We start from the raw sequence: 54,665 nt of genomic DNA, 5'->3' as shown, positions 1-54,665 counted from the left end.
CCAAGGAGCTGGTGAAGGGTCTCGCGCTCAAGCGGATGGGCCAGCCGGAGGACATGGTCGGCGCCTGCCTGTTCCTGCTCTCCGACGAGTCCTCGTGGGTGACCGGGCAGATCATCGCCGTCGACGGCGGACAGACGTTCCGGCCATGAGGGTCGGGTTCGTCGGGCTGGGCAACATCGGGAGGCCGATGGCGCTGCGCCTCGCGGCGGCGGACGGCATCGACCTCACGGTGTACGACGTGGTGGCGGAGCCGGTCGCGGAGCTGCTCGCCGCGGGGGCGACGGCGGCCTGGAGCGTCGAGGACATCGACGCCGACGTCGTCTGCGTCATGGTGCGCGACGACGACCAGGTCCGCGCGGTCGCCGGTGCCGTCGGTCCCGGCACGGTGCTGGTCATCCACTCCACCGTCGGGCCGGGCACCCCGGCGGAGCTCGAGGCGCAGGGACTGACCGTGCTCGACGCCCCGGTCAGCGGCGGGCCGATGGGTGCCGCCGACGGCTCGCTGGCGATCATGGTGGGCGGGTCCGACGAGGCGTTCTCCGCCGCCCGGCCCGCCCTGGAGGCGATGGGCTCGAAGGTGGTGCACGCCGGGTCGCTCGGCGCCGGCACCCGGATGAAGCTGGCCCGGAACCTGATCCACTTCGTCGCGTTCACCGCCGTCACCGAGGCCCAGCGGCTCGCCGAGGCCGCCGGCCTCGACCTGGTGGCGCTGGGCGAGGTGGTGCGGCACACCGACGCGATCACCGGCGGCCCCGGCGCGATCATGTACCGCGACACCACGGCGCCGATCGCCCCGGACGACTTCTGGTACGACGTGTTCGGGCACGTGCAAGCGCTGGGGGAGAAGGACCTGGCGTTCGCGATCGCGCTCGCCGACGAGCTGGGCGTCGACGTACCTCTGGCACGCGAGGCACTGCCGCGCCTCGGGAAGGGACTGGGACTGTGAGCGATCCAGGGAAGGGCAGGTTCGACGAGCTCCCGGAGGTCCGCCGCCGCGGCCTCGAGCGGATGGAGGAGGTGTACGGCTTCGAGATGACCGACGGCGCCGGCGACTTCTTCCGCTACACCGCGGACCACCTCTTCGCCGACATCTGGAACCGGCCCGGGCTCACCGACCGGGACCGCCGGCTGCTGCTGATCGGGCTGCTCACCGGGTCGAACCAGCACGACGTACTGACCATCCAGATCCCCGCGGCGTACGCCGCCGGCGAGCTCGACGAGCAGCAGCTCCGGGAGATCGTGATCCTGCTCTGCCACTACGCCGGCTGGCCCAGCGGCTCGCGGGTCAACCAGGTCGTCGAGGAGACGATCGCCCAGGCGCAGCGCCGGTCAGGACAGTGACAGCCCCACCACGAGGACCGGGATGCCGACCAGGGCCACGTTGGAGACCAGGTCGTAGCTGATCCGGTCGTGCCACACGCAGCACGCGGTCCCGGCTCCGACGAGCACGGCGGTCGTGAACCCGATCGCGCCGCCCAGGACGTTCGCGGTGGTCGCCCACACGAGCAGCGTGCCGATGACCACGACCACGAGCACGAAGCTGGTCCGGTCCGCCATGGGGTCGGGGGACGGGGACGCCATACCTCCGAAGTACCCCTCCCCGCCCGCATGATGCACCCCCACCCCCACGTCGAAGCGGGAGTTCTGACTCAACGTCGCGGGGGCGCCCCGTTCCTTCCCCGCGCGAGCGGTCAGAGGAACGGCCGCAGCTTCGCCGTCGACTCGGAGGGCACCTTGACCGCGATGCCCCGGCCGATGGTGACGAGCTTCCAGCCGGACCCGTCGCGGACCAGCTTGGCCATCGCCAGCCCGGTCTCCGGCACCCCGTTGGTGATCGTGAACCGGGCCAGCTCCACGTCGCGCTCCTCGTCCACGATCCGGCAGTAGGCACGGTGGATCCACTCCAGGGTGTGGCCCTGGTAGCTGCTCACCATGAAGAACACGGTGTCGACCGGGCCGTGCACGCGGGGGAGGTCGACGGTGATCGCCTCGTCGTCGCCCTCGCCGCGGCCGGTCTGGTTGTCTCCGAGGTGCACGACCGACCCGTCCCGCGTCGTCAGGTTGTTGTAGAACGCCAGGTCGAACAGCTGGTCTCCGGCGAACTGGACCGCCGAGGCGTCCAGATCGATGTCCGGCAGCCCGCTGCCGGCCGCACCGGCGGTCCGGGACTTGTCCCATCCCAGGCCCATCCGGATCCGGGTGACGGGCGCGCCGTCCTCGGTCGCGAGGGCCAGCTCCTGGTCGCGGGTCAGCTCGATCACGGCTTCGAACCTACCGCCATCGCTGATGCGGGGTCGGCCGGTTGGTAACGGTAAAGTCACAGCGTGGCAATGGCAGGTCGGGCGGCATGAGCGCGGACGAGCAGGTCCGCCCCTTCCCGGAGCGGCAGGATCGGACGGGCGTACGGCGTACCCCCTCCGATGAGCTGTCGCGCCGCGATGCCGTGCGGCTCACCGTCGTGCTGTGGTCGATCGCGGCGGTCTTCGCCCTGATCACGTTCGCCCGGTCCCAGCAGGTCGACATCCCGTTGCGCGACCCGGACGGCCGGATGTTCAGCGGCCGCCTCCAGAGCGCGTTCCTCCTCGGGCTGGCGCTGGTCGCGGCCGACGCCGTCGTCCGCACGCTGTGGCGCGACCGTACGGCCCGGGGCTTCTTCCCGGGGGCGCTGCGCACCCTGCGCGAGCGGTGGACCCTGCGGCGTACGGCGCTCGCGGTCTCGGGGCTGGTCGGCTACCACGTCGTGTACGTCTGCTACCGCAACCTGAAGAGCTGGGACGCGTTCAACACCGACCGCGACCGGCAGCTGCTCGACTTCGACCGCACGCTCTTCCTCGGGCACAGCCCCGCCGAGCTGCTGCACTCCCTCCTCGGCACCGGCGGCGCCGCCAGCGTGCTCGCGTCCTGCTACGAGTCGTTCGTGTACGTCGTGGTCGCGGCGGTCGTCGGCTCCGTCGCGCTGCTGCCCCGGGTCAAGGACTTCTACGTGATGCTGTTCGCCGGTGTCTGGGTCTGGATCCTCGGCGTCGCGTCGTACTACCTGGTGCCGAGCCTCGGCCCGTTCGCCTCGGCGCCCCAAGAGTTCGTGAAGCTGCGCGCGACCGGCGTCACCGCGTCGCAGGCCGAGTACCTCGTCGACCGTGCACACCTGCTCGCCAGCCCGGGCTCGCCGGACGCGTTCGCGAGCATCTCGGCGTTCGCCAGCCTGCACACCGCGTTCACGTGCGTGATCCTGCTGGTCGCGCTGTACCTGCGGATGCGCCTGCTGAGCATCGTGATGGCCGTCTACCTCGTCCTCGTGATGGTCGCGACGATCTACTTCGGCATGCACTTCGTCATCGACGACGTGGCCGGGGTGGTGATCGCCCTCGCCGCGGTGACCTTCGCCCGCCTGACCGTCCACTGGCCACGGTTGGACTTCCGGGACGAGGGATGACGCTCGTCGACCGTCCCGCGATGGTGGTGCCTGACCGGGCCAGGTCGATACCACCGGTGCTGGCCGCGGTGCTCGTGGCGGGGGTGCTGCACCTGCTCTGGTGGCAGTTCGTCGCCACGTCCGGCGGCGACATCGCGGCGCAGGACGCGTGGGCCGAGTTCGCCCGCCTGCATCCGGGCAGCGCCTACAACCTCGGCTGGTACGGCGGCATGCACCCGGTCTCGTACAGCGTGGTGTCGCCGTACATCATGGCGGCGATCGGCGTACGCCCGACGATGATGCTGGCGGGCACGCTCTCTGCGGGCCTGCTGGCCTGGCTGGCCGTCGGTCACCGGGAGGGGCCCGGGCGCTGGCAGGTCGCCCTGTACGGCGCGGTCGCGCTCGCCGGCAATGCCGTCTCGGGCCGCGTGACCTTCGCGCTCGGCACGCTGTTCGCGCTGGCCGCGCTCTGCGTCGTGTTCGCCTGGCCGGTGCGGTCCGGCAGCCGCGTCGAGCAGGTCGTGCGGGGCGTCCTGGCCGTGCTGGCCAGCGCGCTCGCGACCGCGTCCAGCCCCGTGGCCGGGGCGTTCCTCGGACTCGTCGCGGTCGCGCTGTGGGTGCGTCACCGCCGGTCCGCGGCGTACGCCCTCGGCATCCCGCCGATCCTCGTCGTCGCGTTGTCCGCGGCGCTGTTCCCGTTCTCGGGCCGGCAGCCGATGGCGTGGTACTCCATGATCCTGCCGGTCGCGATCGGCGTCGCGGTGGTGATCCTGACCCCGCGGAGCTGGCGGCTGGTGCGGGCCGGCGCCGTCCTCTACGTGCTCTCCGTGATCGGTGCGTGGTTGATCCCGTCGCCGGTCGGCACCAACGTCTCGCGGCTCGGGCTGCTGTTCGGCGGCGTGGTGCTCGTCGCGACCATCGCCATCGGTCCTTGGCGGACCTCGATCATCGGACGACGGTACGGCGCCCGCGCCGCTGCCGTGCTCCTCGCGATGGGGCTGATCACCTCGACCATCTGGCAGGTCGCCTACGCCGTGCGGGACGCGGTCGGCTCGACGCCGCCCGCTTCGTTCACCTCCGACATCGACCCGCTGCTGCGCCAGCTCGAGGCGCGCCAGGCGGACCTCGGCCGGGTCGAGGTGGTCCCGACCAAGAGCCACCGCGAGGCCGCGGCGATCGCCCCGCACGTCCCGCTCGCCCGTGGCTGGAACCGGCAGGCCGACGCGGACCGGAACCCGGTCTTCTACCGCGAGCACGAGCTCCGCCCCGACGCCTACGAGCGCTGGCTGCGCCGCTGGGCGGTCCGCTTCGTGGTGCTCTCGACGGCCGCCGAGCCCGACCCGGCCGCCGCCGACGAGGCCCGGCTGGTCGCCGGTGGGCTTCCGTACCTGGACCGGGTCTGGTCCGACGACCAGTGGGCGCTCTACGAGGTCCGGCACCCCACGCCCCTGGTCTCGCCGCCGGCGAAGGTGGTCGCGTACGACGCCGCCGAGCTCACCATCACCACGCCGGTGGCCGGTCGCATCGTGATCCGGATCGCCGACTCGCCCTGGCTCAGCCTGGTCGACGCCGACGGGAACCCGCTTCCGGACCCGGACGTCACCGACGGGGCCCAGGCGCTCGGCGCCGGCGGTCCGGCCTGCCTGACCCACCTCGACGCCGAGCACCCGGACGACGGGACCGCGGGGCCACGCGACGACTGGCTGGTGCTGCACGCGCCCGCGGCGGGGACGTACCGGATCGCGGCGCCGTACAAGCTCCCCCGCGGCACGTCCTGCCCGTCCTTCCCGTAAGCCGCGCTTCATCGTCCTTTCAGGTGCCGCGACTAGCGTCGATCGTGTGCTGGACGCCGCACGGAAGTCGTCGCACCTCGGGGCCGGGCGCGCAGTCGCCGTCGGGGCGCTCGCTGCTGGTGTGGCCGCGGCCTGGCTGCCGTTCCTGACGCTGCCGCTGAGCCCCGACGAGGGCGGCTTCCTCATGGTCGCCGGGCAGTGGGCTCCCGGCTCCTCCCTGTACGGCGACTACTGGGTGGACCGGCCGCCGCTGCTGATCACGCTCTTCCAGATCGCCGACCTCGCCGGCGGAGCCGTGCCGCTGCGCCTCCTCGGGATCGTGGCTGCCGTGGCGTCGGTGCTGCTCGCCGCGTCGCTCGGCCGCCTGCTCGCACCGGGACAGCGGAGTGCGCCGGTTGCGGCGGCGGCCACCGCTGCGGTGTTCCTCGCGACGCCGTTCTTCGGCACCACCGAGGTCGACGGCGAGCTGCTCGCCGTCCCGTTCGTGCTCGCCGGACTGGTCGCGCTCGTCCGCGGCTGGTGGTGGCCGGCCGGCGTCCTGGCCGTCGCCGCCGCGGCCGTGAAGCAGAGCGAGGCCGACGTGGTCGTCGCAGCGCTCGTCGTCGCGGCGCAGCTGCTCTGGCAGCGGCGGCCCGCGGACTGCCTGCGCGCCGTTGCTGCGTTCTCGGCCGGCGCCGTCTCCGCCCTGGCCCTGGTGCTCTGGTGGGCCGCGGTCCACGGCACCGACCCGGCCGGCCTCTGGGACGCCGTGGTGACCTTCCGCGGCCAGGCCGCGGAGGTGATCTCCTCCTCGGCGTCCGAGGCGACCGACCAGCGTGCGCACGGCGTGGCCACGTCGTTCGTGGTCAGCGGCGCCGCCGGCCTGCTCCTGGTGGCGCTCGTGCCCGGGCGCCGTCGGCACCGTCCGGCCACGGCCGCGCCGGTCGACGTACGCCTCCTGGCCGGGGCCGTGCTGGCGTGGGAGGCCATGGTCGTGCTGGCCGGCGGGAGCTACTGGCTGCACTACCTGCTCGCGACCGTGCCCGGCCTGGTCCTCCTGGTGATCGCGACGGTGCGCTACCGCCCGCAGCGGTGGCGCTGGACCGCCGCCGTCCTCGGGTACGCCGGCGTCACAGCCGCCGCGGCCGTTGTGGCCCTCGCCGTGACCGGCCCCAGGTCGTCGAGCGACGTCGCGGTCGAGCAGTACCTGAGCGGGCACGAGCAGCCCGGCGACACCGGCGTGGTCGCGTTCGGGGACCCGGCCATCCTGCAGGGCGCCGGCCTGAGCAGCCCGTACCCGCTGCTGTGGAGCCTGCCGGTCCGGGTGCGCGACCCGCAGCTCACGCAGCTCGCCCGCGTCCTGGCCGGCCCCGACCGGCCGACCTGGGTCGTGGTGGACGGCGCGACCCTCGCCACCTGGGGTGTCGACGAGGCGGCCGCCCAGCCCGTCCTCGACCGCCGCTACGAGCTGCGCACGGTCGTCGGCGACTGGCACGTCTTCCACCTCGATCCGGGGCATGATTGACCCTTCAACCGCGTTGGGGGAGACATGAAGAAGATCGGGTTCCTCTCGTTCGGGCACTGGACGCCCTCGCCGCAGTCGCAGACCCGGACCGCGTCAGATGCGCTGCTCCAGTCGATCGACCTCGCCGTCGCGGCCGAGGAGATCGGCGTCGACGGCGCGTACTACCGCGTCCACCACTTCGCCCGGCAGCTCGCCTCGCCGTTCCCGCTGCTCGCGGCGGTCGGCGCCCGCACCAGCCGGATCGAGATCGGCACGGGCGTGATCGACATGCGCTACGAGAACCCGCTCTACATGGCCGAGGACGCCGGCGCGGCCGACCTGATCGCGGGCGGCCGACTCCAGCTGGGCATCAGCCGCGGCTCACCGGAGCAGGTGGTCGACGGGTTCCGCTACTTCGGCTACGAGCCGGCCGAGGGTGAGGACCACGGCCAGATGGCACGCGAGCACGCGCGGGTCTTCCTCGAGGTGATCCAGGGCGAGGGCTTCGCCCAGCCCAACCCGCGGCCGATGTTCCCCAACCCGCCCGGCCTGCTCCCGATCGAGCCGTACTCCGAGGGCCTCCGCGACCGGATCTGGTGGGGTGCCGGCACCCGCGCCACGGCGGAGTGGACGGCCGAGCAGGGCCTGAACCTGATGAGCTCGACCTTGCTCACCGAGGACACCGGCGTCCCGTTCCACCAGCTCCAGGCCGAGCAGATCCAGCGCTTCCGCGACGCGTGGCAGGCCGCCGGACACGAGCGTGAGCCGCGGGTGTCGGTCAGCCGCAGCATCTTCCCGGTCGTCAGCGACACGGACCGTGCCTACTTCGGCGGCGAGTCGCGCAGCCAGGACCAGGTCGGCCACATCGATGGCGGCATCGCGCGCTTCGGCAAGACGTACGCCGGCGAGCCCGACCAGCTGGTCAAGGACCTCGCGGAGGACGAGGCGGTCGCCGCCGCGGACACGCTGCTGCTGACGATCCCCAACCAGCTCGGCGTGGACTACAACGTCCATGTGCTCGACAGCGTGCTGCGCCACCTCGCCCCGGAGCTCGGGTGGCGGTGACGCTCGACCGGATGGCGGTCAGTGCGACGCTGCACTGCCTGACCGGCTGCGCCATCGGTGAGATCGTCGGCATGCTCGTCGGCACCGCCGCCGGGCTGGCGAACGGCGCCACCGTGGCGATCTCGATCGTGCTGGCCTTCTGCTTCGGCTACTCGCTGTCGACGCTGCCGTTGCTGCGCAGCGGGATGCCGGTCGGCGCTGCGCTCCGGCTGGTGCTCGCCGCCGACACGCTCTCGATCCTCACGATGGAGGTGGTCGACAACCTCGTCATGCTGGTCATCCCGGGCGCGATCGACGCCGGGCTCGTCAACGTCGTGTTCTGGGTGAGCCTGATGATCTCGCTGGTCGTCGCGTTCGCCGCGGCGTACCCGGTCAACAGCGCCCTGCTGCGGCGGGGGAAGGGGCACGCGCTGACCCACGAGCACCACCACGACCACGGTGGGTCACCGGCGCGGCCGTGGGTACCGTCGATCCCGACCGGCTCGCTGGTCGCGGTGATCGTCGCGTTCCTGCTCGGCGGCCTGGTGGTGGCGGTCGCCGAGGCCTTGTCCTAGATACCCTAGGGGGGTATGGTACGAACCATGTCCGACCTCCACACCGCTTCCTACACCGTCACCGGCATGACCTGCGCCCACTGCGTCGCGTCCGTCACCGAGGAGGTGCGCGAGATCCCCGGCGTCACCGACGTCAGCGTGGACCTGGCCAGCGGGGCGCTGGCGATCACGAGCAGCCGGCCGATCGACGACGGCGCCGTGCGCGCTGCTGTCGACGAGGCCGGTTACCAGCTGGCATGAACGCCGCGCTGAAGGTCTCGGGCTTCGCCGCCGGCCTGGCCGTCGTGCTGGGTGTCGCCTGGGCTGCGGGCGCCGCCGTCGGACCCGTCGTCGACGAGCCGGAGCCGATGGTCCACGGCGCGGACGGGAGTCACGGGTCCGGGGAGCACCTGCCCGGCGGGCTCGCGGTCGCGCAGGACGGCTATCGACTGGTCCTCGCCGAGGAGGTGCTGGCGCCCGGCACGCGCCGGCTCACGTTCTCCGTCCTCGGCCCCGACGGACTGCCGGTCACGGCGTACGACGTCGAGCACGAGAAGCAGCTGCACCTCATCCTCGTGCGCCGTGACTTCGAGGGCTACCAGCACCTCCACCCCGTCCTCGACGAGGAGACGGGCGAGTGGACGACCGACGCGCGCCTGACACCGGGCGGCTGGCGGGTGCTCGCGGACTTCGTGCCGAGAGGCGGGGAGGACCTGACCCTCGGCAGTGACCTGCTGGTGCCGGGCAACGTCGACGCGCCGCCCGCGCTCCCGGTCACGCGCACCGACACCGTGGACGGCTACACCGTGACCGTCGACGGTGACCTCGTCGCAGGCGAGCACTCGATGCTCACGATGGCGGTCTCGCAGGACGGGCGGCCGGTCACGGACCTGCAGCCCTACCTCGGTGCCGCGGGCCACCTGGTGGCGCTGCGCGAGGGCGACCTGGCCTACCTCCACGTCCACCCCGGGGCCGACGGCCTGGAGTTCGGCGCGGAGGTCCCCAGTCCCGGGCGCTACCACCTGTACCTCGACTTCAAGGTCGGCGGCGTGGTGCGGACGGCGCAGTTCCTCCTGGCGGCGTCATGAGCGGCGAGACCGAGCTGCTGCTCACGGGCATGACGTGCGCGTCGTGCGCGAACCGGATCGAGCGCAAGCTCAACAGGGTCGAGGGAGTCAGCGCGACCGTCAACTACGCGACCGAGAAGGCGAAGGTCAGGTTCGAGGGGCCGGTCAGCACCGACGACCTGATCGCCGCGGTCGAGGCCGCCGGGTACGGCGCCCGGCTGCCCGCGACCGGCCCTCCGGAGGCGGCGGAGGACGAGGACCCCGAGGTCCGCTCACTGCGCCAGCGGCTGCTGGTCTCCGCCGTGCTGTCGGTGCCGGTCGTCGTCCTGGCGATGGTCCCCGCGTGGCAGTTCACGTACTGGCAGTGGGCCTCGCTGACGCTGGCCGCACCGGTCGTGGTCTGGGGCGCGTACCCCTTCCACCGGGCAGCCTGGACCAACTTCCGGCACGCCACCTCGACGATGGACACGCTGGTGTCGATGGGCGTGCTCGCGGCCTTCGGCTGGTCGCTCTACGCCCTGTTCCTCGGGGATGCCGGGCAGCCCGGGATGACGCATGCGTTCGAGCTGACCATCGAGCGGACCAGCGGCGCCGGCAACATCTACCTCGAGGCCGCGGCGGGCGTCACGACGTTCATCCTGGCCGGCCGCTTCTTCGAGGCCCGATCGAAGCGCAGGGCCGGCGCCGCCCTGCGCGCGCTGCTGGACCTCGGGGCTCGCGACGTGGCCGTGCTGAGCGACGGCGTCGAGCGCCGGATGCCCGTCGACCAGCTCGCGGTCGGCGACCTGTTCGTCGTCCGGCCCGGTGAGAAGGTCGCGACCGACGGGGTCGTCGAGGACGGGTCGTCGGCGGTCGACGCCTCGATGCTGACCGGCGAGTCGGTGCCGGTCGAGGTCGGCCCGGGCGACACCGTGGCCGGCGCGACCGTGAACGCCGGCGGCCGCCTGGTCGTCCGCGCCACCCGGGTGGGGGCCGAGACCCAGCTCGCCCAGATGGCGCGGCTGGTCGAGGAGGCCCAGAACGGCAAGGCCTCCGCACAGCGCCTGGCCGACCGGATCTCCGGCGTCTTCGTGCCGATCGTGATCGCGCTGGCCGTCGGCACGCTCGGCTTCTGGCTCGGCACCGGCGCCGGTCCGTCGGCGGCCTTCACCGCCGCCGTCGCGATGCTGATCATCGCCTGCCCGTGCGCCCTCGGCCTGGCCACGCCGACGGCGCTCATGGTCGGCACCGGGCGGGGTGCGCAGCTCGGCATCCTGATCAAGGGTCCCGAGGTGCTCGAGCAGACCCGCCGGGTGGACACGATCGTGCTCGACAAGACCGGCACGGTCACCACCGGCCGGATGTCGCTGGTCGACGTGGTCGTCGCCGAGGGCGAGGACCAGGACACGGTGCTGCGACTGGCGGGCGCCGTCGAGGACGCGTCCGAGCACCCGATCGGCCGCGCGGTCGCGGCCGCGGCGCGCGAGCGGTACGGCGACCTGCCGGCCGTCACTGGATTCCACGCCACCGCCGGCCACGGGGTCGAGGGCACGGTCGACGGGCACGCCGTGGGCGTCGGACGCTCGCCCGATGGTGTGCAGGTGGAGTGGGACGGCGTCGTCCGCGGCTGGTTGCGTGTCGCCGACTCGGTCAAGCCCACCTCCGCCGAGGCGGTCCGGATGCTCCGGGACCTCGGGCTGCGTCCGATCCTGCTGACCGGCGACCACGCCACCGTGGCGCGCGCCGTGGCCGACGAGGTCGGCATCGACGAGGTGGTCGCCGACGTGCTGCCTGCCGACAAGGTCGCGGTCGTGAAACGGCTGCAGGCCGAGGGCCGCGCGGTCGCCATGGTCGGTGACGGGGTGAACGACGCGGCCGCGCTCGCGCAGGCCGACCTCGGGATCGCCATGGGCACGGGCACCGACGTGGCGATCGAGGCCAGCGACCTGACGCTCGTGCGTGGTGACCTGCGGGTCGCGGCGGCCGCGATCCGGCTGTCCCGACGCACCCTGCGGACCATCCAGGGCAACCTGGTCTGGGCGTTCGGGTACAACGTCGCCGCGCTGCCGCTGGCCGCGGCAGGCCTGCTCAACCCGATGATCGCGGGCGCCGCGATGGCGTTCTCCTCGGTGTTCGTGGTCGCCAACAGCCTGCGGCTGAGGAGCTTTCGCTAGCTTCATGGTTCTTTCACGGACGACTCCCTACGGTCCGGACCATGACAGAGCAACTCGCTGTCGACGCCGTGGGGGTCACCAAGAGCTTCGGCTCGCTCCGCGCCGTCGACGACATCACGGTCCAGGTCGCTCCCGGAGAGGTCTACGGCGTCCTCGGGCCGAACGGCGCCGGGAAGACGACGTTCCTGCGCATGCTGTTCGGCCTGATCCGCCCCGACGCGGGCACCATCCGGGTGTTCGGGCGGACCTGGGAGAAGGACGGCATCAACGTCCTCGACGGCGTCGCCGGCTTCATCGAGAGCCCGAAGTTCTACCCGTACCTCACCGGCCGGCAGAACCTCGAGGGCCTGGCGCTCCTCGACGGCGGCGACCGTGCCGACCGGCTGGCCGAGGTGCTAGAAGTGGTCGACCTCACCGACCGCGCCGGCGACAAGGTCAGCGGCTACTCCTACGGCATGCGCCAACGGCTCGGCGTGGCCGCCAGCCTGCTGCGCGACCCCCGCCTGCTGGTGCTCGACGAGCCGGCCAACGGCCTCGACCCCGCCGGCATCCGAGACATGCGGGCGCTGGTGAAGCGTCTGGCCGGGAGCGGCCTCACCGTGCTACTCAGCTCCCACCACATGGACGAGGTCGAGGAGATCTGCGACAACGTCACGATCATGCGCACCGGCTCGGTCGCCTTCCACGGCACGATCGAGAAGCTGCGCACCATGGCGCCGGACCCCGGCTACGCGCTGAGCACCGGCGACGACGTCCGGGCCCGCGAGGTCGCCGGTCGGCACCCCTCGGTCGCCGTGACGACGGACCCCGACGCCGAGCTGGTCGTCACCGGGCCCCGCGACGACGTCGCGGCGTACGTCGCCGACCTGGTCCGGTCGGGCATCCGGCTCGACGGGTTCATCGCGACCCGGACGCCCCTGGAGTCGTTGTTCTTCATGCTGACCGACGCCGAGTCCAGCGTGGAGGGGGCCGCATGAGCCGCGTCGGGGTCGGTGCGGCCCTGCGGTGGGAGGTGCGCAAGCTGCGCGCCCAGCTGCGGGCCCGGGCCGTGCTCGTCGCCGCGGTGCTCGCACCGATCCCGGTGGTGTTCATCCTGCACGGCCAGTCGCGGCCGCCGAAGGACACCCTCTTCGGGCGATTCGCCCTCGAGAACGGCTTCGCGCTCGCGCTGCTCGTCCTCGGCTTCGCCTCCCAGTGGGTGCTCCCGCTGCTGACCGCGATCGTCGCCGGTGACGTCTTCGCCAGCGAGGACCAGCACGGCACCTGGAAGACGGTGCTCACCCGGTCCACCAGTCGAGGACAGCTCTTCTGGGCCAAGACCATCACTGCCTGCGGCTTCGCCGCGATCGTCCTGCTCCTGTTGACCGCGTCGACGATCGTGAGCAGCCTGCTGGTCGTCGGCCACCAGCCCCTGACGGGGCTGTCCGGCCAGACCATCCCGGCCGCCACAGCGCTGAAGCTGGTGACCGCGAGCTGGGCCACGATGCTGCCGCCGATGCTCGGCTTCACCTGCCTGGCGCTGCTCCTCTCGGTCTGGTCGCGCAACCCCGCCATCGGCATCGCGGCCCCGGTCGTCATCGCGATGGTCATGCAGCTGCTCGGCTCGCTCGGCGGCATCGACGCCGTGCGCCCGCTGCTGCTCAGCACGCCGTTCGAGGCCTGGCACGGCCTGCTGGCGGCGCCCCACTTCACCGGACCACTGACCCAGGGCGCACTCGTGTGCGCCGCCTGGGGCGCGGTCTCGCTCCTGGGCGCCTACCTCGTCCTTCGCCGACGCGACATCACTGGAGGCTGAACCATGCGTCGAATCCTCACTGCCCTCGTCGCCGCCCTGGTGGTCATCGGCGCGCTCACCGCGGTCGCCGTCGCCCGCGGGGGTGACAACAGCACCGTGACCCGCGCCCGCCTCGAGCGCGCCCTGCCGGTGGCGTTCTCCAACCTCTACGTCAAGCAGGCGCACGTGGAGGGGCGCCACGACATCACCCCGAAGTCGCTGCACGCCAAGGCCATGTGCGACAAGCACGGCCCCGACGTCGCCGACGTGGGTCCGGGAGGGGACTGGGTCTGCCTGATGAGCTGGAAGGACCCGCAGGTCCCGATGCCCCCGGAGGGCTACGGCAAGTTCGAGCTCAACGTGCACAGCAACGACTGCTTCACGGCGGGCGGCCCCACGAAGCTAACCGGCTACCTCGAGATGACGGCCGCCGACGGCCGCACGGTCACCAACCCGGTCTTCGAGTTCGACGGCTGCTTCGACCCGACCGGCGACAACACGCCGACCGGGAACTCGTTCCCGTCGCTGCTGTCGGTCACGAGCACCACACTGACGCCGAAGCAGGACGGCACGGTCGACCTGGGGCTCGGCTGCGGCACCGGCGCCGAGGGGTGCGCGGGCACCGTGACCGCGACCGCGGGCCACACCTCCCTGGGCACGGTGCCCTACGACATGAAGGAAGAGGCGACCGCCTCGCTGCCGTTCCCGACCGCCGTGCCGCGGGGCACCAAGGAGGTGACGTTCACCGTCCACCCGACGCGGGGTGTCGCGTCCTCCTCACCCTCGGTGCTGCCCGTTACATTCGGGTGATGCGCATCCTTGTCGTCGAGGACGACGACCGACTGCGCGCTCTCCTCGCCACCACGCTCGCCGAGGCGGGCTGGGAGGTCGACGAGGCCGCCGACGGCCGCTCCGGGTTCGGGGCGGCCCTCGGCGGGGGGTACGACGTCGTGCTGCTGGACGTGATGCTGCCCGGGTTGGACGGGGTCACCGTGTGCCGGCGGCTGCGGACCGCCGGCATCGAGGTACCGGTCCTGATGCTGACCGCGCGGGGACAGGTCGCCTCGCGCATCGAGGGGCTGGACGCCGGCGCCGACGACTACCTGCCCAAGCCTTTCGACGTCGACGAGCTGCTGGCCCGGTTGCGGGCGCTGACCCGGCGCACGGCGAGTGCGTCCGGCCCGCTCACGGTCGGCGACCTGGTCGTCGACCCGCTCGCGCGCCGGGTCCGCCGCGGCGACACCGAGATCGAGCTGACCGCGCGGGAGTTCGACATCCTCGAGCTGCTGGTCTCCCGTGCGGGCGAGGCGGTCTCGCGCTTCACGATCCTCGACGAGGTGTGGGACGGGGAGACCGACCTGAAGAGCAACGTGATCGACGTCTACCTCGCCTCGATCCGGTCCAAGATCGATCGCCCGTTCGGCACGTCGACGATCACGACCCTGCGCGGTGCGGGCTACCGGGTCGACGCCTCGTGAACCACTGGCCCATCCGGGTGCGCCTGGTCGCGGGCTTCTCCGTGGCCATGTTGGTGGTGCTCATCGCCTCGGCGGTCTTCGTGTACTGGCGGGTGGAGTACGCGCTCGACCGCGGCCTCGACGGCGACCTCCAGCGGGCGACCGCCGCGCTGGCCCAGTCGGTCGGGGCGGACGGCAGCGTCGCCGACGACGATGCCGTCACCGCCACCGGGGCCGTCTACCAGGTGCTCGACAGCCGCGGGGAGGTGATCGCGCACAGCCCGTCGGCCGGGGCCGAGCCGATCGTCGAGCCGGACGGCGTCGACCACGCCGAGACCGTCGACGTCGGCCGCCTGCTACCGATCTCCGACCGGCCGCTGCGCGCCGAGGTCACGCCCACCGTGGTCGACGGGAAGCCGGCCTACCTGGTCGTGGCGGTGCGCCGCGAGCACCGGGACGAGGCGCTGCGTGAGCTGCTCCTGCAGCTGGGCATCGGTGTCTTCGGCTCCCTGCTCGTCGCCTCCGTCGTCGGCTACGTGCTGACCCGCCAGGCTCTGTTGCCGGTCGAGCGCTACCGGCGGCAGGCCGAGGAGATCGCCGCGGGCGCGACGGGCGTCCGGCTCGACGTCCCCGACACCCGCGACGACGAGGTGGTCCGGCTCGGGAACACGCTCAACGACATGCTCACCGCGCTCGAGCGCGCGCTGGAGTCCGAGCGGCACTTCGTCGACGACGCCAGCCACGAGCTGCGCACGCCGCTGACGGTGCTCAAGAGCCGCGTGCAGTCGGCCCAGCGCCGGACACGCACCGTCGAGGAGCACGAGGACATCCTCGGCGAGCTGCTCGTCGACGTGGAGCGGCTGACCCGGCTCGCCGAGCAGCTGCTCGAGCTGCGGCCCGAGCTCACCGACGACGTGCTGGATCGGATCACCGCGAACCTCGTCGCGAACGCCCACCTCCACGGCCGCGCGCCGGTCAAGGTCGACCTGACCCGGATGGGGGACTGGCAGGTGCTCACCGTCGAGGACGACGGGCCGGGGATGGACGCCGAGATGCTGGACCGCGCCACCGACCGGTTCGCCCGGGCCGACGACGCCCGCTCGCGCCCGGGGTCCGGGCTCGGCCTGGCCATCGTCCGCTCGCTCACCGACTCCGCGGGCGGCCAGCTGCGCCTCTGCTGCCGCGGCGAGCACCGGCGCTTCGGGACGCACGTCGACCTGCCGTGCCGCCACGACCCGGACAAGATGACGGCGAGCGTCTTCCTCCCCGCCGGACAGTAGAGTCCGCCGCGTGGACGAGGCCCGGTTGCGCGAGCTCGGCGCGGAGGTCATGCGCCTCGCCCGGCGCCGCGCCGCGGCGTACCCCGGCTCGGTGCTGGAGGACTCGGCGTTCCGCCTCCTGCTGGTCCTGGTCGAGGAGGGGCCGCGGTCGCTGCGCGACCTCGCCGACGAGCTCCAGCTCGAGCAGTCCACGATCAGCCGGCAGGTCGGCACGGCGGTCGGCCACGGCCTCGTCGAGCGGTACGGCGAGTCGCCGCGGCTGGTCCGCGCGACCGCGGCCGGCCGCGAGGCCTACCTCCACGACGGCCGGCTGCGCGGCGAGGTCTGGAGCCGCGCGATCGACGAGCTCGGCGAGGAACGGGGTGCGAGGCTGATCGCCGCGCTGCACGAACTGAACGACGCGCTGGACCGGGCTCACGCCGCGGTGCGGGCCGCCGACAGCTCGGGTGCCGGCTCGGCCTGACGGCGGGGGATCGCCGCCGTGATCGCGACGCCCACGAACGCGGCGACCGCGCCGGCCACGAAGCAGAGCTGGAACGCGCCGAGGGTCGGGATCTCGAGCCCGTCGAAGGTCTGGGTGCGACTGGTGAGGATCGTGCCCATCACGGCAGCGGCCAGGGTGGTGCCGACCGAGCGCATCAGCGCGTTGAGGCCGACCGCCGACGCCGCCTCGCGCATCGGCACCGCATCCAGGATCAGCGTGGGCATCGCGGCGTACCCGATGCCGACGCCCGCGCAGGCGACGCAGGACGCGACCAGGAGCTGCCACGGGGCGTCCATGAGGAACAGCGCGACCAGGTAGCCGAAGCCCAGCACCGTCGCGCCGACCATCAGGGTGACCCGGGCACCGACGGTGCCGATCAGCCGGCTCGACACGGGCGCGAAGGCCAGCATCATCAGGCCGCCGGGCGCCAGCCACAGGCCGGCGGCGAGGATCGACTGGCCCAGGCCGTAGCCGGTGGCCTCGGGGAGCTGGAGCAGCTGGGGGACGACGATCGACTGGGCCATCATCCCGAAGCCGATGGCGATCGCCGCGACGTTCGTCATCAGCACGGGCCGCTGCGCGGTGGTGCGCAGGTCGACCAGCGGCTCGGACCGGCGCAGCTCGAACGCGCCCCAGCCGAGCAGCACGACAACGCCGGCCGCGACGGCCCCGAGGGTGCGCGGGTCGCCCCAGCCCCAGGCGGTCGCCTTCGAGATGCCGACCAGCACCGCGACGAGGCCGACGGCGAGGCCGACGGCGCCGACCACGTCGAACCGGCCGGGCTGGGCGTCGCGCACGTGCGGGACCGCGATCCAGGTCAGCACCGCAACGACCGCGGAGAGGCCGGTCGCCACCCAGAACAGCGTGTGCCAGTCGCCGGTCTGCGCGATCCAGGCCGAGAGCGGCAGCCCGACGGCACCGCCGACGCCGAGCGTGGCGCTCATCGAGGCGATCGCCGTCGAGGTCAGGTGCGGCGGGGTGATCTCGCGCATCAGGGAGATGCCGACCGGGATGAAGCCCATCGCCAGGCCCTGGAGCGCGCGACCGACCAGCACCGGTCCGAGCGTGCTGGACAGCGCGCACACGAGCGAGCCGACCAGCAGGATCAGCGAGCTGACCACGAGCACCCGCTGCTTGCCGAACAGGTCGGCCAGGCGGCCAGCCACCGGCATCGCGACGGCGCCGGCGAGCAGCGTCACGGTGACGACCCACGCGGCGTTGGCCGCGGAGGTGCCGAGGAAGCCGGGGAGCTCGCTCTGGATCGGGATCACGAGCGTCTGCGTCAGGGCTGCACAGAGACCGCCGAAGCACAGGACGACGACCGGGAGCATCGGGTGGCGCGTGGTGGTGGACACCCGTGCATGTTACATATGCTTGCCGACGACAACCAATCGTCAGAAGCCGGTGATGCCGTCCCGCGCGACCCGGTCCAGGATCTCCGTGAGCTCCGCCGGCCGCGACCACATCGGCCAGTGCGAGGTCGGCAGGTCGACGTAGGCGACGTTGCGCAGGTCGTCGAGCCCGGCCAGCCACGGGGCGCCCTCGGCGGCGGCCTGCTGGTACCCGCTCGCGGGGAAGGCCGTCGCGATCACCAGTGAGGGCACGTCCAGGCGTGCGTCGTTCGTGACCTCGGGCGCATCGCGCATCGGACCAGCGGGCTCCGGCACCGCGCGCTCGCGGAACTCGGCGAGCCGCTCCTCGGGGATGCCGTCGAGGCTCTCGCCCAGCTCCTCCCACGTGGCCGGCAGCGGGAACTCGGGCTCGTCGATCTCCTTGATCGGCCCGGTGCCGGGAGCGGTGTCGACGTAGATGAGCGCAGCGATGCGGTCGGGCACCCGGTCGCTGGCGACGTAGCCGGGCTGGCTGGCGCCGCTGTGCACCGCGAGCACGACGGGCCGGTCGTGGGCCTCGATCGCGGCCACGATCGCGTCGGCCTGGCCGGCCAGCGACACCGATCCGCGGTCGGGGTGGTCGGGCTCGAGACCGGGCAGCGTCAGCGCGGTGACGTCGTGGCCGTCGGCCCGCAGGCCCTCGGCCACGCCGTCCCACGCCCAGGCGCCGAGCCACCAGCCGGGGACGAGAACGAGAGGAGAGGTCACGGCACCCAACCTAGGGATGTCCGCCGACAGCCGCACGGCTGGTACGCTGCCAGTGGTCCGACGGTCCTCTGTGCCCGTCGGGCGGGGTGTCACACACCTGGACCGACCGTCTGACCGGTGGTCCGAGATCGACCGCTCGAGGGTGGCCTGCCCGGGCCGTTCCCGAGTCGCAGCTACTGTACCCGGGCACTCCGGAGGAGGGGTCCTTGGCTCGACAGGGCCAACGCCAGTCGGCGAACCGTCGTACACCGGCGCGCAACCAGCGCCGGGGTCGTGCTCTCGACAACGAGGGCATCATCCCGGTGCTCGCCCGCGCCGTGCGCGAGGTGGAGACCGCGGTCCAGCGCGGCGCCGTCAACGGCTCGACGCGCACCAAGTTCCAGGTCGTCGCCCTGCTCGTCCGTGAGGAGCGGGCCAGCCTGAAGGGGGACACCGAGGCCACCGAGGCGCATCGCGCCGACCAGCTGAAGCGGCTCGACGGGATCGCGACGATCCTCGCCAAGACCGCAGCGGTGCACCCCTCGCTGCTCGCGCTCCTGGCCGAGGACAGCGAGGTGTCCGGCGACGCCCGCGACCTGCGCCGCCGGATGCTCCAGCAGGCCGGGCTCGAGGTGCCCGAGGAGGAGGCCATCGAGCCCGGTCCGAACGAGACGCCGGCGGTCACGAGCCGCCGGGTCGTCCCGCAGTCGGTCATCTCCCGGCAGCTGGCCAACCCGTTCCTCGTGCCTGACTTCTCCGCCGTGCAGAGCAGCGGCCAGGCCCGCCGGCTGGCCGGCTGGGAGCTGCTCGGCCCGCTGTTCCGCTCCTTCGAGTACGCCAGCAACGGCGTCTCCTGCATGCCCCTGCCGGAGCCGGCGAGCGTCCGGGTGCCCGACGGTCGCGAGCTGATGCGACACCAGGCACAGCTGGTGGCGGCGGCCGCGGACGGCCACCGCACCTTCCTCCTCGCCGACGAGCCCGGCCTCGGCAAGACGGCACAGGCGCTGCTCGCCGCGCAGGCCACGGACTCCTACCCGCTCCTGGTCGTCGTCCCGAACGTCGTCAAGATGAACTGGGCCCGCGAGGTCGGTCTCTGGACGCCGGAGCGGACCGTGACGGTCATCCACGGCGACGGCGCCGACGTCGACGGGTACGCCGACATCTTCGTGGTCAACTACGAGATCCTCGACCGCCACGTCGGCTGGCTCGGCACCCACGGCATGCGCGGCATGGTCGTGGACGAGGCCCACTTCATCAAGAACAAGTCCTCGCAGCGCTCGCAGCACGTGCTGCACCTCTCCGACCGGATCCGGTCGCGGTACGGCCGGCCGCTGCTGATGGCGCTGACCGGCACGCCGCTGATCAACGACATCGAGGACTTCCAGGCGATCTGGGAGTTCCTCGGCTGGATCGACGAGAAGAAGCCGCTCGGCGCCCTCATGGACGCCCTCGAGGACACCGGGCTCACGCCGGCGGACCCGGGCTTCTACCCCAACGCGCGCCGCGCCGTCGTCGACATGGGCATCGTGCGCCGCCGCAAGATCGACGTCGCCGCAGACATCCCGGCCCGCCGGATCGCGGACCTGCCGGTCGAGCTGGACGACGAGGCGGGCCGCTCGATCCGCGAGGCCGAGCGCGAGCTGGCCCGCCGGCTGGTCGAGCGCTACGAGGTCGCGCTCGCCACCCGCAAGTCCGGCAGCACCGTCGAGGGCATCGACCACGAGCTGGTCCGGCGCGTCGCGACGTGGGAGCGCGAGGACATGGACACCTCGACCGGCGAGAACGTGTTCAGCATGATGCGCCGGATCGGCAAGGCGAAGGCCGGGCTCGCCTCCGACTACGCCGCCCAGCTGGCCCGCAGCGTCGGCAAGGTCGTGTTCTTCGCCAAGCACATCGAGGTCATGGACGCCGCCGAGGAGACGTTCGCGTCCCGCGGCATGAAGTACTCCTCGATCCGCGGCGACCAGACCACCACCGTCCGGCAGCGGAACATCGACGCCTTCGTCAACGACCCCGAGGTCCAGGTCATCGTCTGCTCGCTCACCGCGGCCGGCGTCGGCGTGAACCTCCAGGTCGCCTCCAACGTCGTGCTCGCCGAGCTCTCCTGGACCGACGCCGAGCAGACCCAGGCGATCGACCGGGTGCACCGCATCGGCCAGGAGGAGCCCGTCACCGCCTGGCGGATCATCGCCTCGCAGACGATCGACACCAGGATCGCCGAGCTCATCGACAGCAAGGCCGGCCTGGCTGCGGTCGCGCTCGACGGGTCCGACGAGGAGGTCGGCTCGTCGGTCGACATCCAGCTCGAGGCCCTGGTCGCGCTGCTCACCCGGGCGCTGGAGGAGAAGGCCGCGTAGGCAGCCGGGCACGCCGGCTCGCGACCGGACCGGCCGATTGAACCGCGCGGGCCCGCAGCCCGTGACAGGGGTGGAGGTGTGATGGCCGAGAGCCCGGTCGCGTTGATGACCCAGCTGCACGACGAGCATGCCGCCGCGCTGTGGGGCTACTGCCTGCGCCTGACAGGCAATGACCACGCGCGTGCGCAGGACGTGGTGCAGGAGACGATGCTGCGCGCGTGGCGCAGCTTCCCCAGCCTGGACCCCGCGTCCGGCTCGGTGCGGGCCTGGCTGTTCACGGTCGCGCGGAACATCGTGATCGACGAGTGGCGCACGAAGCGCTCGCAGAGCGAGCTGACCGTCGCCGACGTGCCGGAGGCCCCCGTCGACGCGGACCGCACCGACCAGCTGCTGCTGTCCTGGGTGGTGTCCGACGCGCTCACCCGGCTGTCGCCGGAGCACCGGGCGGTGCTGCTGGAGTGCTACTACCGCGGGCAGTCCGTGGCGGAGGCGTCCCGCAGGCTCGGCGTGCCCGAGGGCACCGTGAAGTCCCGCACCCACTACGCGCTGCGCGCGCTCCGGCTGGCACTCGAGGAGATGGGGGTGGTCGCATGAGCTGCGAGCTCGCACAGAACGACGCCGCCTACGTCCTCGGCGCGCTCACGCCCGACGAGCGGCTGGTCTTCGAGCGGCACCTTGCGACCTGCCCGACCTGCTCCGCCGCGGTCCGGGACGTCGCCGGACTGCCGGGGCTGCTCGCCCAGGTCTCGCCGGAGGTGGTCGAGTCCCCTCAGGAGCCGGAGCCGCTCCCGAGCACCCTCCTGCCCAACCTGGTTCGGGAGGTACGCCGCTCGCAGCACCGCCGGCGCTGGGTGGGAGGACTGGTCGCGGCCGCCGCGGTGCTCGTCCTCGGGGCCGGCACCGCGCTCGCCGTGACCAACGGTGACGACGGCGCCCCGCCGCAGGCCGTGTCGACGCTCGCCACCGCCCACCAGATGGAGCAGGTCGACCAGACCGGCGTGTGGGGCAAGGTGGCGCTGACGTCGGTCCTCTGGGGGACCCGCCTGGACCTGACCTGCAGCTACGAGGAGCCGGCCAGCGCCTACCCGGACGGCGGGCACACCTACGCGCTCGTCGTGCACACGAGGGACGGCGGCACCGAGCAGGTCGCGACGTGGAACGGCCTACCCGGCCGGACCATGCACGTCACCGGCGCGACCGCGCTGACGACCGACCAGATCCGGACCGTCGAGGTGCAGGACGCCGCGGGGGACACCCTGCTGGAGCTCACGAGCTGAAAGCCTGCAGGAACCGGTCCCGCACCGTGCTCATCGGCCACACCGGCGCGTCCGGCGACGGGTGGATGCCCGGCTGCCAGTCCCAGCTCGCGATCCGGCGCACGACGGACGGGTCCTGGGCGATCACCGAGACCGGGACGTCGTGACCCGGGTCGGGGCCGGTGACGTACGAGTGCGGCTGGTGGTCGCCGAGCACGAGCAGCACGAGGTTCGGGTCCGGGTGCTGCTCGAGCCAGGAGACGAGGGTGCCCATCGTGTACTCGATCGACTGGCCGTAGAGCGTCTGCACGTCCGAGGAGCCCGGCTGGGTGGGCGCGTCGTCGAAGACCGAGCCGTCGCCGACCTGGTCCCACGGCACCCGCAGCGGTGACGGCGCCCACGGGTGGTGGCTGGAGACGAGGTCGATCTCGCCCATGACCGGATCCCGGTCGGTGGGGTCGAGCTCGAGCTCCTGGAACCGCTTGAGGTTGAACTGGTCGGGCATCGGGGCGTAGCCGAACTGTGGCCCCTGGTAGCCCACGTTGCGCGAGTCGTAGATCTGGTCGAAGCCGTAGAAGTCCTCGCCCTCGGGCCAGTCCCTGGTGTCCGCGGGTACGTCGAAGACGGTGCGCCAGCCGGCCTTCTCGAACGCGGAGGTGAGCGTCAGCCGGTCCGCGCCCAGCAGCTGCTCGTAGCGACGCTGGCTGTCGACCCAGAGGCCCGACTGGAGGGTCGAGTGTGCCAGCCAGCTCGCGGCGCCGAACGTCGGCGAGGTCAGGAAGGCGCTCCGCGACCGGTAGCCGGCCGCCTCCAGGCGCCGGCTGCCGTCGTCGAGCACCGCGTCGACGCCGGGGGAGAAACTGGTGTCCTGCACGGCCACCCGGCCGTACGACTCGACGAACACGACCAGCACGTCCTTGCCGCGCAGGCCCTTCAGCAAGTGGGGTCCCGGCGTCGCGGCGTACGCGTCGGCGTCGATCTCGCGGCCGAACGTCTGCCGGTCCGCGAGGTCGGCGCGCACCTGCACGACCTCGTCGTAGGCCAGCACGGAGGCGTTGGTCGACCCGACCTGCGCCAGCGAGGCGAGCACGGCGACGGCGGCGACACCGACGGCCGCCCGGCGGTGGCCCGCGACCGTGCCGGCGACCCGCAGGGTCGCGAGCGGGATCGCGACCAGGACGGCGACGACCAGGACGACGGCGGCGACAGCGGTCGCGCGGGCGGCGGTCACGCCGATCGAGTCGCCGAGCACGCCGACGCCGGGACCGAGGTACACCCAGTCGATGGTCGGGTCGAACGGCCGGTCGAGGATCTTCTCGAAGCCGAGGTCGAACGCCTTGAACACCACCAGCGCGGCGAGCACCAGGCCCACGACGACCGCGGCGGTGCGGCGTACCCGCCGCCAGGGGAGCAGCGCGACCGCCACCACCAGCAGCGCCTCGGCGGGCAGCCGCACCAGGTCACCGGGGTGGTCGGGCAGCACGAGCGCGACCCACACCGCGCCGATGGCCGCCAGGGTGAGCCCGCCGCCGGTGGGGTACGGCGCGTCCGCGTGGCGGGTCCGCCACAGCCACCACACGTCGCGGCCGAACGACTCGGCCAGCAGCGCCAGCGCGACCAGCAGCAGCGCCTCGGTGAGCGCGTCGGGGAGGAGGCCGGACACCGCGACGGCGAGCACGATGCCCTGGATGGCGGCGACCGTCTTGCGCCAGTGGCGTGGTGGCACCGGGCGGCGCAGCAAGGGAAGGCCGCGCTCGGCGAGCCAGAGCAGGTAGCGCGCGGCACCGATCAGCAGCACCCACCAGCCGTACGTCGGAGCGGCGTACGCGCTGAGCACGAGAATCAGGAACGCGTCGGTCTCCATGTCGAAGCGCGCGCCGAAGCGGGACGTGGTGCCGGTGCGCCGGGCGACCTGCCCGTCGACCCAGTCGAGCGCGAGCGCCACCACCACGAGCAGGAGCCCCCACCCGTCGGGTCCGAGGACCGCCACCGTGAGCGCGAGGGCGGCGCGGACGCCGGTGACGACATGGGCGGGTCGTCCTGCCCGACGTTGAACCAGGGGCACAGTGCCTCCGTGTGTGAGGTGTGACCAGTCGTACGGAGACGGCGCCGTCGGGGTTCACGGCCTCAGCGTTCTGGGTCCGCGAGCCCGGGCACGGGGAGATCCGCCCCGTCGCGATCGCCGAGCCGGGCCCCGGCGAGGTCCTGGTGCGCACGCTGCACTCGGGGGTCAGCCGCGGCACCGAGACACTGGTGTTCCGCGGCGGCGTCCCCGAGAGCCAGCGGGAGGAGATGCGAGCGCCGTTCCAGGACGGCGCGTTCCCGGGCCCGGTCAAGTACGGCTACCTGAACGTCGGCGTCGTCGCGCAGGGTCCCGCAGGCCTGGTCGGCCGGACGGTCTTCTGCCTGCACCCGCACCAGACGGCGTACGTCGTCCCCGCGTCGTCGGTGGTCCCCGTCCCCGAGGACGTCCCCGCGCGGCGGGCCGTGCTCGCCGGCACGGTCGAGACCGCCCTCAACGCGCTGTGGGACCTTCGGCCGCTGGTGGGCGACCGCGTCACGGTCGTGGGCGCCGGCATGGTCGGGTGCTGCGTCGCCCGGCTGCTGGCCGGCATCCCCGAGGCCGACGTCACCCTCGTCGACGTCGACCCCGGGCGGGCCGGCGTCGCGGAGCGGCTGGGCGTCGCGTTCGCCACCCCCGAGGACGCGGTCGGCCAGCGGGACGCCGTCGTGCACACCAGCGCGACGGCGTCCGGTCTCCAGCTCGCGCTCGACCTGCTCGCGCCCGAGGGCACCGTCCTCGACCTCAGCTGGTACGGCGACCAGCGCGTGCACCTCTCGCTCGGCGGCGCGTTCCACTCGCAGCGGCTCGGCATCCGGGCCAGCCAGGTGGGCGTCGTCGCGGGCCGCTCGCGGCGCACCCACGCCGACCGGCTCGCGCTCGCCCTCCGGCTGCTGCGCGACCCCGCGTTCGACGTCCTCCTGACCGGGGAGTCGCCGTTCGCCGACCTGCCGGACGTGATGGCCCGGCTCGAGGCCGGGCGGCTGGCCGCCCTGTGCCACACGATCGCCTACCCGGAGGACTCGTGTACACGGTGACCGTGCGCGACCACATGATGATCGCCCACAGCTTCCGCGGCGAGGTCTTCGGGCCGGCCCAGCGCCTGCACGGCGCGACGTACGTCGTGGACGCGGCGTTCTCCGGGCCCGAGCTCGGGCCGGACGGGATCCTCCTCGACATCGGCGCCGCGACCGTTTTGCTGCACGAGGTGCTCGGCGGGCTGACCTACCGCAACCTGGACGACGAGCCGTCGTTCGCGGGCACGAACACCTCGACCGAGGTGCTCGCCCGGGTCGTCGCCGACCGGCTCGCCGAGGCGGCCGGCGGGCTGGTCGACGGGTGGGGGCCGGTGGCCCGTCTGGTGGTGACACTGCACGAGTCGCACGTCGCCTGGGCGAGCTACGAGAGGCAGCTGTGATCCACCTGGTGCGCCCCGTGGGCGTCGACGACCCGGAGCGGCCGTCGGGCGGGAACGTCTACGACCGGCGCATCGCCTCCGCCCTCGGAGCCGTCGAGCACACGTCCGTCGCCACCGTGCCGTCCGGCGAGCTGGCGCTCGTCGACGGGCTGCTCGCCTCGCCGGCCCTGGTGCCGGAGTCCGCGCGCGTCCGCTTCGTCGTCCTGGTGCACACGCCGCGCTGGACGTGGTGGGAGGGCCCGGTGCTCGAGGCGGCCGCGGGCGTGGTCACCACGAGCCGGTGGACCCGGGACCGGCTCGTCGAGCGGTACGGCCTCGGCCGCGTCTTCGTGGCTGAGCCCGGCGTCGACCCTGCCCCGGTCGCCCCAGGCTCCCCGTCCGGCGGCGCCCTGCTCAGCGTCGGCGCGGTGACGCCGCTCAAGGGGTACGACGTGCTGGCCGCCGCCCTGCGGAGGATCGTCGGCCTCGAGTGGTCCTGCCGCGGGGTCGGGTCGACTGCGATCGAGCCGGAGTTCGCCGCCGCGCTGCCGCCGACCGTGCGGCTGACCGGCGCGCTGACCCGCGCCGAGCTGGACGCGACGTACGCCGAGGCCGACCTGCTGGTGCTCGCCTCCCGCGCCGAGACGTACGGCATGGTCGTCACCGAGGCCCTCGCGCGCGGTGTGCCGGTGGTCGCCTCCGACGTCGGCGGGGTGCGCGAGGCGCTGGGCGACGGGGGCGTGCTGGTGCCGCCCGGAGACGCGGACGCGCTGGCGGACGCGTTGCGGACCTGGCTGACGTCGGCCGCGCACCGGGAGTCGCTGCGGGCGGCCGCGCGCGCCCGGCGCGCCGAGCTGACCGGGTGGGACCGCACCGCGGACCTGGTGCGCGCGGCGTTGGAGGCGGTCGGATGACGCGGTGGGTCAAGGTCCTCGGGGGCGCGGCCATCCTCGCGGTCGTCGGGTGGCGGGTCGGTCCGCAGCCGTTCGTGGACGCGCTCCGTTCGGCGGGCCCCGTCGCGCTGGTGGTCGCGCTGGGGATCACCGCCGTGACCACGGTCGCGTGCGCGGTCCGGTGGCAGGTGCTCGCCCGCGGCCTCGGGGTCGAGGTGCCCCTGCGCGAGGCGGTCGGCGCCTACTACCGCTCGCAGTTCCTGAACGCGACCCTGCCGGGCGGCCTGGTCGGTGACGTGCACCGCGCGGTGCGGCACGGCGCCCTGCCGGTGGTCGCCGACCGCGGGGCCGGCCAGGTCGTGCAGGTGGTCGCGGCCGGTGCCGTGCTGCTGGTCGGGCCCGCGCCCTGGGCATCCGCGCTGCTCGCCGTCGTGGTGGTCGTGGCGCTGGTCCGCTGGCCTGCCGTCGTCGCGACCTCGCTGGTCTCGGCTGCCGGGCACGTCGTCGTGTTCCTGGTGGCGGCGGACGCGGCGGGCACCTCGGCGTCCCTCGCCGACCTGCTGCCGCTCGCGTTGCTGGTGATGCTCGCGGCCGCGATCCCGCTCAACGTCGCGGGCTGGGGACCGCGGGAGGGCGTGGCGGCGTGGGCGTTCGCGGCCGCCGGGCTCGGTGCGGGGCAGGGCGCGACGGTCGCGGTGCTCTACGGCGTCCTCGCGCTGGTGGCCACGCTGCCCGGCGCCGTACTGCTGACGAGGGGAGTGGTCCGTGGCTGACCGTCCGTACACCCTGCTCAGCTGTGGCATGTCGATCGACGGCTACCTCGACAGCTCCGGCGACGAGCGGCTGATGCTCTCGAACGACGCCGACCTCGACCGTGTCGACGAGGTGCGGGCCGGCTGCGACGCCATCCTCGTCGGGGCGACCACGGTCCGCAACGACAACCCGCGGCTGCTGGTGCGCTGCCCCGAGCGGCGGCTCCACCGGGTCACCCGCGGGCTGGAGCCGTCGCCGGTCAAGGTCACCGTCACCTGCGGTGCCGACCTCGACCCGGCGTCGCGGTTCTTCACCACCGGGGAGGCGGAGAAGCTCGTGTACTGCCCGACGCCGGTGCTCGCCCGCGCCCGCTCCCGGCTGGGGGCCAGCGCGACCGTCGTCGACGGTGGGCCGCGGGTCTCGATGACCGCCGTCGCCACGGACCTGGCCGCGCGGGGCGTCGAACGGCTGATGGTCGAGGGCGGCGGCACCATCCACACCCAGTTCCTCGCCGAGGACGCCGCCGACGAGCTCCAGCTGGTCGTCGCCCCGTTCTTCGTCGGCGACTCGCGGGCCCGGCGCTTCGTCGGCGACGGCCCGTTCCCGTTCCGCCCCGGCCGTCCGGCCACGCTCGCCGAGGTCCGTCGCATCGGCGAGGTCGTCCTGCTGCGCTACGCGCTCTCGGAGCGCTTCGAGGAGTCCGCATGAGCGCCACGGTCCGCACCTCCCTGACGCTCCCGCTCCGGCTCTGCGGGTGGAGCGGAATCGCCGAGGTCCACACGTTCGACGGGCTGGCCGACGGCGGCGAGCACCTCGCGATCCGGCTGGGCTCGCCCGGCGCCGTACCCCTGGTCCGCGTGCACAGCGAGTGCCTCACCGGCGACGTGCTCGGCTCGGAGCGCTGCGACTGCGGGCCGCAGCTGCACGAGGCCGTCCGCCGCGTCGCCGCCTCCGGCGGGTACCTCCTGTACCTGCGCCAGGAGGGCCGCGGCATCGGTCTCTACGCCAAGCTCGACGCCTACGCGCTCCAGGACGGCGGCCTCGACACCTACGAGGCCAACCTCGCCCTCGGGTACGCCGCCGACGCCCGCGACTACACCGCCGCCGCCCAGATGCTCTCGGCGCTCGGTGTGTCCCGGCTGTCTCTGCTGAGCAACAACCCCGACAAGGCCTCCCAGCTGGCGGCGCACGGACTCGACGTCGACCTGGTCCCCACCGCGGTCCACCTGTCCTCGGCCAACGCGCGCTACCTCGCCACCAAGGCCCGCGGCGGGCACACGCTGCTGAGCGACGCGGGGTAGCTCCGGGGCACCGTCGAGCGCCAGCTCACCGCTCGCGTCCAGCGACCTCCGACATCCAGAGCCGGAACAGCAGGTACGCCGACACCGCGTCCAGCAGGTGCCACGCGGCGTGTCCCTGCAGCAGCGAGTGCGGGTCGCACCAGGCCGACCTGGTGGCGTTCCAGATCGCGAACGCCAGCAGGATCGCGCCCACCGCACCGGAACCCCACCGCAGGTCGGTGCGCGGGCCGCCCGACGACGCCGCACGCCGCCACAGCCGCACCTCGGTCGTGATCGCCACGAGCAGCAGCGCCGCGAACGCGACGTTCCCGCTGTAGGTCACGACCGGCACCTCCCCGTCGTACAGCCCGACCAGCTCGCAGGCCGCGACGAACAGCAGGAACAGCTGCCAGAAGAAGGTCGCGCCCTGGCGCACCCACCGCATCAGGGCGTACGCCGCCGCGAACGAGGCGACGAGGTACATGCTCAGCAGGTCGAGGCGGCCGCCGAGCGACGACTGGGTGGCGTGCATCGCGGCGCTCGCGGGCCCGAGGAACACCACCAGGCAGGCGTACGGCGTCGCGAGGCCGCCCAGGGCGACCTTCCCGGCGTGCCAGGCAATGGCGAGGCCCGCGAGCACGAACCCGAGGTTCGAGAACGTGTTGGCCGGCTGCTTCACCCACGCGTCCCGCGCGGCCTCGCAGAAGTTGTCGCCGCGCCCGACGTCCGGCCCGAGCCAGCCCGCGCCGACGGCGACCACCAGCAGTCCCGTCGACAGGACCGCGACCAGCGTCGCCCGGGCGAGCGGTCGCAGGCTGCGGGGGTCCACGTCCCTAGTCTGTCGGCATGGACCTCCCGGTCGACCTCGACGCGCGCGGTGACCGGACCAGCGCGATCTACCGGGCCCTGCTCGACGCGATCCGCTCCGGCCGGCTCGGTGTGGGCGACCGCCTGCCACCGAGCCGGTCGCTCGCCCGCGACCTCGCCGTCGCCCGCAACACCGTCGCCACGGCGTACGAGCGGCTGGTCGCGGAGGGCTTCCTCGAGGCGCGCGTGGGGGACGGTACCTACGTCGCCGAGCTGGCGGCGCCCGCGCCCGCGCCGCGCCACCCCGGCGCCCTCGACCCACGCCCGGGATGGACGTTCCGCCCGCTGCCGGTGAGCGGCGAGACCGAGCCGCCGCCGTACGACTTCCGGGTCGGCATCCCGGACGCGAGCCTCTTCCCGTTCGACACCTGGCGGCGGCTGGTCGCCGCCGAGCTCCGTGGTGGGGCGCACCATCCCGGCACGTACGCGCACCCCGCCGGCCACCCCCAGCTGCGCGGCGCCATCGCGCGCTACCTCTCGCTGGGCCGCGGCGTCGCGGCGGAGCCCGACGACGTGCTGGTGACCCACGGCACCCAGCAGGCGCTCGACCTGATCGCGCGGGTGCTCATCGAGCCCGGCGACGTCGTGGCGGTCGAGGACCCCGGATACCCGTTCGCCCGGGAGCTGTTCGCGTCGTACGGCGCCCGCGTGGTGCCGGTCCCCGTGGACGGCGACGGGCTCGTCGTCGACGCGGTGCCGGACCGTGCGCGGCTGGTCTTCACGACGCCCTCGCACCAGTTCCCGACCGGGCCGCCGCTCTCGCTCGCGCGCCGCCAGGCGCTGCTGGAGTTCGCGAACCGGCACCGGGTCGCGGTCGTCGAGGACGACTACGACAGCGAGTTCCGGTTCACCGAGCGACCGATGGAGACCCTGCACGCCCTGGACCGCCACGGCCGGGTCGTCTACGTCGGCACGTTCTCGAAGTCGCTGATCCCGGCGCTGCGGTCCGGGTACCTCGTCGCGCCGCGCAGCCTGCGGGACGCCCTGCTCGGCGCCCGCCAGCTCGCCGACGGGTACGGCGCCCCGGCCGAGCAGGTGGCGCTCGCCCGGTTCGTCGCCGACGGGATGCTCGGCCGACACCTGCGCCGTGCCCTCAGGGCGTACGCCGAGCGCCGCGAGCTCGTGCTCGACGGGATCGCCCGGCTGCTGCCGCAGCTGGAGGTGGTGCCATCCGCGGCCGGGTTGCACGTGGCCGCGCTGTTCACCACGCCCGTGGACGACGCGGCGGTCGCGGCCACCGCTCTCGAGCACGGCATCGCCGTGGAGGCGCTCTCGTCCTACGCGGTCAGCGCCCCGGTCTCGGGGCTGGTCTTCGGCTACGGCGCGACCGCGACGCAGGCGGTCACACCGGGTCTGGAGCGGCTGGCACGGCTGCTCGGGACCGGGCCAGCCACACGACCGCCGCGAGGCCGACGATGACCTGCGGGAGCAGGTACCGGCCGGTCAGGCCGAGCAGCCCGAGCGACGAGATGAACGCGACGACGCTGCCGCGCCACACCCAGGTGCCGCGCGGGAGCAGCCGGATCGCGGCCGCGGTGCCGACCAGGTAGACGATCGAGAACGCGCCGGTCACCAGCAGCATGGTCCGCTCCACGGCCACGCCGGAGATCGCGACGGCGAGCAGCGTGCCGAGTGCCCCGATCGTCACCACGGCCAGCGAGCGGCGGGGCACCTGCCCGGCCGTCGAGCCCTGCGCGAACCACGCCGGCAGCGAGCCGTCCCGCCCGAGTGCGCCGCCGAGCCGGGCGCTGCCGGCGAAGTAGGCGTTCATGGCGCCGACCGAGAGCAGCACCGCGACGACCGTCGTGACGGGGCGGGCCGGCTCGCCGAAGCCGAGCACGAGCATGTCGGACAGCGGCGCCTTGCCGGGGTTCGGGCCGAGCACGGCGACGGTGGCGAACGCGACGCCGAGGTACATCACGCCCATGACGACCAGGGCGATCACCGTCGCCCGCCCGATGTCGCGGGCCGGGTCGCGGTACTCCGAGGACAACGAGGTCACGACCTCCCAGCCCGCGAACGCCCAGATCAGCAGCGCCGCGGCGGTGCCGATCGCGGCGTACCCGTGCGGTGCGAACGGCGTCAGGTTCGCGGTGCTCGCGTGCGGCAGGGACACCAGCGTGGCGACCATCAGCAGCACCGCCAGGGCGCCGGCGATCACGAGCTGGACCCGGCCGGAGACCCGGATGCCGAACCAGTTCATCACTGCGACCACGCCGATGAGCACGCCGGCCGACAGCAGCTGGGTGGGTCGGCCACCGCCGGTGCTGTCCGCGACGTACGCGCCGGCGAACCCGGCGGCGGCGGGCGCGCCGAGCGGGATCGCGAAGTAGAAGCACCAGCCGATCACGGTGGCGACCCGGGCCCCGAACGCCCGGCGGGCGTACGTCGATACGCCGCCGCCGTCCGGGTACCGCGCGCCGAGGGCGGCGAACGTGGTCGCGAGCGGGACCGACAGCAGGACCAGAGCGAGCCACGCGACGAGCGAGGCGGGTCCGGCCTCGTACACCGCCAGGGCGGGCAACGAGATGACGCCGGTGCCGAGCACCGCGCCGAGCGTGAGGGCCGCGCCCTGGGGTACGCCGAGCCCGCCGGCCGCGACCGGGTCGTCGGCGGGGATCGGATCAGGGGTCAGGGCGCGCGTCACGCGCTCAATCTAGGGGTGGGAAAGGTCCCGACGCAGTGCCAATACCGCGCAGCCTGTCCGGGCCAATCGGCCCCGGGGCCGGCTCATTACTTCGGCCGCACCGCCACGACAGTCAGGGCGAACTTCTGGTCGTCGTCGCGCGCCCGGCCCTGGCACGACCACGAGGTCCGGTGCCAGCACGAGAAGCGGGTCGACGCGTTCACCAGCACCACCTTCGTCCAGGAGACCCGCCTGGTGCTGAAGCCCACCAGCGCGCGGCCCTCGCCCTCCCGGTTCAACCGCACCGGGGTGTGGTCGACGCCGTGCTTCGTCCTCGACACGACGTACGCCGCGGGCTCGGTCCGGCCGCGCGGCCCGTCGACGACCACGCGCAGCTTCCAGCGCTTGTCCTGGAGGCCGGGGTCCGGCTTGACCTCGATGTTGCGCGACGACAGGTGGTCGATGGCGATCCGGCTTTCCTGGCGCGGGGCGTCCTTGGTGAGCGTCCAGGTCGCGGCGACCGGGGCGGTCGGCCACGCGTTGCCCTCGGGGTAGACGTGGCCGGGCGTGGTGTTCGCGGCCGCGAAGCTGCGGTAGACGCGCTCGAACCCGCCGTGGTGCTCGAGGATGCCCTTGACCGCGGTCGTGGAGTACTGGTGGCCGGCGCCGGGATAGGCGCCGGCCCGGGTCCAGACCTGCTTCACGACACCGGTTCCGAAGCGGGTGCTGAGGTACTCGAAGAAGGTCCAGTTGCCGTACTGGTTGAAGCCCTGCCGGTTGAACAGGTCCAGCGGCCGGCCGGGCGCGCCGACCTGGCCGTAGGGCAGGTACTGGCGGTTGTCGTTGACGTCGTCGGCGACCCGCTCCTCCATCCACGTCGCGGTGCTCTCCATCAGCCACGGGTCCTCGCCGTAGTCGTAGGCGAACTGGATCGCGTGGAAGAACTCGTGGGCGGCGGTCACCCGCAGGCTCTGCTTCGGCGGGGCGCCGTACTGGGCCTCGGCGAAGTCATTGTCGAGCACGCAGTACCCGGAGGCCAGCCACTTCTGACCCGGGGCCCGGCGCTCGGGAGTGCAGTACCCGTAGATCCCGCGGGAGCCGAGCTCCTTGAGGTAGACGTCGAACTTGGCGTTGCCGCCGCGGTGCTTGTCCGGGATCGGCTTGCGGTAGCCGAGTTTGCGGATCTCGGTGCGCCAGACCTTGTTCATGAACGTCAGGTTCGTGTCGACCCACGCCTTGCTCGGCGGTGCGTCGGCGGTGGTGGGCACCCAGTGGATGCACAGGTGATTGCGGCACTTCCTGTGTGCGGCGACGGTGTACCCGTCGCCGAGCCGGTCTGAGGCGCCGTCCGTCGGGCGGGCGAACAGGCCGTGCGCCGTACGCCGGTCGCCGGCGTCGAGCCGCGGCAGCGCCGCGAACAGGTCCCGCATCGCCAGGGACACCTCGGGCCGGCCGGTCGCGGAACGGCGGGCGAGCGAGGTGGCCGGGTCGAGCAGGTGCTGGACCGTGGCGAGCGCCTGCTGGGCCGAGGTCGGGCCCGGCTCCGGGGCGCCGGCCGGTGCCGGTGCGGGAACGGTGACCAGCAGGCCCATCGCGACGGCGACGGCGACGATCGGTCGACGCATCTTTCTCCTCGAGAACGAAAGGTGGCTACGGCCCTACGAGCCTGCCCGACAGGTGGCCACGGGCAAACCCGCCGCGCGGGTCAGCTGCCGCCGGAGATCTTCTCGATGAGGGCCGTCGTCGAGATGGCGGGCGTGCGGGGCAGGTAGACGACCTCGCAGATGTCCTCGAACTCGTCGAACCTCCCGGCCCAGTCGTCGCCCATCACGAGCACGTCGGCGCCGTACTTCTGGATGTACTCGCGCTTGAGCTCCAGGCTCTCCTCGACGAAGACCTCGTCGACCGGCTTGAGCGCGGCGACGATCGCGAGCCGCTCGGCCTCGCTGAAGACCGGCTCGCGGCCCTTCTTGCGCAGGTTGAGCTCGTCGGCGGAGACCCCGACGACCAGCCGGTCGCCGAGCGCGGCGGCGCGCTCGATGACCCGCAGGTGCCCGACGTGGAAGACGTCGAACGTGCCGAAGGTGATGACCGTGCGAGGCATGCGGCGCATTCTGGCATGTGGGCCGGTGCGCGAGGATGGCGGGCAATGACCTCCATCGCGATGATCACCCCGAACCCCGCCGCCGACGCCGTACGCCGCCAGGGGTTGCGCCGGATGCGCACGCTCGCCGTGTCGCTGCTGCTGCTCGCGGCCGTCGTCTACGTCGCCACGCTCGACCAGGACGGCTTCCCGGGCTTCGTGAACGCCGGCGCCGAGGCGTCCATGGTCGGCGCGATCGCGGACTGGTTCGCGGTCACCGCGCTGTTCAAGCACCCGCTCGGGCTCCCGATCCCGCACACGGCGCTGATCCCGAAGCGCAAGGACGAGCTCGGCCGCGGTCTCGAGGAGTTCGTGGGGGAGAACTTCCTCCAGGAGGGGATCATCCGCGAGCGGGTGGCCGCGGCGACGGTCTCGCTGCGCCTGGGCCGGTGGCTCTCGGAGCCCGCGAACGCGAGGCGCGCGGTCGACGAGGTGGCCGACCTCGCCGTGATCGCCCTGAACCGGGTGCAGGACTCGCACATCGAGGAGCTGTTCCGCGACGCGCTGGTCCCGCGGTTCCGCGAAGAGCCGATCGCGCCGCTGCTCGGCTCGCTCCTGGAGGAGACGATCCGCGACGACCTGCACCACGGCCTGGTCGACCTCGGGTTCGACGAGCTGCACCGGTGGCTGGTCGCGAACCCGGACACGGTCGCGGAGGTGCTCGGCGAGCGCGCGCCCTGGTGGGCGCCGACCCGGCTGAACGAGGCGGTCACCTCTCGCGTCCACCGCGAGCTGGTCCGCTGGGTCGGCGACATCCGCGACGACCCGCACCACCACGCCCGCCAGGCGCTGGACTCGATGCTGGCCCAGCTCGCCGAGGACCTGCAGCACGACCCGTCGGCCCAGGAGCGCACCGAGCGGCTGAAGGAGCGCATCCTCGACCATCCCCAGGTGCTCGCCTCGTCCGTCTCGCTCTGGAACGCCCTGCGCCGCTCGCTGCTCGCCTCGCTCCGGGACCCGTCCGGCGCGGTGCGCGCCCGGCTGCTGGCCGAGGTCTCGTCGTTCTCCTCCCGGCTGCTCACCGACGACGTGTTCCGTGCCCGCCTCGACACCCTCGCCGCCGACGCCGCGGTCTTCGCCGTCGACCGGTACGGCGCCGAGGTCACCACGGTCATCACGCACACCATCGAGCGCTGGGACGGCAAGGAGGCCGCCCGCCGGATCGAGCTGCACGTCGGCCGCGACCTCCAGTTCATCCGCATCAACGGCACCATCGTCGGCGGGCTCGTCGGCGTCCTCATCCACGCCGTGTCGGTGGTCCTCCGCTGACGGTCCCGGTGCCGGTGCTGGCCCTCGTCCCACCGGTCGCAGGTTCACCATGGTCTCCGGTCGAACCTGCACTACCCATGGTCTGCACGGCGGGGGATGTTGGAGGCTTCCCCGCATCCCCTGGTGGAACGGCGCTCCGGGGCCTCGAGCGCCGAGCGCACCCGGATGCTGAGACACTGGACCCATGGCCGAGCCGTACGACGTCCCGATCAGCGACGAGTCGATCCGGCTCGGGCAGTTCCTGAAGCTGGCGAACCTGGTCGAGAGCGGGTCGGAGGCGAAGCCGCTGATCGCGGCCGGGATGGTGCGCGTCAACGACGAGGTGGAGACGCGGCGGGGTCGTCAGCTCGTCAAGGGCGACGTGGTGTCGCTGGCCGCCCAGTCGGCACGGGTGGCCGACGGCGAGGCGACCGACAACCTGCCCTGGTGACCGGCGGGCCGGTCAGCGGACGTCGAGCAGGTCCACCACGAAGATCAGCGTCTCCCCGGGCTTGATCACGGCCCCGGCGCCACGGTCGCCGTAGCCGAGGTGCGGCGGGATCACGAGCTGGCGGCGACCGCCGACCTTCATGCCCTGCACGCCCTGGTCCCAGCCGGAGATGACCTGACCGACACCGAGCCGGAAGCTCAGCGGCTCGCCGCGGTTGTACGACGCGTCGAACTCCTCACCGGTCGAGTGCGCGACGCCGACGTAGTGGACCGACACGGTCGAACCGGCGGACGCCTCCGCGCCGCTGCCCTCGCTGATCTCGGTGACGACCAGGTCGGTCGGCGGGTCGAAGTCGGGGAAGTCGATCTCGGGCTTGTCCATGACCCCAGCCTAGGACGTGACCCGGACGGGTGAATTCCGGATCCTTCCGGTCGGATCTCGTCGTGTTCGACATCGGGGGCGGACGGAGCCTGACATCATGCGCGGGTGACCTCCGTGCGCGCGATCTGGAGACGCCTCGACCCCGGGCTCGTGGCGGGCTTTGGTGTGCTGGCGGTCCTGGTGGCGCTGTCGATGACCACGCCGGTGCAGCTGATCGCCGTCTTCGCGAGCGGCGCCATCGTGGCCAGCCTGGTGACGACGGCGCGGCGGACGGCGTACGTCGCGGGCGCCGCGGTCGTCTGCGGACTGCTCGCCCACCTGTGGCACGACGACACGGGCATCGTCGACTGGCTCGCCCGGGTGTTCCTGTGCGCCCTGCTCGGCCTGGTCGGGATCCAGGGCGCGGCCCTGCGCGAGCGCCGGGAGGGCCGCCTCGAGCGGATGACCGTCATCGCGGAGACCGCCCAGCGCGCGGTGCTGCGCTCCATCCCCACCGCGATCGGCTCGGTCGGCCTGTCCGCCCGCTACGTCTCGGCGACCGCCGAGGCGCTGGTCGGCGGAGACCTCTACGAGGTCGCTGCGACGCCGTACGGCGTGCGTGTGATCGTCGGCGACGTGCGCGGCAAGGGCCTGGCCGCCGTGCAGACCGCGGCCGCGGTGCTCGGTGCCTTCCGCGCGGCGGCGTTCACCGAGCCGGACCTGGCGGCGCTGGCGCGCAACATCGACGAGACGCTCACCCGCTTCGTGGGCGAGGAGGAGTTCGTCACCGCGATCGTGGGCGAGTTCCACGGCAACATGGTCACGCTGGCCAACTGCGGCCACCACCCGCCGCTGCTGGTCCACGACGAGCAGGTCTCCGAGGTCGACACCGGCGAGCCGACCGTACCGCTCGGCATGGGCTCCGACCCGGGCCTCACCGAGCACCCGTGGCCCGCCGGCGCGCGGATGCTCTTCTACACCGACGGCCTGGTCGAGGCTCGGGACAAGTCCGGTGAGTTCTTCCCGCTCGACGACTACGCCCCCGAGATCGGCGAGGGCACCGTCGAGGAGGCGCTGGACCGCCTCGTCGAGCACCTGCTGGCGTACGCCGGCAACAAGATGAACGACGACCTCGCCCTGGTCCTCGCCGAGAGCGAGTCCCACTAGCCTGCTGGGTCAGGTCTGGTGGACGTAGCTGTCCAGCTGGTCGCGCTCGAACTCCAGCTGGACGATGCGGTGCTTCACCACGTCGCCGATGCTGATGATCCCCGTCAGCCGGCCGTCGTGCACCACCGGGACGTGCCGGATCCGGCGATCGGTCATCACCTTCATCAGCTCGTCGACGGGGGTGTCCTCGTCGCAGGTCTCGACGACGTCGGTCATGATCGCGCGGACGGTGTTGTTGATGACGGTGCCGTCGCTGTGCAGGTGACGCACGACGTCCCGCTCGCTCACGATGCCCTCGACCGAGGTGCCGTCGGAGCTGACGATCAGGGCTCCGATGTTGTGCTCGGCGAGCTGGGCGAGGAGCTCGCGCACGCCGGTGTCCGGCCGGATCGTGACGACCTCGCGACTGGGCTTGGCCTGGAGAACGTCGCCGATGCGCATGCCTCGACGGTAGTCCCCCCGGACGGTCGGCGTCACCCCTCAGTCGCGGCGGCGGTCACGCAGGTCGGAGACCGAGCCGGGCCCGGTCCGGCGCACGTCGGGGTCGTCGTCGTCGTCGGGCAACGTGCCCAGGAACGACAGCGCGGCCTCGTGCAGGTGGCCGTTCGTGGCCAGCGCGTTGCCGCCGAACGGGCCGTCGCTCCCGTCCAGCGAGGTGAACCGGCCGCCCGCCTCGCGGACGATGACGTCCAGGGCCGCCATGTCGTAGACCTCGAGCTCGGGTTCCGCGGCGATGTCGACCGCGCCCTCCGCGAGCAGCATGTAGGACCAGAAGTCGCCGTACGCCCGGGTCCGCCAGCACCGCCGCATCAGCGACAGGAAGTCGTCGAGGCGGTCCCGCTCGTCCCACCCGGACAGGGAGGCGAAGGAGAGCGAGGCGTCCTCGAGCCGCCGGACGTCGGACACCTGGCAGGGGATCGCCTTGAGCAGCGACCGCCCGGTCCAGGCGCCGTTGCCGTTCGAGGCCCACCAGCGGCGCTGGAGCAGCGGCGCGGACACCACGCCGAGCACGACCTCCTCGTCGACCACCAGCGAGATCAGGGTCGCCCAGACCGGCACGCCGCGGACGAAGTTCTTGGTGCCGTCGATCGGGTCGATCACCCAGCGGCGTTGGCTGTGGCCCGTGGACCCGTGCTCCTCGCCGGTGACCGCGTCCCGCGAGCGGACCCGCGAGAGCGTGCGCCGGATCGACTCCTCGACGGCCTGGTCGGCGTCGGTGACGGGCGACAGGTCCGGCTTGCTCATCACGTGGAGGTCGAGCGCCCGGAACCGGCTCTCGGTGATCGAGTCGGCGTCATCGGCCAGGACGTGCGCGAGGCGCAGGTCGTCGGTGTAGTCCGTCTTGGGCACCTCCTCACACTAGTGACTGAACGCCCCGGGGTGGTGGACCGTGTGGCCCGGCATGGAGATCAACGGACTCCCGCTGCACCCGCTCGTCGTGCACGCGGCCGTCGTGTTCGGACCCCTCGCCGCGGTCGCGGCCGGGCTGTACGTCGCGGTGCCCCGCTGGCGGGACCGGCTGCGGTGGCCGATGCTCGCGCTCGCGGGCGTCGCCACCGGCGCCATCGTGGTGGCGTACCTCACCGGCGGCACCTTCCTGGACAGCAAGCCGGAGCTGCGGTCCAGCCCGCAGGTCGCGGTGCACGAGCACCGCGGCCGGCAGCTGCTCCGGGTGAGCCTCGGGTTCGGCGCCGTCGCGATCGCCGCGGGCTCCGTGCACGCCCGCAGCGGGGCGCCGCGCGTCGTCCTCGACGTGCTGCTCGCCGTGGCCGCGGTCGCGCTGCTGGTCTGGGTCTTCCTCACCGGGGAGGCGGGCGCCCGCGCCGTGTGGGGCCGATCCGGCTAGTACGCCGGCTCGCTCCGCGCGGCCAGCAGCCGGCGGAACGACTCCACCCGGACCGGGTCGGCGGTGCCGTTCCGCACGGCCTCGTCCAGCCCGCACTCGGGCTCGTCGGTGCCGTGCGTGCACCCGCGTGGGCAATCCTCGGTCATCTCGTCGAGGTCCGGGAACGCCTCGATGAGGTGCTCGGGCTGCACGTGCGCGAGGCCGAAGGACCGGATGCCCGGCGTGTCCACGATCCATCCGGCCCCGCCGGGCAGCTCCAGGAGGTACGCCGAGGTCGAGGTGTGGCGGCCGCGCCCGGTCACGGCGTTCACGTGGCCGACGTCGCGCCCGGCGTCCGGCACCAGCGCGTTCACCAGCGTGGACTTGCCGACCCCGCTGGAGCCGATGAGCACGCTGGTCCGCCCGCGCAGCCGGTCGCGCAGCTCGGCCAGGTCGCCGCCGCGCCGGGTGACGACCCAGGGGACCCCGAGCGAGCGGTACGTGACGAGCAGGGTCTCGGGGTCGGCCAGGTCGGACTTGGTCAGGCACAGCAGCGGCTGCATCCGCGCGTCGTACGCCGCGACCAGCGCCCGGTCGATCAGCCGCGGCTGCGGGTCGGGGTCGGCGAGCGCGGTCACCACGACGAGCTGGTCGGCGTTCGCGACGATCACCCGCTCGACCGGGTCGTCGTCGTCCGCCGTGCGCCGGAGCACGGTGGTGCGCTCCACGACCTCCACGATCCGCGCCAGGCTGCCGTCCTGCCCGGAGGTGTCGCCGACGACCCGGACCCGGTCGCCGACGACCACGCCCTTGCGACCCAGCGGCCGAGCCTTCATCGCCAGCACGACGTGGTCGTCGACGAGCAGCGTGAACCGGCCGCGGTCGACGGTCACGACGACGCCGTCCACCGCGTCGTCGTACGTCGGTCGCTCCTTGGTGCGGGGGCGCGTGTGCCGACGCGGGCGGTCGTAGTGCTCGACGTCCTGGTCGGAGTAGCGCCCCGTCATGCGGGGATCAGCCCCGACCAGAGGTCCGCGAAGTCCGGGAACGTCTTGTCGGTCGTCGCGATGTCCTCGACCAGCACGTCCTCGACCGCCGCACCGACGATCACGCCGGCGTGCGCCATCCGGTGGTCGGCATAGGTGTGGAACACCCCGCCGTGCAGGGGGGCGGGCTCGATGCTGAGCCCGTCCGGGTGCTCGGTGACGGCGGCGCCCAGTCCGCCGAGCTCGGTCGCGAGCGCCGCGAGGCGGTCGGTCTCGTGGCCGCGGATGTGCCCGATGCCGCGCAGGTGGGACGGCGCCTCCGCGAGCGCGCACAGGGCCGCGACGGCGGGGGTGAGCTCGCCGACGTCGTGCAGGTCGACGTCGATGCCGAGCAGCGTGCCGCTGCCGGTGACCCGGAGCCCCTCGTCGACGAACGACACCTCACAGCCCATCGCCGTGAGGATGTCCCGGAGCGCGTCGCCGGCCTGGGTCGTCTGCCGCGGCCAGTCACGCACCACGACCGTGCCGCCGGACACGGCCGCGAGGGCGAGGAACGGGGCGGCGTTCGAGAGGTCCGGCTCGATCACGTGGTCGACGGCGCGGACCGGGCCCGGCGCGACCCGCCAGCGGTTAGCGTCGGCGTCGTCAACCTCGACGCCGTGCTCGCGCAGCATCGCGACGGTCATGTCGATGTGGGGGAGCGACGGCACGGGCTTGCCGTCGTGGCGCACGTCGACGCCCTCGTCGTACCGCGCGCCCGCCAGCAGCAGCGCGGAGATGAACTGCGACGACGCGGACGCGTCCACCACGACCGTGCCGCCGCGCACCGACCCGGTCCCGTGCACAGTGAACGGCAGCGACTCCCCGCGGGCGTCGACGCCCAGGGTGCGCAGAGCGCCGAGGATCTCGCCCACGGGTCGCTGCCGCATGTGCTCGTCGCCGTCGAAAGAGACGGTGCCGGTCGAGAGCCCCGCCACCGGTGGCACGAACCGCATCACGGTCCCGGCCAGCCCGCAGTCGACGGCCGCGTCGGTGGTGAAGGCGCGGGGCGTCACGCGCCAGTCCACGCCCGAGGTGTCGACCTCCGCGCCGAGCGAGGTCAGCGCGCTCGCCATCAGGGTGGTGTCGCGCGAGCGCAGCGCCCGGCGGACGACCGACGGGCCGTCGGCGATCGCGGCCAGCACCAGCGCGCGGTTGGTGAGCGACTTGCTCCCGGGCAGCGTGACGACCGCGTCGACGGGGTGTCGGGCGCGGGGTGCGGGCCAGGGCTCGGTCACGAGCCGCAGCCTACCGAGGCGTCAGGAGGTGACCTTCGCCTTGAGGAGCTTGGCCTCGCGACGGGCGTCCTTCGCGGCGTGCCGGGTCCGCCAGGCCACGCCGGGCCGGCCCTCGGTGTCGCCGGCGGCGATGATCAGGCCGCCGATGATCGCGACGTTCTTGAAGAAGTGCAGCTGCTGCTGGCTGCGCGTCGCGTTGTCGTCGGCCTCCCAGTACCGGTGGCCGGCGGCGGTGGTCGGGATCAGCGAGCCGGCGAGGACCGCGGACGAGAGCCGCGGCGCACGGCCCATGGCGAGTGCGAGCGCCGCGCCGATCTGGACACCGGCGTTCAGCTTCACGAGCGTCTCGGGGTCCTCCGGCAGCGGGATGCCGGCCTTACGCGCCAGCGGCACCAGCCGGGAGGTGACCGCGTCGGCCTTCGCGGCGGGTGCTGAGCTGTTCTTCAGGGCGCCAGCGGCGCCGACCAGGAAGATGGACGCGAGCATCGGGCGGGCGATCAGTCTGCTGACGGTCATGGTCTCCTGTGTACCCCGACGCCCCTGACGGCAGTCGCACGGCGGTCAGGGGACGGGGACCGTCGCCCCGATCGTGGGCAGCTGCTGGCCGAGCACCCCACCGCCGACCGAGGCGCCGATCCCACCCGGGCCGACCGAGACGTCCACGTCGAGCTGGACCAGCGGCGACTGCGGTGGCGCTGACGGCGGGTGCGTGGGCGGCGGCGACGTCGGCGGCGGAGCGCTGGGCGAGCCGGAGGGCGGCACCGTCGGGGGAGCGGTCGGGGGACCGCTCGGCCCAGCCGTGGGAGCGGCGTAGCCCGGCCCCGGACCCGGCTCGTCGGCAGTGACGGAGCGGTCCCGGGAGCCGGCTGGGCCGGGACCGGACCGGTCGCGGTGGACCGGCGCGGTGGAAGCGCCCAGCGACGGCGACGCCTGCGCCGAGGGCAGGTCCTCGGCGGCCGGCACGTTCCCGGCGCCCTGGTGCAGGGTGAGCAGGAGCCCGGCTGCCACGGCCGAGGCCGCGGCGCCGGCGATCGCCGCGGTCGGCCCGTGCGCCATCACGGCGTCCCGGGCCCGGTCCAGCAGGGCCACCACGCCGCCGCCGGCCACGGCCGTGCCACCACCGGCGGCCGAGGCGAGGTACGCGCTCGCGGCGGCGCCCAGCAGCAGCGGCGCGAGCAGGGCGCCGAGGCGGGAGTTCACCTCGGTGAGCTCCAGGTAGATCGCAGCGCACTGGCGGCACTCCTCGAGGTGCTCCTCGACCCGCGCCGAGTCGCGGCGGGAGAGGCCGCCGCGGACGTAGGCGCCGAGGTTCGCCCTGGTCCGGGCGCAGGCGTCGTCGTCGACGTCCTGGGCGTGCATGGAGAGATAGGCCTGGCGGAGGCCCTCGCGGGCCCGGTAGGCGAGCGCCGAGACGGAGTTCGGCGACATGCCGAGCAGGGTCGCCACCTCGGCCGGCTTCTGCCCCTCGACCTCGGTGTGCCAGAGCACGAGCTGCCAGCGCTCGGGGAGCGACCCGAACGCCCGGGCGGCCGCGGCGTTCTCGAACCCCTCGACCGCCGTGTCGCGGAACGGCACGCCGGGATCGAAGGGCGTGAGGTCCGCGGTCGTGTGCAGGCGCGCGCCGACCCGGATCCGGTCGACGTGCAGGCGGCGTACGGCGGTGAGGAGGTAGGCGCGGAACGCGAGGTCCGGTCCGCCGCCGCGCTGGAGCACCACCAACACCTTCGCGAACGCCTCGGAGACCAGGTCGTCGACCTCGCCCGCGGACACGAGCTGGCGTGCGAGCCGGCGTGCGGCGAGCACGTGGCGCGAGAAGAGCTCGCCGTACGCGTCGGTCTCCCCGGCGCGCACCAGCGAGATCAACTCACCGTCGCTCGGAGGACCGTCGACGGTCACGAGGTGGCTGGCCACGTACCTACAACGCGCGAGCCGCCGAAAGATCACGGAAATCTTTCGGCTTTCGCGTCATGGACCCGGAGCGGGCCCGTTTCATCCGCGGCAGACCAAACGAGGGGGAGCCACCGTGGGAAGGTTCACGACGCACTGGCGACGTGGGGCCACGGGCGACCCCGAAGCGGAGCGGGAACTGTCATCGGAGCGACGCGCGGCCCTGCCGCCCCGCTTCGGTGCGGTCGGGGAGGCTCTTGCTTCGGGGTCGGGCACGGTCGCCTGCGAGGTCGCCGGGGCCGCCCTCGCCCGGGACGGCGTCTCTCTGGCGGAGTCCCTCGACGGCCTCGCCACCACCACCCGCCTCGTGCTCGGCGCCGAGCCGGCGCACGCGTACACACGGGCGCTCGCGGTGGCCTGGAGCGACGCGATGCTCGGCTACCTCAACGACCTGTCCTGCAACGACCCGCTGACCGGCCTCTCGACGCTGGCCCACCTGCGCAGCCGGATCTCCGACGTCTACCGCGCGGATCACGACGGGGACCACGCGCTGGTGGTCGTCGCGGCGCCGCCGTACCCGGAGGCCGCGTCCGGCCGTGACGACGTGTTGGCCCGGGCCATGCATGTCGCCCAGCTCGGCGACACGGCGCGCACCGTCTTCCGCGGGCCCGAGACCATCGGCCACGTCGGCCCCGGGCGGGTCGTCGTGCTCGCCGATCGCGACGACCGGATCGCCCGCCGGGTCGGCCTGCTCCGCCAGATGCTCGACAGCGGCTCGGTCCCGCGCACCCGGGTCTGGATCGAGGGCCTCCCCGCTTCCGACGCGGCGGCGGGCCGGCTCCTGGACGAGCTCACCCGCGCCTGACGGTCCCGCCCTCTAGGGTTGCGGGTATGTGCGGTCGCTACGCGTCCAGCCGGCGCCCCGAGGACCTCGTCGAGGAGTTCGACATCGCCGACGTGCGGATCCCCGCCCCGTTGGAGGCCGACTACAACGTCGCGCCGACCAAGGAGGTCTACGCGGTCGTCGAGCGGCCGCCGTCGAAGGAGTCCGAGGAGCCGCCGGCCCGCCAGCTGCGGGTGCTGACCTGGGGGCTCGTCCCGTCCTGGGCGAAGGACCCCTCGATCGGCAACCGGATGATCAACGCCCGGATGGAGACCGTCGCCGAGAAGCCGGCGTACAAGCGGGCGTTCGCGGCCCGGCGCTGCCTGCTGCCCGCGGACGGCTACTTCGAGTGGTACCCCACCGAGGAGCTGACCCCGGCCGGCAAGCCTCGCAAGCAGCCGTTCTTCATCCGTCCCAAGGACCACGGCGTGCTCGCGATGGCGGGGCTGTACGAGATCTGGCGCGACCCGACGAAGGCGGACGACGCCGAGGACCGGTTCCGCTGGACCTGCACGGTGATCACGACCGACGCCGAGGACGACCTCGGCCACATCCACGACCGGATGCCGCTCATGGTGGAGCGGGACCGCTGGTCGGACTGGCTCGACCCGCGGCGGCCGAAGGACGGACTGCTGGACCTGCTGGTCCCGGCCGCGCCCGGGGCGCTGGAGGCCTACCCGGTCTCCCCGCTCGTCAGCAACGTCCGGAACAACGGTCCCGAGCTGCTCGAGCCGCTCCCGCTGGAGGGGTCGTGACCGCGCCATGACCGAGCGCCGGATCGACACGCCGCACGGCGAGGCCCGCCTGGTGACCGACCGGGCGCGGACGCCGTACGCGACCCTGCTGCTCAGCCACGGGGCCGGCGTCGGCATCGACACCGCGGACCTCGAGGCGCTCGCGACCAACCTCCCTCGCAACGGCATCACCGTCGTCCGCCTGGAGCAGCCGTGGCGGGTCGCCGGCCGCAAGGTCGCCACCCCGCCGCCGACGCTCGACGCCGGACTGACCGCGGCGGCCGACCACCTGCGCACCCGGACGCCCCTGGTGGTCGGCGGCCGGAGCGCCGGCGCCCGGTCCGCGGCTCGGTGTGCACGGAGCCTGGGGGCGAGCGGGTGCCTCGCGCTCGCCTTCCCGCTCCATCCGCCCGGGAAGCCGGAGAAGTCCCGGCTCCCCGAGCTCCTCGGGGCCCGGGTGCCGACGCTGGTGATCCAGGGCGAGCGGGACACCATGGGACGGCCCGACGAGTTCCCGCCGGAGATCGACCTCGCCGTCGTACCGGGCGCGGACCACTCGTTCCGGGTGCCGAGGAGCGGCGACTGCTCCCAGGCGGAGGCCCTCGAGATCATCGTGGAGTCCACGCTCGAGTGGGTGATCCGCGAGGTCGCGGGGAATGAGCGCCCGGTCTGAGGCGTTCCGTGAACATGCTGGCAGTGCTCGAACGCCCCACGACCGGGCTAGTCTGGGAGACGATGACAGACCCCACTGACCCCACCCCCGAGGATGTCGACGTCGCCACCGAGTCGGAGGCGGAGCGCACCGCGCGCTTCGAGCGCGACGCGCTGCCGTTCCTGGACCAGCTCTACTCCGCCGCGATGCGGATGACGCGCAACCCCGCGGACGCCGAGGACCTGGTGCAGGAGACCTTCGCCAAGGCGTACTCCTCCTTCCACCAGTTCCGGCCGGGCACCAACCTCAAGGCGTGGCTGTACCGCATCCTGACGAACACCTTCATCAACACCTACCGCAAGAAGCAGCGCCAGCCGCAGCAGTCGATGTCCGAGGACGTCGAGGACTGGCAGCTGCACCGCGCGGAGTCGCACTCCTCGAGCGGGCTACGGTCGGCCGAGATGGAGGCGCTCGAGCACCTGCCCGACTCCCAGGTGAAGGACGCGCTCCAGCGCCTTCCGGAGGAGTTCCGGCTCGCGGTGTACCTCGCCGACGTCGAGGGCTTCGCCTACAAGGAGATCGCCGAGATCATGGACACCCCGATCGGCACGGTCATGTCCCGGTTGCACCGGGGCCGGCGCCAGCTGCGCGACATGCTCTCGGACTACGTGCGCGACAACGACCTGCTCACGGTCGGCCGGGACGGAGGCGCGTCATGACCCACGAGGCCGATCACCACATGGGCTCGGACCCCTCGCTCGCCGAGTGCGCCGACTTCCTCGAGCAGATCGTCTACTTCCTCGACAACGAGTTGGACGCGGCCGACTGCTCGGCCGTGCGCATCCACCTCGACCAGTGCAACCCGTGCCTGGAGAAGTACGACCTCCAGCGGACCGTGAAGTCGGTCGTGGCCCGATCCTGCGCGGAGGCCGCGCCCGACGAGCTGCGCCAGCGGGTGCTGCTGCGAATCCGCCAGGTCCAGGTGGAGATCCGCGAGACCCCCTGACCGACCCCCGGACGAACGAGAACCCCCGAACCGGAAGGCTCGGGGGTTCTGTCTCTTTCGCGCTCAGGCGTTGGGGCGCTTGCCGTGGTTCGCGCCCTTCTTCTTGCGAGCGCGGCGCTTGCGGCCGGTCTTGCCCATGATGTTCCTCCTGATCGGACGTGTCTGGCCCGAGGGCCGACGTCCAGTCTCTCAAACTCGCGCGCGAGCGCGAAATCGGGTCCTGCGGCCGGTCACCTCTGCGTTCGGACGAATCGTCAGAGCCGGCCCAGGAACCGCTCCGCGTCGACGACGACGCGGGTGATCTCGCCGGTGCCCACGACCTTGCCGACCGCGGAGCCTCCGACGTGGCGCGCGGCGACGGTGAAGCGGTGCAGCCGACCGTCGACGTACGACGCGGACGCGCTCACCTCGACCCGCTGGCCGACCGCGCTCGCGCCCAGGTGCTCCAGCTCGACGCGGGTGCCGACGCTGGTCTCGCCCGGGGCGAGCGTCGGGTCGATCGCCGCGCAGGTCGCGGCCTCGCACCAGGCGAGCAGCCGGGGCGTGCCGAGGACGGGGAGGCTGCCGGAGCCGACGGCGGCGGCGGTGTCCGCGTCGGTGACGGTGAAGCTGAGCGTGGCGTCCATCAGAGGTCGGCCACGAACGCGATCAGGTCCACGCCCGGCATCGGTGACCAGTCCCGATCGGGCGCGCGCCGGAAGCCGTGCCGCTCGTAGACCCGGTGCGCGGAGGTCATCTCGGCGAGGCTGGACAGCACCACCCCGCGGAAGCCCAGCTCGCGGAACCGCTCCATCACCAGCCGGGTCAGCACCTCGCCGACACCCTGCCGGCGCGCGGTCGGCGACACCGCGAGCATCCGGAACTCGCCCTCGTCCTCGGCGCCGATCTCGCGCCACGGCGACCCGGGCAGCGCGATCGTCACGGTCCCCAGCACGTCGCCGTCGCGCTCGGCGACCCACAGCTCGGCCTCGCGGTCGCGCTTCGCCGCATCCCGCAGCAGGGCGATGTAGTGGTCGTCGGGGCCCTCGGTGAACTCGGCGTACGCCGCGACGGTCACCTCGCCCGCCGCCGCGAGGTCCTCGGGGCGCGCCAGCCGGACGACGAGATCAGACACCGAAGCTGGTCCTCGGGTAGGTCGCGGTCACGTCCGTGATCACGTTGACCAGGTACGGCACGCCGGAGGCGAACGCGCGGTCGATCGCGGGGCCGACCTCCCGCGGATCGGTGACGGTCTCGCCGGCGCCGCCGAGGGCGCGGACCACCTGGTCGTACGCCGTGCGCGGGGCGAGGTCGGCGATCACGTCGTACCCGTAGAGCATCTGCATCGGGCCCTTCTCCAGGCCCCAGGCGGAGTTGTTGCCCATCACCATCACGACCGGCAGGCCGTGTCGCACCAGCGTGTCGACGTCCATGAGCGAGAAGCCCGCGGCCCCGTCGCCGAGCAGCAGCACCACCTGGGCAGACGGCCGCGCCAGCCGGGCGGCGATCGCCGCGCCGAGGCCGGCACCGAGGCAGCCGTAGGGGCCGGGGTCGAGCCACCCGCCGGGCCGCTTCGGCTCGACGAACTTGCCGGCGAAGCTGACGAAGTCGCCGCCGTCGCCGATGACGACCGCGTCGTCGGCCAGCCGCGGCACCAGCTCGCCGTAGATGCGCGCCGGGTGGATCGGGTCGGCCTCGGCGCCGAGCAGGGCGGCGTCCCGCTCGACCCCGGCGGCGACACCGGCCTGCAGGTCCGCGACCCACGCGGACCAGTCGGGCCGCCGGACGACCTGCTCCAGCTCGGCCAGCAGCCCGTCGAACACCGTGGTCAGGTCGCCGGAGACCGACGCCGCGAGCGGGGCGTGGCCGGACACCTGGCCGGGGGAGTCCGCGACGTGCACGACCTGGGCGTCGCCGAAGACGCCGTACCCGAGCCGGAAGTCCAGGGGAGTGCCGACGACGACCACGAGGTCGGCGCCCTTGAGCGCCTGGCTCCGCGCCTTGGTGACCAGCAGCGGGTGGCCGCCGGGGACGACGCCGCGGCCCATGCCGTTGGTGATCGCCGGTACGCCGGCGCTCTCGACGAACCGCAGCGCGGCCTCCTCGGCGCGATCGGCCCACACGTCCGTGCCGACGATCAGCACCGGCCGGGTGGCACCGGCCAGCAGCTCCGCGACCTCCGTGAGGGCCTCCGGGTCCGGCTCGGCGCCACGCGGAGCGGTGAGGTCGGGCAGCTCGCAGGTGGCGCTGTTGAAGAGCTCGTCCATCGGCACGTCCACGAACACGGGGCCGCGGTGCGGTGAGCCGGCGGTGAGGAACGCGTCGTGGATGCCGTCCGCCACGTCGGCGGCGGTCGGGATGGTGCGCGCCAGCTTCGAGACCGGCGCGAAGATCGGCGGCTGGTCGAGCTCCTGCAGCGCGCCGGTGCCCCAGCGACCCTGCGGCGCGCGACCGCCGACGACGACCATCGGCGAGCCCGCGAACTGGGCCTGCGCGACCGCGCTGAGGCCGTTCGTGACACCCGGCCCGGCGGTCAGCACGGCGAGGCCGGGCACCCGGGTCAGCTTGCCGGTCGCCTCCGCCGCGAACGCCGCGGTCTGCTCGTGCCGCACGTCGAGGAGCCGGAGCGGGGAGGCGGACTTCACGGCGCCGTCGTACAGCGGGAAGACGTGCGCCCCGGACAGCGTGAACATGGTCTCGACGCCGTGCGCCTGGGCGACGGCCACCGCGAGCTCGCCCGCGTGGCCGGTCAGTTCCGTGGGCATGCCCGAATGTTACTCACCCGTAGCAGAGAGGAACGCCGAGTTCGTCGCCTTCAGCGCGTCGACCACGACGAGCAGCAGGTCGGAGCGCACCTGGGGCGGGCGGGTGCCCATCGCGAGCTGCAGGTACAGCGCCCGGAGGAACGCCTCGGCGTTGCCGCCGAGCAGGTACGGGTCGCGCCCGTCGTACGACGCCCGGGTGCCGGCCGCGATCGCGAGCCGGCGGATCCACGGCTCGAGAACGCGCAGCGGCACCACGTTGCGGCGCAGGACGTTCATGGTCGCGAACGCCAGCCGGTCCGGCTCGCCGTTGGTGAACAGGCGCTCCACGGGCAGCAGCACCCGGTCCGCGATCACGTCGAGCAGCACGGTGAGCTCGGGCTGCGCGAGGTGCGGCGAGTTGGCGAGGGTCGCGAGCGTGTCCGCGCCGTGCGCGACGGCGTGCGCCCACCCCTTGCCGGGGACGAAGGCGCGCAGGTCGCGTTCGCGCAGCAGCCAGGCCGCGATCCGGTCGCCCCACTCGAGGATCTTGCCGCCGGGCAGCAGCGGGCGCTGGTTGTCGCGGGCGATGCACTCGCCCAGGACGAGCGCCGAGAAGCTGCGCCGGAACACGCTGTCGGTGTCCTGCTCGCCCAGCCCCACCCGCAGACCGATCGCCATCCCGTCGCCGAGGCCGCCGAGCAGGTCGTCGTACACGCCGCGGTCGACCCACGTGGTCAGCGTCGGGTAGGCCGTGCCGTCGCGCAGAGCCGGGTCCGGGTCGCCGAGCATCCGGGTCAGCTCGGCCGTGAGGTCGTCCAGCGGCCGGTCCTGCGGGACCGCCAGGCCGGTCGCGTGAACCTGCTTCCAGTACGACCCCGACATGGGAGCCATCTTCGCAGAGGTGGTCCAGACGTCCAGCGGGGGTCCACCCGATGCCGGAACCTTCCGCGGCGCCCCTACCCTTGCCAGCGTGCCGTCCCTCACCGAGCTGGTGCGCAGCCACACGGATCTCGACGTCGACGACGTCGCGTGGCTGCAGCTGCTGCAGGCGGACTGGCAGATCATCGCCGACCTGTCGTTCGCCGACCTGGTGCTGTGGCTGCCCGACCGGGAGGGCAAGGGCTTCTGGGCGGCCGGCCAGATGCGGCCGACGACCGGCCCGACGGCGTACGTCGACGACGTGATCGGCACGTTCGTCCCGGTGGGCCGCCGGCCGCTCATCGACGCGGCGTACGGACAGGGGCGGCTGGTCCGCGAGGGCGACCCCGAGTGGCGCGACGACGTGCCGGTGCGGGTCGAGACGATCCCGGTGCGCAGGGCCGGCCGGGTGATCGCCGTCGTCGCCCGGAACACCAACCTGCTCGGCGTCCGCACGCCGAGCCGGCTCGAGCTGTCCTACCTCCAGGCGGCGGCCGACCTGACGCAGATGATCGCGAACGGGTACTTCCCGGCCGCCGGGCAGCGCAGCGACCACGCCGACACCCCGCGGGTGGGCGACGGGTTCCTGCGGGTGGACGCGGCCGGCAAGGTCGTCTACGCGAGCCCGAACGCGCTGTCGGTGTTCCGCCGGCTGGGCCTCTCGGGCGACCTGACCGGGCTGTCCCTGGCCGAGACCACGCGCGACCTGGTGCCGCCACGGCGCCGGCCGGACGAGGAGACGTTGAGCGCCGTGCTGGGCGGCCGGGCGCACCGGGACACCGAGATCGGCACCGAGGGCGTCGCGCTGATCGTGCGCTCGATCCCGCTGCGGCCGCAGGGCGACCACATCGGCGCGCTGGTGCTGGTCCGCGACGTCACCGACCTGCGCCGCCGGGACCGCGAGCTGGTGACCAAGGACGCGACGATCCGGGAGATCCACCACCGGGTGAAGAACAACCTCCAGACCGTCGCTGCGCTGCTGCGGCTCCAGGCGCGCCGGATGGACTCCGAGTCGGCGCGGCTGGCGCTGGAGGAGGCGGTGCGCCGGGTCGGGTCGATCGCGATCGTGCACGAGACGCTCAGCCAGGCGGTCGAGGAGCAGGTCGACTTCGACGACCTCGTGGACCCGCTGGCGCGGATGGTGACCGAGGTCAGCGCGGTCGGCAGCCGGGTCCGGGTGCGGCGCGAGGGGAGCTTCGGCGTGCTCTCGTCGGAGTCGGCGACCGCCCTGGCGATGGTGCTCACGGAGGTGCTGCAGAACGCCGTCGAGCACGGGTACGACCCGGACGCGCCGGACACCGCCGGGGAGATCGTGCTCACCGCGGGCCGGCTGGTCGGCCGGCTGCACGTCACCGTTGACGACGACGGCCGCGGACTCCCCGAGGGGTTCGACCTGGACGGGTCGACGAGCCTGGGGCTGTCGATCGTGCGGACGCTCGTCGAGTCCGAGCTCGGCGGTCAGCTGACGCTGGGTCCGCGGCCCGAAGGGACGGGCACCCGCGCGGCGCTCGACGTACCCCTGGAGTGATCAGCCGGTGATCAGGCGGTGCGCACCCGGGACCGAGCGCTGCGGCGCTTGAGCGCGCGACGCTCGTCCTCGCTCAGACCGCCCCACACGCCGTGATCCTGGCCGGCCTCGAGCGCCCACGCGAGGCACTGCTCGCGCACCTCGCAGCGTCGGCACACCTGCTTGGCCTCCTCGATCTGGAGGATGGCCGGACCGGTGTTGCCGATCGGGAAGAACAGCTCAGGGTCCTCGTCGAGGCAGGCGGAACGGTGGCGCCAATCCATGGCTGGGGGATCCCTCTTTCCTAAGCTCAGCGTGCAGGTCAGGAGCGGACAAGACCTGCGGGTGCCCTCGGGGCACGGCGAAGTGAACGCATTCACGAGCGCACCCACAAGACTGGCAAGTGTTGGACCGTTAAACAACCCCTGCGGGTGGTTCGTTTCGTCACAGCCGTCACGCCCGTGTTTCCGGGGCGGAACAGGGTTCTTCTAGGCTCCGGGTGTGAGTCTACGCAGCGCCCCCAACCCGGCACCGCTCGTCGTCGCGGCCTCCCTGGTGGCGATCGAGGGCCTGTTCCTGGTCGGGTACGCCGTGCTGGAGCTGGCCAGCATCTCCTCGGACCGGGCCGCGGTCGCGCTGACCACCGCGGTGTTCTTCGCGGCGTACGGCGGGCTGCTGCTGGCGGCCGCGTGGGCGATCACCCACGGGCGCTCCTGGGCCCGGAGCCCGATCGTGCTGGCCCAGCTGATCCAGCTCGGCGTGGCCTGGAGCTTCCGGGGTGGTGACACCACGGTGGCCGCGGGCGCGATGGCCGTCGTGGCCGTCATCGTGCTCGTCGGGCTGCTGCTCCCCAGCAGCATCGACGCGCTCGCCGACAGCGAGGACTAGCTCGACTCCTCCAGGGAGGTCCGCAGCTGCTCCAGCGTGCGGTTCAACAGCCGGGACACGTGCATCTGGGAGACGCCGATCTCGTCGGCGATCTGCGACTGCGTCATGTTCCTGAAGAACCGGAGCAGGAGAATCTTCTTCTCCCGCGGCTCGAGCCGGTCCAGCAGCGGCTTGATCGACTCGCGGATCTCGACGTGCTCGAGGCCCTCGTCGTCGACGCCGATCGCGTCGAGCATGGTCGCGGCGCCGTCGTCGCTGTCGTCGCTGGCGTCCAGTGAGAGGGTCGAGTAGGCGTTGCTCGACTCGATGCCCTCGACGATCTCCTCGACCGTGCAGCCGATCGCCTCCGCGAGCTCGCGCGGTGTCGGGGACCGGCCCAGGCTCTGGGTGAGCTCGGCGGTGGCGGCGCCGATCTGCATGCGCAGCTCCTGGAGCCGGCGGGGCACCCGGATCGCCCAGCCCTTGTCGCGGAAGTACCGCTTGATCTCACCGATGATCGTCGGGGTCGCGTACGTCGAGAACTCCACGCCCCGGTCGGAGTCGAAGCGGTCGATGGACTTGATCAGCCCGATCGTCCCGACCTGGACCAGGTCCTCCAGCGGCTCGCCGCGGTTGCGGAACCGGCGGGCACAGTGCTCGACCAACGGCAGGTGCAGGTGCACCAGCGCGTCGCGCGCGGCGTCCCGGGTCGCCGGGGAGGCGTCCTCGTCCCGGAAGACCAGGAACAGCTCCGCGCTGCGCCTCCGGGTGACCTCCACACCCGTCGTCGCATCGGGGTCCGGGGCGACCGAGCCGGCGGGCGTTGTCATCACGACCCGATCTCGGGGTGGCCCGACTCCATGGTGAGCGTGATGACGAACGTGTCGCCCTCGTTGTGGGCGGTCGCGTGCGAGGCGAGGGTGGTGAGCACCTGCCACGCGAAGCTGTCGTAGTCGGGCGAGACGGGACCGTCGGCGCCCACCGCGATGCTCACCGTGAGCTCGCCGGGTGCCATGTAGAAGCGGCAGGTGAGGTCCGAGCCGATCCCGGCCTGCGGGAGCACCATCGCGCTCGCCTCGCCGACGGCGATCCGCAGGTCCTCGATGTCGTCGATCGGGAAGTCCAGCCGGGCCGCGAGCCCGGCCGTGGTGGTCCGGAGCACGGACGCGAACGCACTGTCCGCGGGCAGTCGCAGCTCGACGTCGGCCCGTCGGCCCGCCTGCCCGGTCGTCGCGGTCCTTGCGCCGATCGAAGCCATGTCGCCCTCCGGGCCTGTGGTCGTGGGGTGGGAGGGCCGAGCCCCTGCCGCGAAGAGTAGCGGGGACCGTCCCCCGGGTGTCGTACCCGGGGCGCGGTCCCCGCTAACTAGAGGGGTGTCCTGGAGCTCGCGGTGACGGAGCTCTGGCTGAGTCACCAGCGGTCGAGCCTCGGGACCGTCCGCTGTGGTGACGGTGGGCGGTCGCGACTTGGCTCCGCCCGGTCGAGCCTCGGGAGCGGAAGGCCTTCGCAGGCTCAGGCCTTCCTTCCACGTCCGCTGTGGTCACCGTCGACGGTCGAGACTTCGCTTCGCTCAGTCGCGCTTGAGACCAAGAAGGCTTGAGCGAAGCTCAAGCCTTCTTGGTCTCCTTGTAGGTCCCGCTCAGTGGCAACCGTTGGCAACCGGTGGCTGTTGTGCCCTGACCAGCCCAGATGCGTTGGGGACCGTTGGCGGTTCTCGGACGTCTTGCGGACTGTCTGCGGACTAGAGGCGGCCGGTCTCCCTGGCCCACTTCTCGACTTCCGCCGTCTCCCACACCGGACCCTGTGCGAGTCGCGCCACGGGCTCGGGAAAGCCGTGGGACGCGGCCAACTGGTGGGCGCGCTGACGGCTCACGCCAAGGAGCTCGGCGATTTCGCTGATGCCCATCAGGCGCTCTGCCACGGGGCGGACGCTAGGGCATTGACACAGTCAAGGGATGGAGG

General features: G+C 73.1%; 63 protein-coding genes (1 of these 63 running past the window's edge). 38 read left to right on the top strand and 25 right to left on the bottom strand.

Annotated features, from left to right (window positions below):
• The 3 genes in view from N538_RS0108985 to N538_RS0108975 are tightly spaced (each overlapping or abutting the next) and all read left to right on the top strand, a layout consistent with a single transcriptional unit that may run on beyond the window.
• Window positions 1-149, top strand: partial view of an SDR family oxidoreductase gene (locus tag N538_RS0108985; protein WP_028637035.1) — the 3' end only. Its footprint begins 583 nt before the window's first position; the window shows 149 of its 732 coding nt (coding positions 584-732); its start codon lies beyond the left edge, outside the window; it ends in the stop codon at window positions 147-149.
• Window positions 146-946 carry an NAD(P)-dependent oxidoreductase gene (locus tag N538_RS0108980; RefSeq protein WP_028637034.1) on the top strand — a complete coding sequence of 267 codons (801 nt, stop codon included), beginning with the start codon at window positions 146-148 and terminating at the stop codon, window positions 944-946. Before N538_RS0108985 ends, N538_RS0108980 begins: the two co-directional genes overlap by 4 nt.
• Window positions 943-1,341, top strand: coding sequence for a carboxymuconolactone decarboxylase family protein (locus tag N538_RS0108975; protein WP_028637033.1), 399 nt, complete (start codon window positions 943-945; stop codon window positions 1,339-1,341). Before N538_RS0108980 ends, N538_RS0108975 begins: the two co-directional genes overlap by 4 nt.
• On the opposite strand, the gene N538_RS0108970 is transcribed toward N538_RS0108975, so the two are convergent.
• Both N538_RS0108970 and N538_RS24535 read right to left on the bottom strand, forming a co-directional pair.
• Window positions 1,330-1,581, bottom strand: coding sequence for a hypothetical protein (locus tag N538_RS0108970; RefSeq protein ID WP_155992021.1), 252 nt, complete (start codon window positions 1,579-1,581; stop codon window positions 1,330-1,332). The genes N538_RS0108975 and N538_RS0108970 overlap by 12 nt on opposite strands.
• Before the next feature lie 110 nt (window positions 1,582-1,691).
• Window positions 1,692-2,261: a TerD family protein gene (locus tag N538_RS24535; protein WP_051549056.1), complete on the bottom strand. Its 570-nt coding sequence runs from the start codon at window positions 2,259-2,261 to the stop codon at window positions 1,692-1,694.
• A gap of 86 nt (window positions 2,262-2,347) precedes the next feature.
• Between N538_RS24535 and N538_RS0108960 the strand changes: the two genes are divergently transcribed.
• From N538_RS0108960 to N538_RS24510, 14 genes are read left to right on the top strand one after another with little or no spacing between them, the layout of a single operon-like run.
• A complete protein-coding gene (locus tag N538_RS0108960; protein ID WP_028637031.1) occupies window positions 2,348-3,433 on the top strand; it encodes a phosphatase PAP2 family protein in 1,086 nt (361 codons plus the stop codon).
• Window positions 3,430-5,205 carry an MFS transporter gene (locus N538_RS24530; RefSeq protein WP_197025286.1) on the top strand — a complete coding sequence of 592 codons (1,776 nt, stop codon included), beginning with the start codon at window positions 3,430-3,432 and terminating at the stop codon, window positions 5,203-5,205. The genes N538_RS0108960 and N538_RS24530 overlap by 4 nt, the downstream gene beginning before the upstream one ends.
• 46 nt (window positions 5,206-5,251) lie before the next feature.
• Window positions 5,252-6,709, top strand: a complete 1,458-nt coding sequence (locus N538_RS0108950) for a hypothetical protein (RefSeq protein ID WP_028637030.1) — start codon at window positions 5,252-5,254, stop codon at window positions 6,707-6,709.
• 24 nt (window positions 6,710-6,733) lie between these two features.
• The gene (locus tag N538_RS0108945; protein WP_028637029.1) at window positions 6,734-7,753 is read left to right on the top strand and encodes an LLM class flavin-dependent oxidoreductase; all 1,020 of its coding nucleotides are present in this window, start codon (window positions 6,734-6,736) and stop codon (window positions 7,751-7,753) included.
• Window positions 7,744-8,307 carry a DUF4396 domain-containing protein gene (locus tag N538_RS24525; RefSeq protein WP_231496177.1) on the top strand — a complete coding sequence of 188 codons (564 nt, stop codon included), beginning with the start codon at window positions 7,744-7,746 and terminating at the stop codon, window positions 8,305-8,307. The genes N538_RS0108945 and N538_RS24525 overlap by 10 nt, the downstream gene beginning before the upstream one ends.
• A 27-nt stretch (window positions 8,308-8,334) precedes the next feature.
• Window positions 8,335-8,547: a heavy-metal-associated domain-containing protein gene (locus N538_RS0108935; protein ID WP_028637028.1), complete on the top strand. Its 213-nt coding sequence runs from the start codon at window positions 8,335-8,337 to the stop codon at window positions 8,545-8,547.
• Window positions 8,544-9,374 (top strand): hypothetical protein, encoded by an 831-nt coding sequence (locus N538_RS0108930; RefSeq protein ID WP_028637027.1) that lies wholly within the window; start codon window positions 8,544-8,546, stop codon window positions 9,372-9,374. The genes N538_RS0108935 and N538_RS0108930 overlap by 4 nt, the downstream gene beginning before the upstream one ends.
• On the top strand, window positions 9,371-11,506 hold the full coding sequence (locus N538_RS0108925) for a heavy metal translocating P-type ATPase (protein WP_028637026.1): 2,136 nt from the start codon (window positions 9,371-9,373) through the stop codon (window positions 11,504-11,506). The genes N538_RS0108930 and N538_RS0108925 overlap by 4 nt, the downstream gene beginning before the upstream one ends.
• A gap of 41 nt (window positions 11,507-11,547) precedes the next feature.
• A complete protein-coding gene (locus N538_RS0108920) occupies window positions 11,548-12,483 on the top strand; it encodes an ABC transporter ATP-binding protein (protein ID WP_028637025.1) in 936 nt (311 codons plus the stop codon).
• The gene (locus N538_RS24520; protein WP_051549055.1) at window positions 12,480-13,301 is read left to right on the top strand and encodes an ABC transporter permease; all 822 of its coding nucleotides are present in this window, start codon (window positions 12,480-12,482) and stop codon (window positions 13,299-13,301) included. The genes N538_RS0108920 and N538_RS24520 overlap by 4 nt, the downstream gene beginning before the upstream one ends.
• Window positions 13,302-13,304: 3 nt before the next feature.
• Complete coding sequence (locus tag N538_RS28955; protein ID WP_197025284.1) at window positions 13,305-14,090, top strand: hypothetical protein; 786 nt, start codon at window positions 13,305-13,307, stop codon at window positions 14,088-14,090.
• Window positions 14,090-14,758, top strand: coding sequence for a response regulator transcription factor (locus tag N538_RS0108905; protein WP_028637024.1), 669 nt, complete (start codon window positions 14,090-14,092; stop codon window positions 14,756-14,758). The genes N538_RS28955 and N538_RS0108905 overlap by 1 nt, the downstream gene beginning before the upstream one ends.
• Window positions 14,755-16,017, top strand: a complete 1,263-nt coding sequence (locus N538_RS0108900) for an ATP-binding protein (protein WP_028637023.1) — start codon at window positions 14,755-14,757, stop codon at window positions 16,015-16,017. Before N538_RS0108905 ends, N538_RS0108900 begins: the two co-directional genes overlap by 4 nt.
• Before the next feature lie 10 nt (window positions 16,018-16,027).
• The gene (locus tag N538_RS24510; RefSeq protein WP_051549053.1) at window positions 16,028-16,480 is read left to right on the top strand and encodes a MarR family winged helix-turn-helix transcriptional regulator; all 453 of its coding nucleotides are present in this window, start codon (window positions 16,028-16,030) and stop codon (window positions 16,478-16,480) included.
• On the opposite strand, the gene N538_RS24505 is transcribed toward N538_RS24510, so the two are convergent.
• Window positions 16,432-17,856, bottom strand: a complete 1,425-nt coding sequence (locus tag N538_RS24505) for an MFS transporter (protein WP_231496176.1) — start codon at window positions 17,854-17,856, stop codon at window positions 16,432-16,434. The two genes, N538_RS24510 and N538_RS24505, sit on opposite strands and share 49 nt — an antisense overlap.
• A gap of 39 nt (window positions 17,857-17,895) precedes the next feature.
• A complete protein-coding gene (locus N538_RS0108885; RefSeq protein WP_028637022.1) occupies window positions 17,896-18,600 on the bottom strand; it encodes an alpha/beta fold hydrolase in 705 nt (234 codons plus the stop codon).
• Between the two features lie 206 nt (window positions 18,601-18,806).
• On the opposite strand from N538_RS0108885, the gene N538_RS0108880 reads away from it, so the two are divergent.
• The 3 genes from N538_RS0108880 (at window position 18,807) to N538_RS0108870 (ending at window position 22,213) form a co-directional block, all read left to right on the top strand.
• The gene (locus tag N538_RS0108880) at window positions 18,807-20,936 is read left to right on the top strand and encodes a DEAD/DEAH box helicase (RefSeq protein WP_028637021.1); all 2,130 of its coding nucleotides are present in this window, start codon (window positions 18,807-18,809) and stop codon (window positions 20,934-20,936) included.
• 81 nt (window positions 20,937-21,017) lie between these two features.
• The gene (locus N538_RS0108875) at window positions 21,018-21,530 is read left to right on the top strand and encodes a sigma-70 family RNA polymerase sigma factor (RefSeq protein ID WP_028637020.1); all 513 of its coding nucleotides are present in this window, start codon (window positions 21,018-21,020) and stop codon (window positions 21,528-21,530) included.
• A complete protein-coding gene (locus N538_RS0108870; protein ID WP_028637019.1) occupies window positions 21,527-22,213 on the top strand; it encodes an anti-sigma factor family protein in 687 nt (228 codons plus the stop codon). Before N538_RS0108875 ends, N538_RS0108870 begins: the two co-directional genes overlap by 4 nt.
• Here N538_RS0108870 and N538_RS0108865 read toward each other — a convergent pair.
• Window positions 22,203-24,257 carry a CDP-alcohol phosphatidyltransferase family protein gene (locus N538_RS0108865; protein ID WP_155992020.1) on the bottom strand — a complete coding sequence of 685 codons (2,055 nt, stop codon included), beginning with the start codon at window positions 24,255-24,257 and terminating at the stop codon, window positions 22,203-22,205. The genes N538_RS0108870 and N538_RS0108865 overlap by 11 nt on opposite strands.
• A 20-nt stretch (window positions 24,258-24,277) precedes the next feature.
• Here N538_RS0108865 and N538_RS24500 point away from each other — a divergent pair, with 20 nt between their 5' ends.
• The 6 genes from N538_RS24500 to N538_RS0108835 are packed head-to-tail and all read left to right on the top strand — an operon-like array spanning window position 24,278 to window position 28,597.
• Window positions 24,278-25,291 (top strand): zinc-dependent alcohol dehydrogenase, encoded by a 1,014-nt coding sequence (locus N538_RS24500; RefSeq protein ID WP_036569977.1) that lies wholly within the window; start codon window positions 24,278-24,280, stop codon window positions 25,289-25,291.
• 2 nt (window positions 25,292-25,293) lie between these two features.
• Entirely contained in the window at window positions 25,294-25,671 is a 378-nt protein-coding gene (locus N538_RS0108855) for a 6-pyruvoyl trahydropterin synthase family protein (protein WP_231496175.1), read from the top strand.
• Window positions 25,668-26,564, top strand: a complete 897-nt coding sequence (locus N538_RS24495) for a glycosyltransferase family 4 protein (protein WP_036569975.1) — start codon at window positions 25,668-25,670, stop codon at window positions 26,562-26,564. The genes N538_RS0108855 and N538_RS24495 overlap by 4 nt, the downstream gene beginning before the upstream one ends.
• Complete coding sequence (locus N538_RS0108845; RefSeq protein WP_036569973.1) at window positions 26,561-27,316, top strand: lysylphosphatidylglycerol synthase domain-containing protein; 756 nt, start codon at window positions 26,561-26,563, stop codon at window positions 27,314-27,316. The genes N538_RS24495 and N538_RS0108845 overlap by 4 nt, the downstream gene beginning before the upstream one ends.
• On the top strand, window positions 27,309-28,004 hold the full coding sequence (locus N538_RS0108840; protein WP_028637015.1) for a RibD family protein: 696 nt from the start codon (window positions 27,309-27,311) through the stop codon (window positions 28,002-28,004). Before N538_RS0108845 ends, N538_RS0108840 begins: the two co-directional genes overlap by 8 nt.
• A complete protein-coding gene (locus N538_RS0108835) occupies window positions 28,001-28,597 on the top strand; it encodes a GTP cyclohydrolase II (RefSeq protein ID WP_028637014.1) in 597 nt (198 codons plus the stop codon). Before N538_RS0108840 ends, N538_RS0108835 begins: the two co-directional genes overlap by 4 nt.
• 25 nt (window positions 28,598-28,622) lie before the next feature.
• Here the strand turns inward: N538_RS0108835 and N538_RS0108830 are convergent, their stop codons facing one another.
• Window positions 28,623-29,405 carry a ceramidase domain-containing protein gene (locus N538_RS0108830; protein WP_028637013.1) on the bottom strand — a complete coding sequence of 261 codons (783 nt, stop codon included), beginning with the start codon at window positions 29,403-29,405 and terminating at the stop codon, window positions 28,623-28,625.
• Between the two features lie 17 nt (window positions 29,406-29,422).
• On the opposite strand from N538_RS0108830, the gene pdxR reads away from it, so the two are divergent.
• Window positions 29,423-30,862 (top strand): MocR-like pyridoxine biosynthesis transcription factor PdxR, encoded by a 1,440-nt coding sequence (gene pdxR, locus N538_RS24490; RefSeq protein WP_036569971.1) that lies wholly within the window; start codon window positions 29,423-29,425, stop codon window positions 30,860-30,862.
• Here pdxR and N538_RS0108820 read toward each other — a convergent pair.
• The 3 genes from N538_RS0108820 to N538_RS0108810 all read right to left on the bottom strand — a co-directional run bounded on the left by N538_RS0108820 (window position 30,786) and on the right by N538_RS0108810 (window position 34,173).
• The gene (locus N538_RS0108820; RefSeq protein WP_231496174.1) at window positions 30,786-32,090 is read right to left on the bottom strand and encodes an APC family permease; all 1,305 of its coding nucleotides are present in this window, start codon (window positions 32,088-32,090) and stop codon (window positions 30,786-30,788) included. The genes pdxR and N538_RS0108820 overlap by 77 nt on opposite strands.
• An 86-nt stretch (window positions 32,091-32,176) precedes the next feature.
• Complete coding sequence (locus tag N538_RS0108815; RefSeq protein ID WP_028637011.1) at window positions 32,177-33,694, bottom strand: MXAN_6640 family putative metalloprotease; 1,518 nt, start codon at window positions 33,692-33,694, stop codon at window positions 32,177-32,179.
• Window positions 33,695-33,774: 80 nt separating this feature from the next.
• Window positions 33,775-34,173, bottom strand: coding sequence for an adenylyltransferase/cytidyltransferase family protein (locus tag N538_RS0108810; RefSeq protein ID WP_028637010.1), 399 nt, complete (start codon window positions 34,171-34,173; stop codon window positions 33,775-33,777).
• Window positions 34,174-34,218: 45 nt separating this feature from the next.
• On the opposite strand from N538_RS0108810, the gene N538_RS0108805 reads away from it, so the two are divergent.
• Both N538_RS0108805 and N538_RS0108800 read left to right on the top strand, forming a co-directional pair.
• Window positions 34,219-35,481, top strand: coding sequence for a DUF445 domain-containing protein (locus N538_RS0108805; protein ID WP_028637009.1), 1,263 nt, complete (start codon window positions 34,219-34,221; stop codon window positions 35,479-35,481).
• Window positions 35,482-35,665: 184 nt separating this feature from the next.
• On the top strand, window positions 35,666-35,911 hold the full coding sequence (locus tag N538_RS0108800; protein ID WP_028637008.1) for an RNA-binding S4 domain-containing protein: 246 nt from the start codon (window positions 35,666-35,668) through the stop codon (window positions 35,909-35,911).
• Between the two features lie 12 nt (window positions 35,912-35,923).
• Here the strand turns inward: N538_RS0108800 and N538_RS0108795 are convergent, their stop codons facing one another.
• Window positions 35,924-36,292 carry an FKBP-type peptidyl-prolyl cis-trans isomerase gene (locus N538_RS0108795; RefSeq protein WP_028637007.1) on the bottom strand — a complete coding sequence of 123 codons (369 nt, stop codon included), beginning with the start codon at window positions 36,290-36,292 and terminating at the stop codon, window positions 35,924-35,926.
• A 105-nt stretch (window positions 36,293-36,397) separates the two neighbouring features.
• Between N538_RS0108795 and N538_RS0108790 the strand changes: the two genes are divergently transcribed.
• Window positions 36,398-37,438: a PP2C family protein-serine/threonine phosphatase gene (locus tag N538_RS0108790; protein ID WP_051549051.1), complete on the top strand. Its 1,041-nt coding sequence runs from the start codon at window positions 36,398-36,400 to the stop codon at window positions 37,436-37,438.
• A 9-nt stretch (window positions 37,439-37,447) separates the two neighbouring features.
• On the opposite strand, the gene N538_RS0108785 is transcribed toward N538_RS0108790, so the two are convergent.
• Together N538_RS0108785 and hisN are read right to left on the bottom strand one after the other, a co-directional pair.
• Window positions 37,448-37,879 (bottom strand): CBS domain-containing protein, encoded by a 432-nt coding sequence (locus N538_RS0108785; protein WP_028637005.1) that lies wholly within the window; start codon window positions 37,877-37,879, stop codon window positions 37,448-37,450.
• 39 nt (window positions 37,880-37,918) lie between these two features.
• Window positions 37,919-38,788, bottom strand: a complete 870-nt coding sequence (gene hisN, locus N538_RS0108780) for a histidinol-phosphatase (protein ID WP_028637004.1) — start codon at window positions 38,786-38,788, stop codon at window positions 37,919-37,921.
• Window positions 38,789-38,840: 52 nt separating this feature from the next.
• Between hisN and N538_RS0108775 the strand changes: the two genes are divergently transcribed.
• The gene (locus tag N538_RS0108775; RefSeq protein ID WP_028637003.1) at window positions 38,841-39,284 is read left to right on the top strand and encodes a DUF2231 domain-containing protein; all 444 of its coding nucleotides are present in this window, start codon (window positions 38,841-38,843) and stop codon (window positions 39,282-39,284) included.
• On the opposite strand, the gene rsgA is transcribed toward N538_RS0108775, so the two are convergent.
• The 4 genes from rsgA to N538_RS24480 are packed head-to-tail and all read right to left on the bottom strand — an operon-like array spanning window position 39,281 to window position 43,437.
• Window positions 39,281-40,270, bottom strand: a complete 990-nt coding sequence (rsgA, locus tag N538_RS0108770; protein WP_028637002.1) for a ribosome small subunit-dependent GTPase A — start codon at window positions 40,268-40,270, stop codon at window positions 39,281-39,283. The genes N538_RS0108775 and rsgA overlap by 4 nt on opposite strands.
• Complete coding sequence (aroA, locus tag N538_RS0108765) at window positions 40,267-41,526, bottom strand: 3-phosphoshikimate 1-carboxyvinyltransferase (RefSeq protein WP_028637001.1); 1,260 nt, start codon at window positions 41,524-41,526, stop codon at window positions 40,267-40,269. Before aroA ends, rsgA begins: the two co-directional genes overlap by 4 nt.
• 21 nt (window positions 41,527-41,547) lie before the next feature.
• Complete coding sequence (locus N538_RS24485; RefSeq protein WP_036569968.1) at window positions 41,548-42,042, bottom strand: DoxX family protein; 495 nt, start codon at window positions 42,040-42,042, stop codon at window positions 41,548-41,550.
• 45 nt (window positions 42,043-42,087) lie between these two features.
• Window positions 42,088-43,437 carry a sigma-70 family RNA polymerase sigma factor gene (locus N538_RS24480; RefSeq protein ID WP_051549049.1) on the bottom strand — a complete coding sequence of 450 codons (1,350 nt, stop codon included), beginning with the start codon at window positions 43,435-43,437 and terminating at the stop codon, window positions 42,088-42,090.
• 112 nt (window positions 43,438-43,549) lie between these two features.
• On the opposite strand from N538_RS24480, the gene N538_RS0108750 reads away from it, so the two are divergent.
• The 5 genes from N538_RS0108750 to rsrA all read left to right on the top strand — a co-directional run bounded on the left by N538_RS0108750 (window position 43,550) and on the right by rsrA (window position 46,688).
• Complete coding sequence (locus N538_RS0108750) at window positions 43,550-44,278, top strand: hypothetical protein (RefSeq protein ID WP_028637000.1); 729 nt, start codon at window positions 43,550-43,552, stop codon at window positions 44,276-44,278.
• 26 nt (window positions 44,279-44,304) lie between these two features.
• On the top strand, window positions 44,305-45,051 hold the full coding sequence (locus tag N538_RS0108745) for an SOS response-associated peptidase (RefSeq protein WP_028636999.1): 747 nt from the start codon (window positions 44,305-44,307) through the stop codon (window positions 45,049-45,051).
• A gap of 7 nt (window positions 45,052-45,058) precedes the next feature.
• Window positions 45,059-45,703 carry an alpha/beta hydrolase family protein gene (locus N538_RS0108740; RefSeq protein WP_028636998.1) on the top strand — a complete coding sequence of 215 codons (645 nt, stop codon included), beginning with the start codon at window positions 45,059-45,061 and terminating at the stop codon, window positions 45,701-45,703.
• A 62-nt stretch (window positions 45,704-45,765) separates the two neighbouring features.
• On the top strand, window positions 45,766-46,401 hold the full coding sequence (locus tag N538_RS0108735; RefSeq protein ID WP_036569966.1) for a sigma-70 family RNA polymerase sigma factor: 636 nt from the start codon (window positions 45,766-45,768) through the stop codon (window positions 46,399-46,401).
• Window positions 46,398-46,688, top strand: coding sequence for a mycothiol system anti-sigma-R factor (gene rsrA, locus N538_RS0108730; RefSeq protein WP_028636996.1), 291 nt, complete (start codon window positions 46,398-46,400; stop codon window positions 46,686-46,688). Before N538_RS0108735 ends, rsrA begins: the two co-directional genes overlap by 4 nt.
• Before the next feature lie 63 nt (window positions 46,689-46,751).
• Here rsrA and N538_RS29685 read toward each other — a convergent pair whose 3' ends face one another.
• The 5 genes from N538_RS29685 to N538_RS0108710 form a co-directional block, all read right to left on the bottom strand.
• The gene (locus tag N538_RS29685; RefSeq protein ID WP_369759046.1) at window positions 46,752-46,826 is read right to left on the bottom strand and encodes a 50S ribosomal protein bL37; all 75 of its coding nucleotides are present in this window, start codon (window positions 46,824-46,826) and stop codon (window positions 46,752-46,754) included.
• A gap of 116 nt (window positions 46,827-46,942) precedes the next feature.
• Entirely contained in the window at window positions 46,943-47,314 is a 372-nt protein-coding gene (locus tag N538_RS0108725; protein WP_028636995.1) for a thioesterase family protein, read from the bottom strand.
• Window positions 47,314-47,802 carry a GNAT family N-acetyltransferase gene (locus N538_RS0108720; protein ID WP_028636994.1) on the bottom strand — a complete coding sequence of 163 codons (489 nt, stop codon included), beginning with the start codon at window positions 47,800-47,802 and terminating at the stop codon, window positions 47,314-47,316. Before N538_RS0108720 ends, N538_RS0108725 begins: the two co-directional genes overlap by 1 nt.
• On the bottom strand, window positions 47,795-49,432 hold the full coding sequence (locus N538_RS0108715) for an acetolactate synthase (protein ID WP_028636993.1): 1,638 nt from the start codon (window positions 49,430-49,432) through the stop codon (window positions 47,795-47,797). Before N538_RS0108715 ends, N538_RS0108720 begins: the two co-directional genes overlap by 8 nt.
• Before the next feature lie 9 nt (window positions 49,433-49,441).
• A complete protein-coding gene (locus tag N538_RS0108710; protein ID WP_028636992.1) occupies window positions 49,442-50,293 on the bottom strand; it encodes a DUF2785 domain-containing protein in 852 nt (283 codons plus the stop codon).
• Window positions 50,294-50,381: 88 nt separating this feature from the next.
• Here N538_RS0108710 and N538_RS0108705 point away from each other — a divergent pair, with 88 nt between their 5' ends.
• Window positions 50,382-51,857, top strand: a complete 1,476-nt coding sequence (locus N538_RS0108705) for a sensor histidine kinase (protein WP_028636991.1) — start codon at window positions 50,382-50,384, stop codon at window positions 51,855-51,857.
• An 11-nt stretch (window positions 51,858-51,868) separates the two neighbouring features.
• Here N538_RS0108705 and N538_RS0108700 read toward each other — a convergent pair whose 3' ends face one another.
• Window positions 51,869-52,120, bottom strand: coding sequence for a WhiB family transcriptional regulator (locus N538_RS0108700; RefSeq protein ID WP_028636990.1), 252 nt, complete (start codon window positions 52,118-52,120; stop codon window positions 51,869-51,871).
• A gap of 217 nt (window positions 52,121-52,337) precedes the next feature.
• Between N538_RS0108700 and N538_RS0108695 the strand changes: the two genes are divergently transcribed.
• On the top strand, window positions 52,338-52,724 hold the full coding sequence (locus N538_RS0108695; protein ID WP_028636989.1) for a hypothetical protein: 387 nt from the start codon (window positions 52,338-52,340) through the stop codon (window positions 52,722-52,724).
• Here N538_RS0108695 and N538_RS0108690 read toward each other — a convergent pair.
• From N538_RS0108690 to N538_RS0108680, 3 genes are all read right to left on the bottom strand, one after another.
• Window positions 52,721-53,533: an RNA polymerase sigma factor SigF gene (locus N538_RS0108690; protein WP_028636988.1), complete on the bottom strand. Its 813-nt coding sequence runs from the start codon at window positions 53,531-53,533 to the stop codon at window positions 52,721-52,723. The two genes, N538_RS0108695 and N538_RS0108690, sit on opposite strands and share 4 nt — an antisense overlap.
• A complete protein-coding gene (locus tag N538_RS0108685; RefSeq protein ID WP_028636987.1) occupies window positions 53,533-53,961 on the bottom strand; it encodes an anti-sigma factor in 429 nt (142 codons plus the stop codon). Before N538_RS0108685 ends, N538_RS0108690 begins: the two co-directional genes overlap by 1 nt.
• A gap of 483 nt (window positions 53,962-54,444) precedes the next feature.
• Complete coding sequence (locus tag N538_RS0108680) at window positions 54,445-54,624, bottom strand: helix-turn-helix transcriptional regulator (protein WP_028635871.1); 180 nt, start codon at window positions 54,622-54,624, stop codon at window positions 54,445-54,447.
• Window positions 54,625-54,665: the final 41 nt, after the last annotated feature.

It is taken from the genome of Nocardioides sp. URHA0032 (assembly GCF_000620645.1).
Lineage (GTDB): Bacteria > Actinomycetota > Actinomycetes > Propionibacteriales > Nocardioidaceae > Nocardioides.
Note: the sequence above shows the minus strand (reverse complement) of the source record. Positions and strands in the feature narration are given on the sequence as shown.

Coding starts and splice junctions, on each gene's coding strand:
- N538_RS0108980 (WP_028637034.1), top strand. CDS start 146: ATGAGGGTCGGGTTCGTCGGGCTGGGCAACATCGGGAGGCCGATGGCG.
- N538_RS0108970 (WP_155992021.1), bottom strand. CDS start 1,581: ATGGCGTCCCCGTCCCCCGACCCCATGGCGGACCGGACCAGCTTCGTG.
- N538_RS0108960 (WP_028637031.1), top strand. CDS start 2,348: ATGAGCGCGGACGAGCAGGTCCGCCCCTTCCCGGAGCGGCAGGATCGG.
- N538_RS24530 (WP_197025286.1), top strand. CDS start 3,430: ATGACGCTCGTCGACCGTCCCGCGATGGTGGTGCCTGACCGGGCCAGG.
- N538_RS0108945 (WP_028637029.1), top strand. CDS start 6,734: ATGAAGAAGATCGGGTTCCTCTCGTTCGGGCACTGGACGCCCTCGCCG.
- N538_RS0108935 (WP_028637028.1), top strand. CDS start 8,335: ATGTCCGACCTCCACACCGCTTCCTACACCGTCACCGGCATGACCTGC.
- N538_RS0108930 (WP_028637027.1), top strand. CDS start 8,544: ATGAACGCCGCGCTGAAGGTCTCGGGCTTCGCCGCCGGCCTGGCCGTC.
- N538_RS0108925 (WP_028637026.1), top strand. CDS start 9,371: ATGAGCGGCGAGACCGAGCTGCTGCTCACGGGCATGACGTGCGCGTCG.
- N538_RS0108920 (WP_028637025.1), top strand. CDS start 11,548: ATGACAGAGCAACTCGCTGTCGACGCCGTGGGGGTCACCAAGAGCTTC.
- N538_RS24520 (WP_051549055.1), top strand. CDS start 12,480: ATGAGCCGCGTCGGGGTCGGTGCGGCCCTGCGGTGGGAGGTGCGCAAG.
- N538_RS28955 (WP_197025284.1), top strand. CDS start 13,305: ATGCGTCGAATCCTCACTGCCCTCGTCGCCGCCCTGGTGGTCATCGGC.
- N538_RS0108905 (WP_028637024.1), top strand. CDS start 14,090: ATGCGCATCCTTGTCGTCGAGGACGACGACCGACTGCGCGCTCTCCTC.
- N538_RS0108875 (WP_028637020.1), top strand. CDS start 21,018: ATGGCCGAGAGCCCGGTCGCGTTGATGACCCAGCTGCACGACGAGCAT.
- N538_RS0108870 (WP_028637019.1), top strand. CDS start 21,527: ATGAGCTGCGAGCTCGCACAGAACGACGCCGCCTACGTCCTCGGCGCG.
- N538_RS0108845 (WP_036569973.1), top strand. CDS start 26,561: ATGACGCGGTGGGTCAAGGTCCTCGGGGGCGCGGCCATCCTCGCGGTC.
- N538_RS0108835 (WP_028637014.1), top strand. CDS start 28,001: ATGAGCGCCACGGTCCGCACCTCCCTGACGCTCCCGCTCCGGCTCTGC.
- pdxR (WP_036569971.1), top strand. CDS start 29,423: ATGGACCTCCCGGTCGACCTCGACGCGCGCGGTGACCGGACCAGCGCG.
- N538_RS0108815 (WP_028637011.1), bottom strand. CDS start 33,694: ATGCGTCGACCGATCGTCGCCGTCGCCGTCGCGATGGGCCTGCTGGTC.
- N538_RS0108810 (WP_028637010.1), bottom strand. CDS start 34,173: ATGCCTCGCACGGTCATCACCTTCGGCACGTTCGACGTCTTCCACGTC.
- N538_RS0108805 (WP_028637009.1), top strand. CDS start 34,219: ATGACCTCCATCGCGATGATCACCCCGAACCCCGCCGCCGACGCCGTA.
- N538_RS0108800 (WP_028637008.1), top strand. CDS start 35,666: ATGGCCGAGCCGTACGACGTCCCGATCAGCGACGAGTCGATCCGGCTC.
- N538_RS0108795 (WP_028637007.1), bottom strand. CDS start 36,292: ATGGACAAGCCCGAGATCGACTTCCCCGACTTCGACCCGCCGACCGAC.
- N538_RS0108785 (WP_028637005.1), bottom strand. CDS start 37,879: ATGCGCATCGGCGACGTTCTCCAGGCCAAGCCCAGTCGCGAGGTCGTC.
- N538_RS0108775 (WP_028637003.1), top strand. CDS start 38,841: ATGGAGATCAACGGACTCCCGCTGCACCCGCTCGTCGTGCACGCGGCC.
- rsgA (WP_028637002.1), bottom strand. CDS start 40,270: ATGACGGGGCGCTACTCCGACCAGGACGTCGAGCACTACGACCGCCCG.
- N538_RS24485 (WP_036569968.1), bottom strand. CDS start 42,042: ATGACCGTCAGCAGACTGATCGCCCGCCCGATGCTCGCGTCCATCTTC.
- N538_RS0108745 (WP_028636999.1), top strand. CDS start 44,305: ATGTGCGGTCGCTACGCGTCCAGCCGGCGCCCCGAGGACCTCGTCGAG.
- N538_RS0108740 (WP_028636998.1), top strand. CDS start 45,059: ATGACCGAGCGCCGGATCGACACGCCGCACGGCGAGGCCCGCCTGGTG.
- N538_RS0108735 (WP_036569966.1), top strand. CDS start 45,766: ATGACAGACCCCACTGACCCCACCCCCGAGGATGTCGACGTCGCCACC.
- rsrA (WP_028636996.1), top strand. CDS start 46,398: ATGACCCACGAGGCCGATCACCACATGGGCTCGGACCCCTCGCTCGCC.
- N538_RS0108725 (WP_028636995.1), bottom strand. CDS start 47,314: ATGGACGCCACGCTCAGCTTCACCGTCACCGACGCGGACACCGCCGCC.
- N538_RS0108715 (WP_028636993.1), bottom strand. CDS start 49,432: ATGCCCACGGAACTGACCGGCCACGCGGGCGAGCTCGCGGTGGCCGTC.
- N538_RS0108710 (WP_028636992.1), bottom strand. CDS start 50,293: ATGTCGGGGTCGTACTGGAAGCAGGTTCACGCGACCGGCCTGGCGGTC.
- N538_RS0108700 (WP_028636990.1), bottom strand. CDS start 52,120: ATGGATTGGCGCCACCGTTCCGCCTGCCTCGACGAGGACCCTGAGCTG.
- N538_RS0108690 (WP_028636988.1), bottom strand. CDS start 53,533: ATGACAACGCCCGCCGGCTCGGTCGCCCCGGACCCCGATGCGACGACG.
- N538_RS0108685 (WP_028636987.1), bottom strand. CDS start 53,961: ATGGCTTCGATCGGCGCAAGGACCGCGACGACCGGGCAGGCGGGCCGA.